This is a genomic window from Cohnella sp. GCM10020058, assembly GCF_042683485.1.
GTDB lineage: Bacteria > Bacillota > Bacilli > Paenibacillales > Paenibacillaceae > Cohnella.
In genome coordinates this window covers 229,077-286,747 of sequence record NZ_JBHUJV010000017.1, presented here as the reverse complement: position 1 = coordinate 286,747, position 57,671 = coordinate 229,077, and the positions used below count along the sequence as shown (strand labels likewise).

Genomic DNA, 57,671 nt, shown 5'->3' with positions numbered 1-57,671 from the left:
TCCTTGGCGTAGGTGGCAAGGGTCGGATCGCGCTGCGCCTCGATCAAGTCCTTGTAGAGCTCTTCAAGCGCGGACTCGCCGATCCCGCAGAAGCGAAGCATAGCCGAATGCAGCGACTCTGCATCGCCGAGCTTTTCCTTCAGCCAGGCGCTGCCGTCGTTCAGGAACATCGGCTTCATCTCGCGCGGCGGTCCCGGCAGCAGCATATAGTGCGTGCCGTTCGCCGTGAGCGCGCTGCCTACGGCCAGGCCGGCGTCGTTGCGGAGCGGCGAAGCGCCCCCCACAAGCATCGCCTGGCGGCGGTTGATCTCGATGAGCGAAGGCGACCTGCCGGCGAACATCGCTTCGATCTTGGCGAGCGAGGGCTCATGCATGTCGATCCCGACACCCAGATGAGCGGCCAGCGCATCGCGCGTCAGGTCGTCCATCGTCGGTCCGAGGCCGCCGGTAAAAAGAACGAGGTCGGCCCTGGACTCGGCAACGGCGATCGCTTGCTTCAGACGGTCCGCATTGTCCCCGACGACCGTCTGGAAGTAAACGTCGATGCCGAGATCCGCAAGCCGCTGCGACAAAAACTGCGCGTTGGTGTTGACGATCTGCCCGAGCAGCAACTCTGTGCCGACCGCGATTATCTCCGCTCTCATGCGCCCGGGCGTCCTCCCTTGCCTTCGCCGGCCGGTGGATCGGACAGCGGGATCAGATTTTTGTTCTTAACGAAATAATCGACGCCGGAGTATACCGTGATGGCTGCGGCGGCCCATACGGCGATCGTATCGAGCGGGAAGTGCAAGTAAGTGAACGGGAAGTTGTTCAGCAGAAGCACGATAATCATCGCGATCTGGATGGCGGTTTTCCATTTCCCCCATTTGCTGGCGGCAAGTACGGCGCCTTCGAGCAAGGCAACCTGGCGCAAGCCCGTTACCGCCCATTCGCGGCTGATGATGACGATGGCCACCCATGCGTCCAGCTTGCCCATCTCGACGAGCGAGATCAGGACGGCCGCCACCAGCAGCTTGTCCGCGAGCGGGTCGAGCAGCTTGCCGAGGTTCGTGACGATCTTGTGCTTGCGGGCGATGTACCCGTCGAGACCGTCCGTGCTTGCCGCGATGATGAACAAGAGCAGCGCAAACACTTGATTGTAGGAAATCGAATAGGTCCCGATAGTGAGCGGAGACACGTCCAGCTTGATCAGTAGGAAAAAGGTCATGATCGGCACAAGGAAGATGCGGACGAGCGTGATTCGATTCGCCAGATTCATGCGGACACCTTCCCTTCGTCATGCCGGCCGCGGCGAGGCGCGGTACGGTGCGGGTTGCGGAGCCATTGTCCGCGGACTGTCTCTACCATGAATGACTTCCCCCAGGTTTTTCGCCAGATTAAATGTTCAAGTCAGTATAAATGAAGCTTCGCCGCAGTGTCAAAATTTGACGAATTGCGCACGCAACCTTAGCGATAGTTCGTAAACTGCAGCTCGAGCGGCAGCTCGGCGCCCTTCAAGAGCGACATGATCGCTTGCAGATCGTCTTTGCTTTTGCCCGTCACGCGAAGCTGATCGCCTTGGATCTGGCTTTTTACCTTGATCTTCGAATCCCGAATCAGGATATTGATTTTTTTTGCGTTTTCTTGATCGACACCCTGCTTGAGCTTGATATTCTGGCGAACGGTGCTGCCGGATGCGGGCTCGATCTTGCCATAATCCAGATTGCGAATCGGTACGCCGCGCTTGATCAGCTTGCTCTGCAAAATATCGATGACGCTCTTCAGCCGGTACTCGTCGTCCGACGCTACCGTCAACGCCTCGCCTTCGAGCGCGATGCTGCTCTTGCTCCCCTTGAAGTCGAAGCGGGTCTCGATTTCTTTAACAGCCTGTTGTACGGCATTGCTTACTTCTTGGAGCTCAACCTTGGAGACGATGTCGAACGAATATTCGGATGCCATATGTAGTCTTCCTTTCCTTATCTTCGATTGTGTACATTATAAACGAAATGAAGCGGGGTTTCCAAGACGGCGGACAGGCGCAGGCAACGAAGCTGCAAAAAAAAGAATGAGTGCTTTTTCGCGCTCATTCTTTACTCGGTTCGGACTATCTGCCGCGGGCGGGCTCTCGAAACAGATCGAGCAAGCCGAGCGCGATCCATGCGAGCCCGAAGCCTAAAATGCCGTATCCCCAGGCGCTCGGCGTCATCAACCAACCCAGCAGGCTGACGACGACGCCGATTGCGACCACGATCCAACTGATTGCCATGCGTCACAACCTCCAAGCTAGCGTATACGTTGCTTACACTAGCCTGTCTCGCCGGAATCGGGAATATGCGCCGGCTGAAGTCAAGGTGTCGGGGATGCGGATCCGCCCGCGCCGTCCGTCACCGTGAAAATGAATCTTCTGCGGCCCGGAACGTCCTCGTCGTCGACGGCGATGCCGTCGATCTCGATGAGCGCGCCTTTGGCGAAGCCCAGATTCACGTACAGCGGCGTCTCGCCAAGCTCGAACGTCAGGACCTCGCTTTGCTCCGGCGTTTTCCCGTAAATCGACTTGCCGGAAGAATTATTCTCGTTCACGCCTACCCAGCTCTTGCCGCCCGGGAACGTAATTTTCATTACATGTTTGCCCGCAGGGGAGACGTCGAAATAATAACGGCTGTTCTTTTTCTCCCGGAACGTGACCGTCGTCTGCGGCGGCGTGGGCGTCGGCGTCGGGGTCGCAGTAGGCGTCGGAGTGGCCGCGGATGAAGGCAACGCGGTCTCCGTGGTCAACGACGGCGGAGGCGTCGTCTCGGACGGCTTGTTCGTCTCGGTCTTATTGTTCGCGTAATAGACGTAGATCACGACTGCGATCAATATAGGGAACAGCCACATCAACGAGGTGACGACCACTTTGCCGACCCGATCGTTGTGCTGCACTCTTCGACTTTTCGGTTGGATATAAGGCTCCGGCGCGCCCGTCTCGGACGCTTGGGCCTTCGGAAGCTCCTTGTGATAGAGACGCAGCACCTCTTCGGCGTCCAGGCCCACCGTTTCGGCATACGTTTTCACGAAGGCGCGAACATAAAACGATCCAGGAAGCACTTTGTAATCGCCGGATTCGATGGCTTCAAGGTAACGTTTGCGTATCTTCGTAATTTCCTGGATGTCGTCGAGGGTATACCCCCGTTGCTCCCTCGCCTTGCGAAGCAGCAATCCCAGATCTGACACAAACTTCACCTCCTGCCGTTTCCATTACAGTTTGCTCGATTCGTCAAAAACCGCCGTCCAGTCCCGCGGTCGTGAAGTTCTCGTACGTGATCTCCTCGTCCGGCGTGTTGCGCAGCTCGATAATACAATCGAATACGTCGTAGTCAAAGACCGATTCGCGGACAAAAATGTCGGGATGCTCGATCACCTTCGTGGAAGGCATCGCCATAATATCCTGCAGCAAGTTGTAATGCTTGTCGTTCGAGCGGATCGTGCTCACGATGCCGTCGATGATGAACACATTGTGCGGGTTCATTTCCTCCTCGGACAGCTGGCTGCGAACCGTCTGGCGAAGCAGCGTCGAAGAGACGAACGCCCAGCGCTTGTTCGCGCATACGCTGCCAGCGATGATCGATTCGGTCTTGCCGACGCGCGGCATGCCGCGCAGCCCGATCGTTTGATTGCCGTCCTGTTTGAAGAGCTCGCCGAGAAAATCGACCAGTAACCCCAGCTCGTCCCGCGTGAAGCGGAACGTCTTGCGGTCGTCGGAGTCCCTCTCGATATATCTTCCGTGACGGACGGCCAGAATATCCGTCAGCCGCGGCGGACGCAGCGTCACGATCGAAATATTTTCGACCTTGGCCAGCATTTTGCCGAGCAGCTCGATCTTTTCGTCGTCGTCGGTCTGCAGCAGCATGCCCCGTGTCCGGTCTTCGACGCCGTTGATGGTCAAGATGTTCACTTCAAGCATGCCGAGCAGGGACGCGATGTCCCCGAGCAGACCCGGACGGTTTTTATGTATCTTATATTCCATATACCACTGTTTCGTATTCATTAGACACCTCGTCGCCGATTCCTTCAAACTTCATTCTACAACGGTGGACCCGCTCCTGCAAAAGTCAGCAAAAGATTCCTACTAAAGTCCTATGCGATCCCGTTTCGTTCTTTCTCGTGATAACCGCCTTGCTCAGCCATGAACAACAATAAAGAAGGCTCCGCCATCGATCGGCAGAGCCTTCCTTCATGTCCGTCGTCCAGCTCAGCTATGCTTGGCGAGCTTGACCATAAGCGCGGCCATCGTTTTGCGCTCGGACTCGTCGCCTACGTCCCAGAGCTCCTTCAGGACGCGCTGCTCTTCGTTTTTCGGATCGACCTTGTTGTCCAGGAATTCGCCGATCTCGTACGCGAGCTTGGCAATCGCGTCTTCGCCGATCCCCAAGTCCTTCGCGGCCTCGATCCGGTCGCCCAGAAATTTCTTCCAGGACTCAAAGTTGCTTAGCACGGTAGACATCCGACATCCTCCTTGATGGGTGGAATCAATGCATGGATAGGATGTCCCCTGCCGCTTGGCTTTATTCGAATCGTACTGCCTTTACATTCGCCAGCCGCCGGTAAGCCCGATGACCTGTCCCGTAATATAGCCGGCATCGCCAAGCGTCAAAAAACGAACCAGCTCCGCTACTTCGTCCGGATCCGCGAACCGCTTCATCGGAACCTCCTCGCGAAGCTGCTCTTGCTCCGAGCCGTCCAGCTCCGCCAGCATATCCGTATCCACGAGTCCCGGCGCAACGGCGTTCACCGTTACGCCTGCGAATGCCATCTCCCGCGCCAGCGCCTTGGTCAAGCCGTTCAGGCCGCCTTTGGCCGCCGAATAGGCGGCTTCGCCGGCAGCGCCGACGACGCCCCAGACGCTGCTGACGTGCACGATCCGGCCGTGCCGACGCCACGACATCGTCGGTCCGAAGCGCTTGGCCAGGCCGTAGGCAGCTTTGAGGTGGACGTGCTGAATGTCGTCCCACTCGTCTTCCTCCAGATCCTCCAGCAGACCGTAGTGCGCCGTCCCGGCCGCATGCACAAGGATGTCGGGCATGCGTCCGGCTTGCTCGAGACCGGTCCTGAGCGCGGCAATGTCCGCGCTTGACCGGACGTCGGCGGCCGCCACCTTCGCGAACGGCGCGCCGAGCGCCAGACAGTCCGCCGCTACGGCTTGGGCCAGCTCGCGGGATCGGTGATAATGCACGATCACGCCTGTGCCTTCCCGGGCCAGCCTGCGCGCGACGGCTGCGCCGATGCCCCGCGAAGCGCCAGTGACAAGCGCGCAATAAGGCACCGTACGCGCGCTTGCCCCTTGCCCTTCAATCGTCACTCGGCATCCGACCTGACGATGCAGACCGATCTGCGCTCGGTATCCGCCAACGTACGAAGACGCTCGTGGACGTCGTCAAGCGTGATGCTCTCGTACAGACGCACGACGTCAAACAGGTCTCCGCCCTTGAAGCGATACCGGGTAAATTCGCCTGCGATCGCTTCGGGACTGTTTAGCATGCGAAGATAGGCGCCGATTTTTTTGGCCCGGGTCCGTTCGAACGATGCCTGCGGCAGTCCGCTACGGATCGCTTCGTCGATCGCGGCAACGATGCGCTTCAGCAATTCGTCGGGATCGCGGGTATCCCCGCCGATTACCGTAAAGGCATAGCCGGGTCCCGTGTTGTATTCGTGCCCAAAGCTGTCCGAGATAAGGTTGTCGTCATACAGACGTTGATACGCCGGAGAACTCGAGCCGATCAGAACGTCAAGCATCAGCTTCGTTGCGAGTTCTCTGCGAATGCCTTCTTCCCCTTCCGGGAACGGACCGGTTTCCTTGAAGCCGATCATGCATTTGGGCAGCGATACCGGCAGCTTCACGATGCGGCGGTCCTCCCGCACGGCGGACGGCTCGGCTTCGAACAGACGCTCGATTTCTCCGCCCGGCGAGAATGTCTTGCGTCCCTGGTTGCGCCGAACGCGCTCGAGCGTTTCCTGCGGATCTATCCCTCCAACGACGAACAAGGTCATATTGGACGGATGATAAAAGGTCCGGTAGCAGTCGTAAAGCTGCTCCTTCGTAATCGAACGGACGGATGCCTCCGTGCCGGCGATGTCGATATGCACGGGATGCTTGGCGTAGAGCGCCTCGATCAAGCCGAAATAGACGCGCCAATCGGCATTGTCCTTGTACATATTGATTTCCTGGACGATAATGCCTTTCTCTTTTTCCACGTTCTCGTCCGTAAAGTACGGATTTTGAACGAAATCGAGCAGCGTATCGAGGCTCTCGAGCGGGTCTTGCGCCGTGGAAAACAAATACGACGTCCGGTCGAAGCTCGTGAAGGCATTGGCGGATGCGCCCTGCTCGGCGAAGCGGGAAAAGACGTCGCCCTCGGGCTCTTCGAACATTTTGTGCTCCAAAAAGTGGGCGATGCCGTCCGGCACGGTTCGCGCTTCTTGCCCTTCAGGGCGGAAATGATTGTCTACCGAGCCGTATTTGGTCGTAAAGGTCGCGTACGTTTTCGTGAAACCGGGTTTCGGCAGCACGAAAACCTCGAGACCGTTATCCAGCACCTCATGGTACAGTGTCTCCTGCAGCTTCGGATAATCAAGCTTGGACATGGGCCGCCTCCTCCTTCAGGTCGCGCAGGAAGTAGATCGTATCCAGTCCGACGCCAGCCGCGACCGCGGCTGCGCTGTCTGCCGTAACGGACTCAATGGCCGCGATTAATTCGTCCGCGCTGCGCTCCTTGCCCGAGACGACGCCGTTATAATCGAAAGCGATCCGCTCGAAGGCCGAGTCCTGAATCTCGCGCAGCTGATTGACGAGCATCGCCTTCGTCTTGGAGAGCTCCTGCTCCTCGATGTTGCCTGCGCGCATCTCTTCAAGCTGCTGACGGATGATTTCCAGCGCCCGTTCATAATTGGCGATCTCGATGCCGGACTGAATCGTGAGCAAGCCTTTATGGCCGTCTAGACGCGACGAGGCGTAGTAGGCGAGACTGGCTTTTTCGCGTACGTGAATGAACAGCTTGGAATGCGGAAAAGCGCCCAGAATGCCGTTGTATACGAGCAGCTCGGGGTAACGGTCGTCGGAGTAGGCGATGCCGGTCCGAAGTCCGAGATTAAGCTTGCCTTGACCGACATCGAGACGCTCCACAATCGTCCGCGGCGCCTCCGATGCCGTCCTTATCTCGGCCGGCCGGTAGGCGCCCGGCTGTCCGTCCGGGAGCTTGAAGTACTGCCCCGCCCACGCTGCCACTTGCTCGAGCGAAGTGTCGCCGGACACGTACAGGTCGAACACCGCTTCGTCGAGCCATTTGCGATAGCTCTCGTACAGAGAAGCCGGCGTAATTTGCGGCAGCTCCTCCTTGCGACCGAGCGCGAGCAGCCTGTATGGCTCGTTCCTGCACATCTCCTCGAGGCAGCGTTCCGCCGCATAGCGGATTTTATCGTTGATAATGGACTCAATGCGCTTTTGCACGGTCGTTTTTTCCGATTCGACGTACTTGGAGCTGAATGCGCCGCCTTCAAGCGCAGGCTCCGTCAACGCCTCTCCAAGGAAACGCAGCGCTTCCTCCAATAGCGACTGGCTCGAGGAAACGAATGCGTCATTAATGATATCGAGGCGAAATTGAACGATCTGGTAGTCGCCCCGTTTGTAAATATCGAAGCCGAAACCGGCGCCGTAAAGCTCGTCGAGACGTTCGCGGAACTGGATCGTCTCCGGATAGGAGCGGGTGCCGCGACGAAGGACAAACGGCGCGAGCGCAACCGGCGTGACGCGCGATTCGCTTAGCGGAACGCCCGCGAACAGCGACAACGAAAAGGTCTTGAATCGGGTGGTCGGCAATACGTGGATACGCATCCGGCCGACGGCGCCGCGCTGGAACACTTCAGTCTGCAAGGCCTCAGATCCCTTCCCTGATTCTGGATTCAAGCCCATTCTAGCGCATGGTCAAGCCCGAAGCAAATAAGGCGCCGCAGGAAAAAAGGGTCAATAGCAAAATATATGCTGTCCGATCGTCTTGTACTGCGGCCTCGACCAGATCCACTTCGAGGTCGCCGTCTTCGGATTGAAATAGTACAGGCACCCGTCCGTCGGATCCCATCCGGACAGCGCGTCCTTGACAGCTTTGGCTGCCGTCTCGTTCGGCGTCAGATAGATCTGCCCGTCCGCCACTGCGGTAAAGGCTCCTGGCTGAAAGATAACCCCCGATACCGTATTGGGGAACTCCGAGGCGCGCACGCGGTTTAGGATAACCGCCGCCACCGCAACCTGGCCTTCGAACGGTTCGCCGCGCGATTCGCCGTAAACGGCGTTCGCCATCAGCTTCAAATCGTTGGCCGACAAGCCCATGTTGTTCGATGCGGGCAAGTTGGCCTCGTTTGAAGCGCCATTGCCGGCGTTGGCGTTTTGATTCGAGCCTTGGTTCGCCTCGGTCTCTTTGCCCAGATCAGCCGCCGTCGGCTTCCAGTCTTTCGTCGCCTCCCAGAGCTTCAGCTTTGTTTTGCCGCCCACGACGCCGTCCGCCTTCATGCCGAACTTCCATTGGAACCATTTCACGGAATTGAGCGTCGTCGATCCGAAATTCCCGTCCACTTTGCCGCTGTAATACCCTAAGTATTTAAGTCTCCCTTGCAGTTCGTAAACGTCCTTGCCGGAAGCGCCGCTCTTGATGACGGCACTGCTGAACGCCTCGCGTGCCGCCTCCGGCTTGTCTAGCCGATTCAGCGTATACAGGCCGAAGAGGCAGCAGACGAGGCATACGGTCAAAATTACTAAACGATAGCGCATCTTGGTTCACGCCTTCCTCTCATTTTTCGCGATTCGTGCGCGCCGGCTCCGATGGGCCGCGGGCATGCGTGAGGTTAGTATGAGGAAGGTCATGGATGGCTATTCATGGACAAAAAAAACGCTCGCTCCCGACATGTCAGGAGGAGCGTTGTTGAAATTGTTCGAGCGTGACGAGCACTTCTCTGGGCTTGCTGCCCTCGTATGGACCGACGACGCCTCTCGCCTCCATCGAGTCGATCAGGCGCGCAGCCCGCGTATAACCGATGCGCATGCGTCGCTGCAGCAGCGAGACCGATGCCTGCTTGGCCTCGAGCACGATGCCTACCGCCTGATCGAACAGCTCGTCGAGCTGCTCGTTGTTCGCGGCGTCGTCCGACTCCTCGATTTCAGGTACGAGCTCCTCGTTGTACTCCGCTTCGGCTTGGCCGCGGGAGTAGGCGACGACGGATTCGACCTCGTTGTCGGACAAAAACGCCCCCTGCACGCGAATCGGCTTGGAAGCGCCCATCGGCAGGAAAAGCATGTCGCCGCGTCCGAGCAGCTTCTCCGCCCCGACCATGTCCAGAATCGTGCGGGAGTCCACCTGAGAGGATACGCCGAATGCGATCCGGCTCGGGATATTCGCCTTGATGACGCCGGTAATGACATCGACCGACGGTCGCTGCGTTGCGATGATCAGATGAATGCCCGCCGCCCGCGCCATTTGCGCGAGACGACAGATCGCGTCTTCGACGTCGCCGGCAGCCACCATCATCAGGTCCGCGAGCTCGTCCACAATGACGACAATGTACGGCAGCACGCCGTCCGGGTTGTCGCCGCTAAGCATCAGATTGTTATAGCCTTCGATATTTCTTGTGCCGGATTTGGAAAATTTCTCGTATCGTTTTTCCATCTCGACGACGATTTTCTTGAGCGCCAGCGAAGCGCGCCGCGGATCCGTCACGACCGGCGCGAGCAGATGCGGAATGCCGTTGTACACGTTCAGCTCGACCATCTTGGGGTCGATCATAAGAAACTTCACTTCGTCGGGCTTGGCCTTGTAGAGCAGGCTGGTAATGATCCCGTTGATACATACGGACTTGCCTGAACCCGTCGCACCCGCTACGAGCATATGCGGCATGCGGGCGAGGTTGCCCACAATCGGCTGTCCGGAAATATCCCTGCCGAAGGCGATCGTCAGCTTGCTTGGCGCCTCCTGGAAGGTAGGCGTCTCGAGCACCTCGCGCAGCGTCACGACGCTCACCTCGTTGTTCGGCACCTCGATGCCGATGGCCGACTTGCCTGGGATCGGCGCTTCCATGCGAATATCCTTCGCGGCCAGCGCCAGCGCGATATCGTCGGTCAGACTGACGATTCGGCTGACCTTGACGCCGACGTCCGGCTGCAGCTCGTAGCGCGTAACCGCGGGGCCTCTGGCCACGTCGAGCACCTTCGCGCGCACGCCGAAGCTCTCGAGCGTCGCCTCCAGCTTGCGCGCCACCTCGCGCCCGCTGTCGCCGGCGCCGCCTTTGGCACCGCCTTGCGGCTTGCCGAGCAGATGCATCGGCGGCATCCGGTATACCCGCTTGGGCTTGACAGGCGCAGGCGCAGCCGCCGAATCGGCACCGTCGGTGGCGGCGCCGTCGACTCCCGGCGTGGCTGCCTGAACGGGACCGGCTTCGCCTTCCGTCGGATCGGCCAATGTACCGGCATCGGACGCGGATTCGACGCCTGCCGGATCATCTAGCTCCATCTCGGACTGGCTCCAGGCCGATTCGTCGGTTTCTTCAAAGGCGGGCACTTGATCGGCAAAATCGTGGAAACGCGGACCTGCGTCCGGTTGCTGCGCGGCCACAGGCTCCCACTCTTCCTCGGGCTCTATGTATGGCGTTTGGACGATCGGCTGCGCCGCCGGAATTTCCGGTGCTTCCGCTTCCTTTTTTTTGCTCTTGCCGCGCCCCTCCGGCCGGGCCGAAATGTTGACCGCCGGCGCAGCCGCATACAGCGCAGGCTCGTCGTCCAAATCGTCCGCGTCCGCGGTCTCGGCTCCCCCAGGCTTGCCGTGGAACAGCTGAAAGAAGTAAGGCTTCTTCGCATCGGCGCTGCGCGCAATCGGCTCCTCTTGAAGATCGTCGTCGCCGATCGCCGCCATCGCAGCGGCGACTTGTCCTTTCCTGGCTCTGGGCTTCACCGGCACCGCCTTGGCTCTGGTCAGCTTGCGCCCGCCGGACAGCCGCTGCGCGAGCAAAGGCAGCAGACGCATCGCAAAGGTGCGGATCCCTTTCATCATGTCGACATAAGAACGATTCGTCAGCAGCATAAAGGCGATGACGAACTCCACGATCAGGACGAACTTTGCGCCGTAGTAGCCGAACAACCAATAAAAAATCGAGTATTGCATCGCCCCGAGCAGCCCGCCGCCGATATCTTTGCCCGTAATCCGGGCTTCGTTCTCGATAGGGGCGTTCCATAGCTGTTCGTATAGTTGATGCGTCGTTTGGCTGAATATCGCCGACGGGCGGATCGCCTCCAATGGGCCGAGGCGCGAATCGACGAAGCTCATGGAGCTCAGCAGCGTCAAACCGCAGCAGACCATCACGAAGCCGCTCCGGCGGATCGTCCATCCGCGCGGCCAGGCTCTGCGGATCATCACGTGAAGCCCAAGCCAAATGCCCGCAATCGGCAGCAAAAAATAAAATTTGCCGAGCAAATACCCAAACAACTTGGAGAGCGAACGCCCGCCCGCCGCCTCGCCGTACATCGCGATGACGGAAATCGTTATCAACAAAATGCCGTATATCTCATATTTGAGGCTTGCGCCCAGCGTATCTTTTTTTCGTTTGCGCTTGGCCAACTCCGCCACCTCCGGTCACCCATTATACCATAGTTTACCGAAGCGACACATGAGCCGAAGCGTCGGCCATACACGGTCTAAAGTCCCCGTTCCCCGTCGTCGATCGACGGCGTTCCCGCTACCGCATTCGACGAGGCGGCACCGAAATAAATCAGTTTGCCCGGCTCTAAGGCAGGCAGCAAATATGCATCAAGCGGCGCGGAAACCAGACGCACGAGCTTCCCGACGCCGGGGGCGACCGGCGTCAACAGCATGCGCAGCGCGCCGTAATTCACCTCGATCATCGGTTCCTGTACGTCGCTCCACCCTTCGAGCACCAGTTCGAGCGGCATCGGCGTGTACAGCGTCACTGTACCTCTCCTCCTTGCGGCGCGGCGAAGGCAAGCTTGCGCTTGGCGATTCGCCGATTGAGCTCGCGCAGCGCTTCCCCGATCCCCCCGATCGCGTCGATCAGTCCGTACGACACCGCATCCGGACCGACGACCGTCGTGCCGATATCGCGGGCAAGCTCTCCCGTTTTGAACATCAGTTCCTTAAACTTCGTTTCCCCTACTCGGCTATGACGGGTGACGAAGCGTACGACGCGCTCCTGCATTTTGTCCAAATATTCGAACGTTTGCGGTACGCCGATGACTAGACCGTTCATGCGGATCGGATGGATCGTCATCGTTGCGCTTTCCGCAATCAACGTATAATCGGCCGCAACGGCAATCGGTACGCCGATCGAATGGCCTCCGCCCAGCACGACCGCCACCTTCGGCTTCGACAGCGACGCGATCATCTCCGCGATCGCGAGACCGGCCTCGACGTCGCCGCCCACCGTATTAAGCACGATCAGCAAGCCTTCGACCTTCGGGCTTTGCTCTGCGGCTACCAGCTGAGGAATGACATGTTCGTACTTGGTTGTCTTGTTCTGCGGCGGCAGCATCATGTGGCCTTCGACTTGCCCGATAATCGTGAGGCAAAATACGTTCGACTCCGCCTGCGGCACGTTCGTCGTACCCAACTGAACGATATTTTCTGCGGCGACCGAGCCTTTCCGCGCTTCGTCGGGCGATGCGGGCTGCTCCGAAGTGCCGGGCTCTTCGTTGTTCTTCAAGTTGCCACTTCCTTCCCGAATCCTCCGTCGCCGTCCTGCTTGCGCGAAGCGCAGCCGACGGCGGTCCGACATAGTATGAACGCTAAGGCTCACATTATGCGATTGGAAGGCTCCGTTCTCCGGGCAGATTCGCATCTGGCTTGGACGCAAAATCGGGTCGCATGAGACGCCAAAAAGGCCGCCTGCCCGGACAAATCCGGGGAAGCGGCCTTTGGTTTGAGTGTAGGGGTTGCTTGCGCTTTCGTTTATACTTCCATGATGATCGGCAGGATCATCGGTCTTCTTCTCGTTTGCTCGTAGAGGAAACGCCCGAGAGCGTCCTTAACGTTGGTCTTAAGCGAAGCCCATTCGTTGACATTGTCGCTCATCAGCTTGTGGAGCGTGCCCGTTACGATGCGGTTGGCTTCTTCGAGCAAGCCTTCGGATTCGCGTACATATACGAAGCCGCGGGAAATAATGTCCGGACCCGACAAAATCGTGCCGTCCTGCTTGGACAACGTAACGACGACAACCAGAATGCCGTCTTGGGAGAGCAGCTTGCGGTCGCGAAGCACGATGTTGCCCACGTCGCCGACGCCCAGTCCGTCGATAAGAACGTTGCCCGAAGGAATCTTGCCCGCCTTGCGCGCGGTTCCGTTCTGGAATTCGACGACGTCGCCGATGTCGCACAGGAAAATATTTTCCCGGTCGATGCCGACGGACTCGCCGAGGTTGGCGTGATGCCGCAGCATCCGGTATTCGCCGTGGATCGGAATAAAGTACTGCGGACGGATCAGGTTCAGCATGAGCTTAAGCTCTTCCTGACTGCCGTGACCCGATACGTGCACGCCGGACACGGAGCCCGGTCCGTAAATAACGTGCGCGCCCAGTCGCATAAGCTCGTCGACCGTGCGGCCGACATAACGCTCGTTGCCCGGGATCGGCGTCGCCGAAATAATGACGGTGTCGCCGGCAAGAATGTCTACCTTGCGGTGCGTCGAGCGAGCCATGCGCGACAGCGCCGACATCGGCTCGCCCTGGCTGCCGGTCGACAGAATGACGACGCGATCCGCCGGCAGCTTGTTCACTTCTTCGGGCTCGATGATCATGCCTTCCGGAACGTCAAGATACCCCATTTCCGATGCGATCGTCACGACGTTCACCATGCTGCGGCCGACGACCGCCATCTTGCGGCGCGTCTCGGCAGCTGCGTTGATGACCTGCTGAACCCGATGGACGTTCGAAGCGAACGTAGCTACGACGACCCGCTGCTTCGCCCGGCGGAAGATCTCCTCGAATTCCTTGCCGATATTGCTCTCCGACGGCGTGAATCCGGGACGCTCCGCGTTCGTGCTGTCCGACAGCAGCGCGAGCACGCCGCGCTTGCCGATCTCGGCCATCCGCTGCAGGTCCGCGTATTGATCGTTGACCGGCGTATGGTCGAATTTGAAGTCGCCCGTATGCACGACGACGCCTTCGGGCGTCTCGAGGCAGACGCCGACCGAGTCCGGGATACTGTGGTTCGTACGGAAGAAGGACGCCTTGATCGAGCCCATCTGCACTTCCGAATCCGCGGTGATCAGGATGCGCTTGGTGTCGCCGAGCAATCCCGCTTCCTTCAGCTTGTTTTCGATCAGCCCCGTCGTCAGACGCGTAGCGTAGATCGGAACATTAAGCTGCTTCAATACGTAAGGAAGCCCGCCGATATGGTCCTCGTGGCCGTGCGTGACGAGGATGCCGCGAACCTTCTCGCGGTTGTCGAGCAGGTGGGTAATGTCCGGAATGACCACGTCGATGCCGAGCATCTCTTCTTCCGGGAATTTAAGGCCCGCGTCGACGACGACGATATCGTTCCCGTATTGAACGACATACATATTTTTCCCGATCTCGCCGACGCCGCCAAGCGCGTAAATCAATAATTTGTCTGTGCTGTTTTTCTTGGACAAGTCTAGTACCTCCTACGATAATTCGACGATCCCGATCTATGGAATTGTCAAGTTGCAAATTTTGGCCGCACCCATTCACTCCATCCCATTATACATGATGCCAATCCACTCGTACAAGTCAGGCTAACGAATACGGCCGAATACGATTAATTTCTCCATTTAACGCAAAACCGATGCCCTAGGCATCGGTCGCTCGAAGCGCATATGGAATAAGACCCAACGAACGGCCATCATTCAGTTGAACAAGGCTTCGATAAAGGCCCGTTCGTCCGTCGTAGCGGGAGCAAGCGGCAGTCTCACGCCGCCTACGTTTAGTCCTTTGGCAGTCAGGGCATGCTTGACGGCGACGGGATTCGGCACGGGATGCGGGCACTGAAACAAGCCTTTGAATACCGGAAAAAGCTTGGCGTTGAGCTGCGCAGCCTCCGCGATCCGTCCTTCAAGGAAAGAATCGATCAATTGCTTCATCTCCGCGCCGACGACATGGCTAGCCACGCTAATAATGCCATAGCCGCCAACAGCAAGCGTCGGAAGCGTAATGCCGTCGTCCCCGCTGTACACGATAAAGCCTTCAGGCGCTCCAGCAACCAGCTCGGTAATTTGCTCGACGGACGCGCATTCCTTGGTTGCCACCACGTTCGGAAGCTGCGCGAGCCTAAGCGTCGTAGCAGTGGATAAACTCACGACGGTGCGTCCAGGCACATTGTACAAAATAACCGGCAGCTTCGTCGATTCGGCGATGGCTTTGAAATGCAGGTACAGACCCTCTTGATTCGGCTTATTGTAATAAGGAGCGACAAGCAGCAATGCATCGACGCCCGCTTCTTCGGCGAGCTTGCTCAGATGAATGGAATGCGCCGTGTCGTTGCTGCCCGTGCCGGCGATAATCTTGGCACGTCCGGCTGCGCGGCGTACCGAGAAGCGGAACAGCTCTAGCTTCTCCTCTTCGGTCAATGTCGGAGATTCGCCCGTCGTGCCGGACACGACCAGACTATCCGACTTTTGAACCTCGATGAGCTCATCGATCAGCCGGCCCGTCGCTTCCCAATCGATTTGCAATTGCTCGTTAAATGGCGTCACCATCGCTGTAATCAGGCGGCCGAAATCCATACCCGTATCCTCCTTCGTCTAAAAGCCGATCCCTATCGTCTAATCCATTATAAACTTCATGATACCGCATGCAAGGCAAAAGCGGAATGGAGCGCCGACAAGGCGGCCGCCATATCCTCCTCGCGCACGAGCACCCAGATCGTCGTGTTCGAATCCGCGGATTGCAGGATCGGGATCTGCCGCTCGGCAAGCGCCTCCACGATCTTCGCCATGACGCCCGGTTCCCCGTTCATGCCGCCGCCGATGACCGAAACCTTGGCACAGCCGCTGCGTACGCGCGGCTCGAAGCCCATCTCCGCAAGCAGCCGCAGCGCAAGCGGCGCATCGACATCCGTTACCGTATACAGAACGCCGGCAGGCATGACATTGATAAAGTCTACGCTTATACCGTTCTTCGCCATCGCCCTGAACACCTCGAGCTGCGGATTAAGCGCCGTGCCTTCGGCCGAAACGGCAATCTGCGTTACGCCTTTGACATGCGCAAGCCCGGTCACCGTCCGGTCGCTCCAGCCGATATGGCCTTCGGCTGCATTCGCATGCGTGACGAGCGTTCCCTCTCCGTCCGAAAAGGTAGAGCGAACGCGCACCGGTATGCCGGCTTTCATCGCAATCTCGACAGCTCTCGGATGAATGACCTTGGCCCCGTTGTGAGCCATGTTGCAAATCTCGTCGTAACTGACGACTGCGAGCTGGCGGGCTTCGGACACGACCCGCGGATCTGCGGTCAAAATACCGTCGACGTCCGTGTAGATGTCCACCACGTCCGCTTGAAGCGCGGCGCCGAGCGCGGTAGCCGACGTGTCGCTGCCGCCGCGTCCGAGCGTGGTGATCTCCCCCTCTGCCGTAGCGCCCTGAAATCCCGTTACGATGACGATCTTGCCTTGCGCAAGGCTGGCAAGGATCCGTTCGGTCTTCACTTCGACGATACGCGCGGCACCGAACTTGTTATCGGTAAGGATGCCGGCTTGCGCACCCGTCAAGACGACGCTCGGCAGGTCGTGGGCGCCAAGCAGACTGCATAAAGTAGCTGCGGAGATTAACTCTCCGCAGCTCATCAGCAAGTCCTTTTCCCGTTCGGCCAGACCGGCGCCGTTCGAACCGATCCACTCCAGCAACGTATCGGTCGCATAAGGCTCGCCCCGTCGGCCCATCGCCGAGACGACGACGACCAGACCGGCGCCGGCTTCGTATTCTCGCCGAATATGACGGAGGACGTGCCCCCGAGCATCCGCATCGGACAGCGACGTCCCTCCGAACTTTTGAACCGTTACCATCGATGCATCCTTCCTCGCCTCGAAAATGTCGGAACCGCGTTGTCCTGGGCGCCGTTCAGAAAGGGGAGGGAATGAGACCGCAACCGTCAGACCAGCCCTCCCCGGCTACGGGAAGGGCTGGGGGTTGTCGATTTAGGCGCGTTGGGCTGCGATGTGTTCGGCGATCTGAACGGCGTTCCAGGCTGCGCCTTTGAGCAGATTGTCGGATACGATCCACAGATTAAGCGCGCGCGGGTTGGACAGGTCGCGCCGGACGCGTCCGACGAATACCTCGTTCTTGCCCGCCGCATCGGTCGCAAGCGGATAAAGCTGGCTGTCCGGATCGTCCTGGAGCACGATGCCCGGCGAGCCGGCGAGCAAGGTCTTGATCTCGCCGATGTCAAAGTCTTGCTTGAGTTCAACGTAGACCGACTCGGAATGCCCGTACACGACCGGAATCCGTACGCAAGTCGCGGTAACTTCAAGCGTGTCGTCGTCCATGATCTTTTTCGTTTCCCGGATCATCTTCATCTCTTCGAGCGTGAAGCCGTTGTCCTGGAACTTGTCGATCTGCGGGATCGCGTTGAAGGCGATCTGATGCTTGACTGGCAGCGATCCTACCGGCAAAATATCCGGCTGCGGATCGTTGCCCGCGAGCACTTCCTTCGACTGTCGAAGCATCTCGTCGATCGCACGCGCGCCTGCGCCGGAAACGGCTTGGTACGTCGATACGATGATGCGGGAAATGCCGTAGCGGTCGTATAGCGGCTTGAGCGCGGCGACCATCTGGATGGTCGAGCAGTTCGGGTTCGCAATGACGCCCTTGTGCTCCGCTACCTTGCCGATGTTAACCTCGGGCACGACGAGCGGCGTCGTCGGGTCCATGCGGTAAGCGTTCGTATTGTCGATGCATACGGCTCCATGCTCGATCGCATGCGGAATAAGCGCCTTGGATACGTCGCCGCCCGCGCTGAAAAGCGCGATCTCGACGCCCTTGAAGCTGTCCGGCGTCGCTTCTTCGACCGTATAGGTCTTGCCTTTGAATTTGATCTTCGTTCCGGCGGAGCGCGCCGAAGACAGAAGCTTCAGTTCCTTGATAGGGAAGTTGCGCGCTGCGAGCTGCTTCAGGATCTGTTCCCCAACGGCACCGGTGGCTCCCACGACGGCGACGTTAAACAACGTAGGCGTAGACATGATGATGACTCTCCCCTCTAATCAAAAGACAATCTCTATATGGATAAGTTCAAGCGAATAAAAACCGTTCGATAAGCATCGGCTGCAGCTGCTTGCCCTGAAGGGCGGCTTCGCACGTATCGATCGCCAGATCCATCCGGGCGACAAGCGAGTTGGGCTTCTGCTGCGGATTGTCCTGGCCGAACGGCACGAAGAAAATGTTCTTCGCGACGAGCAGCTTCGCAATATTCGCGGCGTTAAGGCCAAGTCCGTCGTTCGTGGAGATCGCCAGCACGAGCGGCCTTCCGTTGCGCATCTGGGCCTTGGCGGCCATCAGCACCGGTCCGTCCGTCAACGCATTGGCCAGCTTGCTCGTCGTATTGCCCGTGCAAGGGGCGATGATCATCACGTCGAAGCGCTTGGAAGGACCGAGCGGCTCGGCGTCCACGATCGTACTGATGATCTCGTTGCCCGTCATGCGGGTCAACTCGGATCGCCAATGCGCCGATGCCCCGAAGCGGGTGTCCGTCGTCAGCACGCTCTGGCTGACAACCGGCACGACGTTCGCTCCGGCATCTACGAAGCGCTGGATCTGAGGCATGATCTCCGGCAACGTGCAGTGCGAGCCGGATAACGCGTATCCGACCGTGATTCCTTGCCAATTCATGGCGCTTCCCCCTGTTTGTAGTCGTCCAGAATGCTCTGGCACAGACTGTTCGCGATGATGCGTCCTGCCGTCTTGGGGGCGACGATGCCGGGCAATCCGGGTGCCAGAAGCGCCTTGATGCCGCGCTTCTCCGCGAAGCGGAAGTCGGTGCCGCCGGGCTTGGATGCAAGGTCGATAATGACCGCGCGAAGGGGAAGTTTGGAGATCACTTGTGCTGTGACTATCATATTCGGTATCGTATTAAAAATCAAGTCAATATTCCCCGCCAGGCGCGCCAAATCAGCGATGTTGAAAGGCTCGAAGCCCATCTCGTACGCCCTTGCGAATGCGTCTTCCCGGCGCACGCCCGCCATCACGACCGCCCCAAGTCCCTGCAGCGACCGGGCCATCGTCATCCCCGTCCGGCCGAGTCCGAGCACCATGCATCTCGAACCGTGAATCGTAATGTCCGTATGCTGAATCGCCATCATCAAGGCGCCTTCCGCCGTCGGTATCGAATTGTAAATGGCTACGTCGTCCCGCTCGAACAGCTCTACGACCGTCAGCCGGTGCTTTTCTCCTAGCTTGCGCAAATAGGATCTGGCAAGTCCGGTATAAATTTTGCACGTTTTCGGCAATGCGGCGGCGTAGTCGTCCGTAAATTTCAACTCTTGATCCGTGAAAATCGCCGAGACCGCACCGTCCTCTTCCGTTCCGGCCACAGGCAGCAGCAGCGCATCCGCGCTTCGCAGCGCTTCCGGCGTCCACTCCGCCTTGGTCACGCCCGAAAAAGGCGTGTCGAGACGCTCGAATCCCATCAGCGTTACCGTCGCATCCAGCTCGGTAAGCCGCCTTATGACCTCGAGCTGCCGCGCGTCGCCTCCGGCGACGATAATATGCACGCCCGTAAGCATGACTTCTCCCTCCTTTGACCTTGGCGCCTGGCGGCTTCCTCAGCGCAGACGGCCGAGGCCGATGCCCCCGGGCGTTGGTTCGCGGCTCGGGCGGCACGCATCGCGACTTGCATAGCACATCGTATGCAGACGCCCCCCGGCGGGTGCGGATACGGGGATAAACGCAATGGACAACGAAAAAGCGCGAAGCGACAATCGCCTCGCGCCGAATATCAATCATTTAACTAACGGTATTTCGATCCGATACGGCTTCTCAATGTATGGCGGATACATGTACACGTCGAAGGTCAAAGGCTGGACGTAATCGCCGGACGAAAGTTCGTACCGATCTTCTTCGCGCATGTATTCTCCGCCCGCGAACTCCATTGACGTTCCCCGTGCGGTAGCCGTCCCCCTTTTCCCGGCCGCGTCGACGAACGGTTCCGCCAGAAGCATGTAGCCCATATTGTCGTCTTTTCGCGACCGGGTAAGCTCAAACGTAATGAACGTTTTTCCAAAGCTTCCGTTTACATTGCCCACCGTCACCTGGCCGTCCGGCGCTTCGACAATCGATTTCTTATCCGTGTCGACGACCAGATGAAGCTTGCCTTTGAAGACAGCCCTGAACCACGAGCCGGTCAGGTACAATTTCTTGGGCTTGCGAAAATAGCTGCTCTTGAACTCGAAATGCGCCTCATTTTTCTCGGCTGCGCCCAGGCTAAAATTAGGGAGGCCCCATTCCTTGCCGGCGTCATCTACGATCCGCATGTCCCCGCCACCGAATATCGCTTTTGTGTTGCTCTCCGCGTAATATCCTTCAATCGCAATTCGCAGCGGAGAGATTCGGGCCTTCTGGATTACAATCCGTTGACCGTCGACGTCAATGGTTTCATCCAGCGGAATCGTCCGTTCGTTTCCGGCGAACAGCTTCTTGTTAACGGGAAAGGAGACGGTGTAGGTCGCATTCCGCAGTTTGACCGACAGACCCAGTACATCCGGCAGCGGCTCGCGCTTCGGGAATAAAATCTCGATCGAGTCCATCTGGGATCGCGCCTCCTCCGTGCCTTGAACATAGCCGGCTGTTCCGTAGCCTAGCCCCAGCTTGCGTCCCGTACCATCTATCCGGTCGATGTCGTTCCCTCCGGTCGCTCCAGCAGCTTGGCGATATCGCTTAATGTCATGTCTTCCGCATACTTTAATACGATGACTTGTTTCAAATGCGGGTCCAAGTCTGCAACCGCTTCTTCGATTTTCATTGCTTCTTCCGGCCCCGCAGCAAATGCTGCTGGTTCCGGCACGCGCGGCAAGCAGCCGTTCCGTTTCCCGTTCCGCAGCTTGCGGTCCTTGCGGAACGTCCGGCGCCCGCTTCCCGGTCAGCACCGCTTCTCCATCTTCGTTAAAGCGACCGACCACCATTCCCGACATTAGACTGCCGAGAGCCGCCAACGGTTTCACAACCACAAAAAAAGTCTTGCAGGGCATCGATGCCCTGCAAGACTGTTAAACTCAAACGCCCGTATGGCCAAAGCCGCCGGCGCCGCGCACCGTATCCGGAAGCTCGTCGGTCTCCTCAATCGTAACCTGAGGCACCAACTGAAAAACCATCTGCGCGATGCGTTCGCCGCGCTCGATTGCGAAGGGCTGCTGCCCCAGGTTCACGAGCAGCACCTTGACCTCGCCCCGGTAATCGGCATCGATCGTGCCCGGCGAGTTCAGGCAAGTAATGCCGTGCTTATAGGCCAGACCGCTGCGCGGTCTGATCTGGGCTTCGAGTTCGGCAGGCATCGCCATGGCGAAGCCCGCCGGAATCAGTGCCCGCTCGCCCGGCGCGAGCACGACCGGCTCGGCCACGGCGGCATGAAGGTCAAAACCCGCAGCCCATTCGGACATGCGGCGCGGCAACGGAACGTCTTCATTCCCCGGAAGCCGCTTCAACTGGATTGGATACAACGAATTCCCTCCCTATTCCCGACAACACATTTTCTTGCGAACCGACAAGCGCCAAAGCTGCAGGCTGGCTCATAATACGGTCCATCATGTGAGCGACGTCATCCATCGTGACCGCGTCGATTCGTTCGATCATCTCGTCAAGCGTCAGATGGCGTCCGAGCATCAGCTCGTTTTTGCCGAGCCGGTTCATGCGGCTGCTCGTGCTCTCGAGGCTCAGGATCAGGTTACCCTTGAGCTGCTCCTTGCCGCGGTTCACTTCGGCTTCGCTCAGTCCTTTGGCATGCGCCTCGGAGAGCATCTCCATCGTCAGATCGTATACGTCCCTCGTCTGCTTCGGCGCCGTGCCCGCATATACGGTAAACAAACCGCTGTCCGCGTAACTCGTATGGTACGAATAGACCGAATAAGCGAGTCCGCGCTTTTCCCGGATCTCCTGGAACAGACGCGAGCTCATCCCGCCGCCGATCGCATTGTTAAGCAGCGTCATCGCGTACATTTTCGGGTCGTCGATCGGACAGCCCGGGAACGTAAGGCACAGATGATTCTGCTCCGTCTTTTTCGCATGGAACAGCGCATCCGATCTGAAGGCTGGCGCAGATAACGTTGGCGCTTCCGAATGGATCGCAAAGTCGCCGAAGTGCTTTTCAAGCAAATTCAGCACGCTCTCGTCCACGTTGCCCGCCAGGCTGACGACCGTATTGTCGATCGTGTACCTGCGGGTCATATAACCTCGCAGATCGTCCGGTCCCATCGCATGCAAGCGTTCGGCCGTCCCCAGGATCGAGTAGGCCAGCGGATGATCGCCGTACGCAGCCGTAGAGGCCAGGTCGTGAACCGTGTCGTCCGGCGTATCGTCGTACATGGCGATCTCTTCGAGAATCACGTTCTTTTCCTTAGCCAGCTCTTCCTCGGCGAGTTGGGATTCGAAGAACATGTCAGATAAGATGTCCACGGCGATCGGCAGATGCTGATCGAGAACCTTGGCGTAATAGCACGTGTACTCCTTGGCGGTGAAGGCGTTGACGTTGCCGCCGATGCCGTCGAAGCGGTCGGCGATATCCTTCGCCGAGTGGCGGCGCGTACCCTTGAACAGCATATGCTCGACGAAATGCGAAATTCCGTTGTCCGCCGTCGTCTCGTATCGGGACCCCGTCTTCACCCAAATGCCGAACGCAACCGACCTGCTGGTCGGGATATTCTCAATCATCACGCGCAAGCCGTTCTTTAGCGTGTACTTGTTCAACCGTTCTCCCCCTTGCCATGAATGATAACATGATATCAAAAATCGACATCCCTCACAACCGATGATGCGCAGCAAAGCGCCTCCTTGAAGATTTAATTACCCAGCGCCGACGCATCCAACCGCCGCTCCGACAGCACCTCGGATACCGTTCCCGGTACGAGTCCCTTCGACCTGGTCTGACGGATGATTCCCTTGAGCGCTTGCTCCGTCGTCGATGTCGGATGCATCAGAATGAGCATTCCCGGCCCCACGCCCGCCCCGATCTTCGCGATGACGCCCGCAGCCGGCGGACGCTTCCAGTCGACGGTATCCAGCGTCCACAGGACTGTAGTCAGTCCGAGTCCGGCCGCGATTCTAACCGTTCTTGCGTCGAAATCGCCGGAGGGCGGCGCAAACAGGCGGTTGTTGACGTTTAGTGACTTTTTCAGCAGCGATTGCGTCTTGGCGATCTCCTCGAGCTGCTTGGCGTCCGTAATCGTACTCATGTTTTTATGCGTGTACGCATGGTTCGATACCTCGTGACCGCGCCGGATGATTTCTTCCGCCGCTTCCTTGTTTTTGCTGAGCCAGCTCCCGTCGAGGAAAAACGTCGCTTTGACGTGCTCGTCGTCCAGCGTCTTTAATATAGAAGCTAAATATTCGTTGCCCCATGCGACATTGATCATCAGTCCAACGGCAGGCTTCGCTGGGTTGCCGCGATAGACTGGCGAAGGCGGCAGATCCCGCAGCGATACTTTTGGTTCAATCTCCTTGTACACCCAGGGTACCTTGTCCGCGGCGTCCGCGGCCGACTCTGCCGTCCAACCCGCCGCTTTTGCCTTGGCGTACGTCGCTTCCAAGTCCACCGCCCGGCCGTTATACCCCGGTATCGCCTTCCATACCCGGTCGACGACGGCATCCTTTGCCGGGACCGTACGCTTTTGCGCTTCTTTCTTAAGCCACGCCCTCAGCGGTTCTTCCCCATACGTTTGCTCTTCCGCCGCCGGCCTGTCCTTGCCGCCGAGAAATCCCGTCTCCGCATATGTCGCCTTACCGCTCGCAGACTTGGCGGATTCCACGTATGCGTGCAGCGGACCGTATCGCCCCGCCCCGAGCAGCAGGACGAGCAGCGCCAGCATGACCGCGGACGGCCAACGCGTTTTGCTCATGGCAGATTCCCAGCTCCTATCCGGGCGCGGACGCGCCCCTCGCTTGTCTACATCCTATGCAATCCGGGCGGATATTATGAACCGGGGCAAGGTGCAGATCCCTTCATTGTGAGGGGCAGCTCTTCATGGGCAAATAAAAAAAGAGACTGAAAAAACCGGTCTCTTTTGCTTATCGTATGCGATTGAAAAAGCGGGCGGCGATTACTGGCCGCTCTGGACCTGCTCGGCCGTGAGGAGCGCCTTGCGGGACAGATTCACGCGGCCCATGTTGTCGATCTCGGTGACCTTGACCATGATCTTGTCGCCGATAGCGACGGCGTCCTCGACCTTGGCTACGCGCTCGGTCGACAGCTGGGAGATGTGAACCAGGCCATCTTTGCCCGGCAGGATCTCGACGAACGCGCCGAACTTCTCGATGCGCTTGACCGTGCCGAGATACGTCTCGCCGACGATGACTTCGCGGACGATACCTTCGATAATCGAGCGGGCCTTGTCGTTGGCGGCCGCATCGGAGGACGCGATGTAGACGGTGCCGTCCTGCTCGATATCGATCTTGACGCCGGTCTCCTCAATGATCTTGTTGATAATCTTGCCGCCGGAGCCGATAACGTCGCGGATCTTATCCGGATTGATGTGCATCGTAATAATCTTCGGCGCGTACTTGCTCAGTTCCTTGCGCGGCTCTGTCATCACTTCCATCATCTTGCCGAGGATGAACATGCGACCTTCCTTCGCTTGCTCGAGCGACTGCGTCAGGATGGAACGGTCGATGCCGTCGATCTTGATATCCATCTGAATCGCGGTAACGCCCTTCGCCGTACCTGCCACCTTGAAGTCCATGTCGCCGAGATGGTCTTCCATCCCTTGGATGTCCGTCAGGATCGTGAAGTGGTCTCCGTCCTTGATGAGGCCCATGGCCACGCCTGCGACAGGCGCTTTGATCGGCACGCCTGCGTCCATCATCGCCAGCGTGCTGGCGCAGATGCTCGCCTGGGACGTCGAACCGTTGGATTCGAGCACTTCGGAGACAAGACGAATCGTATACGGGAACTCTGCTTCAGACGGGATGACCTTCAGTAGCGCGCGCTCGCCGAGTGCGCCGTGACCGATCTCGCGGCGTCCCGGTGCGCGGAGCGGACGGGCTTCGCCAACCGAAAACGGCGGGAAATTGTAGTGATGCATAAAACGCTTGGATTCTTCAAGGCCGATGCCGTCGAGAATTTGCACTTCGCCGAGCGGACCGAGCGTGCAAATGCTGAGCGCTTGGGTCTGTCCGCGGGTGAACAGGCCGGAGCCGTGCGTGCGCGGCAGCAGCGATACGTCGCCGGAGATCGGACGAATCTCTTCCGGCTTGCGGCCGTCGGGGCGTACCTTATCGTGCGTGATCAAGCGGCGAACTTCGTTTTTGACGATATCGTATAGCACTTCCTTGACATCGCCGAGCTTGCCCGGCTCGTCCGCGTAAACGGCAGAAAAATGCTCGACCGTCTCGGCGTTGATCGTATCGATCGCTTCCTGACGGGCATGCTTTTCCTCGATGCGGACGGCTTCAACGAGTCGTGCTTGCGCAAACGCGTTGACGTCGCTCTCGACGGCAGCATCGACGGCATGCAGCTTGACTTCCATCTTCGGTTGGCCGGCGACCGCGACGAGCTGGTTGATCGTGTCAACGATCTTCTTGATCTCGTCGTGGCCGAACATAATCGCTTCGAGCACATCGGTTTCCGGCACCTCGTCGGCTTCGGCTTCGACCATCATGATCGCGTCCTTCGTGCCTGCTACGACGACGTGCATGTCGCTCTTCTCTTCCTCGGCAACGGTCGGGTTAATGATAAACTTGCCGCCGACGCGGCCGACGATGACGCCGCCGATCGGTCCGTCGAACGGAACGTTGGAAATGGCGAGCGCCGCGGAAGTGCCGATCATCGCCGCAATCTCCGGCGGGCAATCCTGGTCTACGCTCATGACGAGGCTGACGATCTGCACGTCGTTGCGGAAGCCCTCGGGGAACAGCGGACGGATCGGACGGTCGGTCAGACGGGAAGCCAAAATGGCTTTTTCGCTCGGACGCCCTTCCCGCTTGATGAAGCCTCCGGGAATTTTGCCGACGGCATACAATTTTTCTTCATAATTGACGGTCAGCGGAAAAAAATCCAGGTCCTTCGGTCCGGAAGAAGCCGTAACCGTGGACAGAACGACCGTATCTCCGTAGCGGACGACAACGGCGCCGTTCGCCTGCTTCGCCAGGCGACCCGTCTCGAGCGATAACGGACGGCCGCCGAGCGACATCTCTACTTGGTGTGCCAGTGCAATCCCTCCTCAAATTAGACATATGTAAATTCGACATACTCTCTATTATTTCCTGCCGGACGAATCTTAGGCGCTTGGAACAGGCCTTAAGCTTGAAAAAAGCAACCCGCCGCCCCGGGTCGATGCCCGTCTGGCTAAGCAGGTTGCTTGTGTCGCGAAGCAAATTAACGGCGCAGGCCGAGCTTCTCGATCAGCGCGCTGTAACGCTTGACGTCCTTGTTCTTCAGGTAAGCCAGCAGCTTGCGACGTTGGCCGACCATCTTAAGCAGGCCGCGGCGCGAGTGGTGGTCTTTCTTGTGGGACCTGAAGTGGGTCGTCAGGTTGTTGATGTTTTCCGTCAGGATCGCGATTTGAACTTCCGGGGATCCGGTGTCCGAAGCGTGCGTCTTGTGCAGCTCGATCAGTTCTTGTTTGCGCTCTTGCGTCAATGCCATCCCAATCACCTCCGTGTTCGATTTGTCTAATCGCCTGTGGCCGAGCTGTCGCCGGTGAGAGCGTCCGGCCAAGCCAAGGTTCTTATGAAGCCAGCATAGCCGACAACGTACAACAGTATAGCACAATGCCTAGGATCATAGCAACAATCGCCTGATACGCGAGAGTTGACGGGCTCAATGCAATCCGAGCGACCGCAGTTCCTCGCGCGCCTGCTCGGCATCCCTGCCGATCTGCGACTTGAGCTCCTCGAACGAAGCGAACTTCGTCTCCGGACGCAAAAAGCGGTGGAACCGCACGGTCAGCGTGCGGCCGTACAGGTCGCCCTGGAAGTCGAACAGATTGGTCTCGAGCCTCGGCGCGCCGCCGGGCGCGTCGAACGTCGGACGGACGCCGACGTTGATGACGCCGGACAGCTCGCGCTCCCCGTCGTCGGCACCGCCCACCGTCACCGCATAGACGCCGTGCCGCGGAATGACGTAAGGCACGGCGGGCAGCATGTTCGCCGTCGGAAAGCCGAGCAAGCGGCCGCGCGCGTCGCCATGGACGATCTCGCCCGAGATCGCATAAGGACGTCCGAGCAGCAATGCCGCAGCTTCGCAATCGCCGTCCGCCAGACACGCGCGAATCCGCGTGCTGCTGATCTTGGCATCGCCCTCGAACACCGGCTCGACGACGCGAACCGAGATCGCGTCGTCGCTCAGCCGCCGGAGCGCCTCGGCATCGCCTTGCCCGCGATGGCCGAACCGGAAGTCGAAGCCGACGACGGCGGTCCGGACCCCGAGCGGCAGCAGCAGGCGCCGGACGAAGCTCTCCGCGGATACTTCGGCGAAGCCGTGATCGAAAGCCACGACATAAGCCAATTCAATCCCCAGCTCGGCGAACAGCGCCAGCTTGTCCTCAAGCGGCGTCAAAACGGTATGGTAACCGTCCTTGCCGAGCACGGTACGCGGATGCGGGCTGAACGTCAGCACCGCCGGCGTGAATCCCTGCTCTCTCGCAGACGCTACCGCCTGGCGGATCACTTCGGCATGCCCTCTGTGCACGCCGTCGAAAAAGCCGATCGCCATGGCAATGCGGTCCCGACAGGCGCCGGACGGCAGCCCGTCGTCCATCGTCAACATCGTATGAGTCAAATCGTAACGTTCCACCCTGCTGTCCCCCTGCATCTTCGAAAGAGCAAGGACCGCCGCGGGGCGGTCCTATCATTCACTCTTCCGGATGAAATACTTTGACAGCCTTGAGCCGGCGGCCCGGCATGTCCGACTCGAACAGGCCCAGAAAAGCCCCGTCCTCGCGATATAGACGCCACAAGCCGGCTTGCTCCGGAAAAGGCGAGAGCAGCTCGAACGGAATGGCCTTGCCCTGCTTTGCATTCAACGCCGCCAGCGATCCGCCGGTCGCGCGCGGAAAAGGAACGAGCTCGTCGGCCGGAACCAGCCGGTCCCCGAGCCCGCCGTTTTCCCGCAAAAGCGCCATCTCCTCCAGCGTCAAGCTGTCGCCGGGGGAGAGTCCCGCGCTTTCCGTCCGCTTGAGAACCGCCATCGCTGCAGGCACGCCGAGCTTGCTGCCGATATCGACGCAGAGCGTGCGGATGTAGGTACCCTTGGAGCAGCGGACCGAAAAAGAAGCCTCGGGCTGCGGTACGCCCGTCTTGATCTCTCCGATCCGAATCTCGTGGATCGTCACCGGACGCGCCGAGCGTTCGATCGTAACGCCCTCTCTGGCGAGCTCGTAAAGCCGTTTGCCGTCGACCTTCAACGCGGATACCATCGGCGGCACCTGCATGATGTCGCCGACAAAAGAGAGAATCGTCTCCCGGATCCCGGCTTCCGTCAATTCGCAGGCATCGCAGGTTTCCAGCACCTCGCCCGTAAGATCCTCGGTATTGGTCGCAATGCCGAAGCGAATCGTCGCTTCGTATGTCTTGGGGAGCTCCTGCAAATACTCGACCATCCGCGTCGCTCTGCCGATGCAAATCGGCAGCACGCCTGTCACGGCCGGGTCCAGCGTCCCGGTGTGTCCGATCCGCTTGACGCCAAGGATTCGCCTCGCTTTGGCCACAACGTCGTGAGACGTCCACCCCGCCGGCTTCCATACCGCCAGCACGCCTTCGTAGCTATGCGTTTTGGCTTGCGTCATGCCATTCCAGCGCCTTTCCTACCGCAGTCGTCATTTGGCCGATCGCGTCATCCAGCGCAGCCGCCACCCGGCAGCCGGCCGCGCGCACGTGGCCGCCGCCCCCGAACTGCTGGGATACGGCAGCGACGTCGACCTTGCCTGCAGATCGCAGGCTGACCTTGACGGAAGCCTCCGCGTTTTGCTTGAACAGGATGCCGACCTCGACGCCCTCGACGTTCCGCGGGAAGTTCACGATGCCTTCCAGGTCCTCGTTTTTGGCGCCGGTGTCCGCCATATCCTCGGGCGTCACCCAAAGCCAGGCGATGCGCTTGTCCGCGCTGAACGTCAGACGGGACAACGCCCGCTGAAGAACGAGCATCTGCTGAAGCGTCATCCGCTCAAGCAGCAGCTCGGCCAGCATCGGACCGTCCACGCCCAGATCGATCAGACGTGAAGCGATCGCAAGCACGTTTGGCGTCGTGTTGCTATAACGGAATCCGCCCGTGTCCGTGAGCATGCCCGTATAAATCGCCGTTGCGGCGTCCTTATCCAGGGCAATGCCCGCGCGCTCGATCAATTCATAGAGGATCTCAGCCGTCGCAGCAGCGTCCGAACGAAGCAAATTAACGAGGCCGAAGCCATTGTTGGTCGGATGATGATCGATGTTCAGCATCTCGAACTGATCCTCGAACCGCTCTTGCGCATTGCCCACGCGGCTGAAATCCGCACAATCGACCGCAATGACATGACGATAGGCGCGCCCGGCCGTGCCGGACGCGTTCGTCTCAATCCGGTCGCTCCCTATCAGATAATGGAGGCGCTCGGGAACGGGGCCTTCATTGTACATGGCGTAGCTTTTGCCCAACTTGCCCAGCAGCCAGGCGACGGCCACTGTAGAGCTAATGGCGTCGCCGTCGGGCTGAACGTGGGAGACGACGAGAAAGTCGTCCCGCTCTTGGATAAAGTCGACTGCGGCGTCGAGCTGCGCTGTCCAGGCGTTCATGAAGGCTGGTTTCCTTTGTTGATATCCGCCAGCAGCGCTTCGATCCTGCTGCCGTACGCGATCGAACTGTCGAACCGGAATTCGATCTCCGGCGTATGCCGCAGTCGCATGCGGTTGCCGAGCTCCGAGCGCAGGAACCCTTTGGCCCTGGCCAGCGCATGCAGCGTCGCTTCTTTCTGTTCATCGCTGCCCAATATGCTTAGATACACGCGAGCCTGGGACAGATCTCCCGTCACGTCGACGCCCGTCACCGTGATAAAGCCGATGCGCGGATCCTTCAGCTCGGTCTGGATCAGCGAGCTGATCTCTTTCTTGATCTGTTCGCCGACACGGCCGACGCGGAATTTAGCCACTGTCCATCCCCTCTTCCCTGCTTCATGCGCGGATTAACGCTCGACGGACTCCATGATGAACGCCTCGAGAACGTCGCCGATCTGAAGATCGTTGAACTTGTCGAGCGTAATGCCGCATTCATAGCCTTCCGAAACTTCCTTCGCGTCATCCTTGAACCGCTTGAGGGAATCGATCTTGCCTTCGAAGGCGACGACGCCTCCGCGCACGAGACGAACCTCGGCGTTGCGGGCGACCTTGCCGTCCGTGACCATGCAGCCGGCGATCGTGCCGACCTTGCTGACCTTGAACGTCTCGCGGACTTCGGCGTGGCCGATGACCTTCTCCTTAAATACCGGATCGAGCATGCCCTTCATCGCCTGCTCGATTTCCTCGATCACCTTGTAGATGATGCGGTGGAGGCGCAGGTCGACCTTTTCCTGTTCGGCGGCCTGCGCGGCGCGCGGCTCCGGACGGACGTTGAAGCCGATGACGATCGCGGCCGACGCGAGCGCAAGCGATACGTCCGACTCGGTAATCGCGCCGACGCCGCTGTGGATCGTCTTGACGCGGACGCCTTCGACTTCGATTTTCTCGAGGGAGCCCTTGAGCGCTTCGAGCGAGCCTTGAACGTCCGCCTTCAGGATGACGTTCAGATCCTTGATCTCGCCTTCCTTGATCTTGCTGAACAGGTCCTCGAGCGTAACCTTTTGGTTGGAGCGCATCGATTCCTGACGCGTCTTGATCGAGCGCTTGTCGGCGATCTCGCGCGCCTTGCGCTCGTCCTCGAATACCATGAACGGATCGCCTGCTTGCGGCACTTCCGTCAAACCGGTGATCTCGACAGGCGTCGAAGGTCCGGCTTCCTTAACCCGGCGTCCGCGATCGTTGGTCATCGCGCGGATCCGTCCGAAGCAATCGCCCGCGACAAACGCGTCGCCGACCTTCAGCGTACCGTTTTGCACGAGAATGCGAGCGATAGGTCCCTTGCCCTTGTCGAGCTCGGCTTCGATGACCGTGCCGCGCGCCCGCTTGTCGGGATTGGCCTTGTAGTCGTTCACTTCGGACACGAGCAGGATCATCTCGAGCAAGCCGTCAAGGTTCAGACGCTGCTTGGCGGACAGTTCGACGAAGATCGTGTCGCCGCCCCAAGCTTCTTGAACGAGACCGTACTCGGTCAGCTCTTGCTTGACCTTGTCGGGATTCGCGCCCGGCTTGTCGATCTTGTTGACCGCCACGATAATCGGCACGTTCGCCGCCTTCGCGTGGTTGATCGCTTCGACCGTCTGCGGCATGACGCCGTCGTCGGCAGCAACGACCAGAATCGTAATATCGGTAACCTGGGCGCCGCGCGCACGCATCGTCGTAAACGCTTCGTGACCCGGGGTATCCAGGAACGTAATTTTTTTGCCGTGCACTTCGACCTGGTAAGCGCCGATGTGCTGGGTGATGCCGCCGGCTTCGCCGCTTGCGACCTGCGTCTCGCGGATCGCGTCGAGCAGCGTCGTCTTGCCGTGGTCGACGTGACCCATGATCGTGACGACCGCAGGACGGGTGATCAGATCGGCCTCTTCGTCGGTTTCCTCGATCGTCTCGAAGTTGGTGTCTTCGACTGCGATCTTGACCTCTGTTTCGACGCCGAATTCGCCAGCGATGAGCAGGATCGTATCCATGTCGAGATCCTGGTTGATTGTCGCCATGACGCCCATCATGAACAGCTTCTTGATGACCTCGGAAGCGTCCTTATGGAGCAGCTTAGCCATATCGCCGACAGTCATCTCGCCGCGAATAATGATTTTTTTCGGCGTATTGTCGATCTTCTCGCGCGGAGGCATGTTGCTGCGGCCTCTGGCGTTTTTGCCGCCTTTGCCCTTGCGGGGGCCGCCGCGCCCGGATTCCTCGAAGCGCCGGTTGAAATCATTGTCCTTGCGCTTGGCACCGGCAGCGCCGCCACGATTAAAGTCCCCGCCGCGATTGTCACCGCCGCGGTTGTCGCTGCGTTGGCCGCCCGGCCGGCTGCCGAAGCCGCCGCCTTGGCCGCCGCGTCCTGCCGCTGTCGCCGGAGCCGGTGCCGGGCCTCTGCCCGCGCCGCCGCCGAAACCGCCGCCGCCCGCAGGACGATTGCCTTGGTAACCGCCGCCGCCTTGGCCGCCCGCAGGACGATTGCCTTGGTAGCCTCCGCCGCCTTGGCCGCCCGATGGACGGTTGCCTTGGTAGCCTCCGCCGCCTTGGCCGCCCGCAGGACGGTTGCCTTGGTAGCCGCCGCCGCCTTGGCCGCCTGCAGGACGGTTGCCTTGGTAGCCGCCGCCTTGGCTGCCCGCAGGACGGTTGCCTTGGTAGCCGCCGCCTTGGCTGCCCGCAGGACGGTTGCCTTGGTAGCCGCCGCCTTGGCCGCCTGCAGGACGGTTGCCTTGGTAGCCGCCGCCTTGGCCGCCTGCAGGACGGTTGCCTTGGTAGCCGCCGCCTTGGCCGCTCGACGGACGGTTGCCTTGGTAGCCGCCGCCGCCTTGGCCGCCCGATGGACGGTTGCCTTGGTAGCCGCCGCCGCCTTGGCCGCCCGACGGACGGTTGCCTTGGTAACCGCCGCCGCCTTGACGGTTGCCTTGGTAGCCGCCGCCCTGGCCGCCGCCTTGACGATTGCCCTGGTAGCCCTCGCCGCCCTGCGGACGATCCGAAGCAGGCGCGGAAGATGCCGTGCCGGTCGGCGCGCTAGGCTGCGAAGGAGCAGCCGCTTGCGGGGCCGGCTCCGATGCTTGCGGTGCCGCAGCGGACGCAGGCGCAGGAGATGGCGATGGCGCCGTCGGCGCAGGTTGCGCCGGACGGGATGCTACGGAAGCGGTCTCCTCCGAACGGCGCGCCGGCTGCTGGCCGCCGCCCTGACGGTTCTGGCCGCCTTGCTCGCCTGCCGGACGGTTGCCGGCCGGCTTGTTCTGCGCCATCTTGGCCGCCGCGTTCGCCTTTACGTCGCGGAAAAACTTTTCCACGGCGCCGACCATGCCGTCTTCCATGACGCTCATATGGTTGTTGACGGGCTTGCCTACCCGCTCGAGAATTTTCTGCACTTCTTTGCTGCTCATGTTCAACTGCTTGGCGTATTCGTACACCCGCAGCTTATCTTTGTTATCCGATTGTTTATTACTCAATATTCTCCACCTCCGAATGTTGAACGAAGCCCTCGCGAACGAGATTCGCAAAGCCTTGGTCCGTGACGGCGAACAACACGCGCTCGGGCTTGCCGACGGCGCCTCCGAGGTCATACCGGGAGTAGCCCATCAACAGCTCTACGCCATAGCTTGCGCATTTGTCCGCCACTTTCTTGCGCGTATTGTCGGAAGCGTCCCGGGCAATCACCACCAGCTTCGCTTCGCCCGCGCGAATGCTCTTAAGCACCGTTTCGTCTCCCGAGACGAGCTTGCCCGCCCGCATGGCGAGCCCCAGGCGCGACAGCGTCTTATCGCTTTTCGTCATCGCCGTCATCCAGCTCCTTTGCGGCAATGAATTCGCCTTCCAGCTTCAAAAACTCTTCCTCCAGCCTGTCGTAAACCTCGGGCGGCACGGGCGCCTTAAGCGCGCGCTCCAGCGCCTTCGTCTTCTTGGCCAGCTTGAAGTAGGACAGCTTGCCGCACAGATAGGCGCCCCTTCCGGGCTTTTTACCCGTCAGATCGAGGGAGATCTCCCCCGTCGGTGACCGGACGATGCGGATGAGTTCTTTTTTAGGCATCATTTCCTGGCTCGCGATGCATTTGCGCTGCGGTATCTTCCTCGGTCTCAAGGTTCCTCGCCTCCCATGCGGACCGTCTATATGATTGCCGCTTGAAAATTAATCGATCGTCACGCTGTCCTGGTGCATCGCATCGCCTTCGGTCCGTGGCCGGCCGTATTCCTGCTCCGCCTGCGTCTCGCTCTTGATATCGATCTTCCACCCGGTCAGCTTCGCGGCGAGCCGCGCGTTCTGTCCCTTGATGCCGATCGCCAGCGACAGCTGGTAGTCCGGCACGATAACGCGAGCCATCTTCTCGGCCTCGAACACGATGACTTCCAGCACCTTGGACGGGCTGAGCGCATTGGCGACGTATTCCTCGACTGAATCGGACCAGCGGACGATGTCGATCTTCTCGCCCTTAAGCTCGTTCACGATCGTCTGTACCCGCACGCCCTTCTGTCCGACGCAGGAGCCGATCGGATCGACCTCGTCCGCGCGCGAATGAACCGCGATCTTGGAGCGGAAGCCCGCTTCGCGCGCGACCGAACGGATCTCGACCGTGCCGTCGAAAATCTCGGGCACCTCGAGCTCGAACAGACGCTTGAGCAGTCCGGGATGCGTACGCGAGAGAATAATCTGCGGTCCCTTGCTCGTGTTCTCGACCTTCGTGATATAAGACTTTACCCGGTCGCCCTGCTTGAACTTGTCGGTCGGCATGAGCTCGGTGAGCGGCAGCGCCGCCTCGACCTTGCCCAGGTCGACGTACAGGTTGCGCATGTCGATCCGCTGGATGATGCCGGTCACGATGTCCTGTTCTTTGTCCACGTACGCATGGTAGATAAGTCCGCGCTCGGCTTCCCTGATGCGCTGGGTCACGACCTGCTTGGCCGTCTGTGCCGCGATCCGTCCGAAATCGCGCGGCGTCACCTCGATCTCGGCGATATCCTCGATCTGATAGTGCGGGTTGATGGAGCGGGCCGCGTCGATCGCGATCTCGAGGCGCGGATCCAGCACCTCGTCGACGACCGTCTTGCGCGCGTACACTTTGATCAGGCCGGTATTGCGGTTAATATCGACGCGAACGTTCTGCGCCGTATTGAAATTCCGTTTATAGCTGGAGATAAGTGCCGCTTCGATGGCCTCGATGAGGACATCCTTGGCGATGCCTTTGTCGCGCTCGATCTCGCCTAAGGCTTCAATAAACTCCATGCTCATAGCTGCTGCTCTCCTCCTTTCGCAAATTAAAAGACGATGGCCAGCCTCGCGGAAGCCACTTTATCGTAAGGAATCTCATGGCGCTTGCGCCCCACGGTGACGGTCAGCACGCTGCCGTCGAACCCGTCCAGGCTGCCTTCGAATTCCTTGGCGCCGTCCACCGGCTCATAGGTTGTAACGAATACATGTCTGCCGACAGCAGAAGCGACGTCCTCCGCTTTCTTCAGGGGACGTTCGGCGCCCGGTGAGCTCACCTCGAGGAAGTAAGCTTCGGGAATCGGGTCGGCTTCGTCAAGCTTCCCGCTTAAATATTCGGACACGCGGCCGCAGTCGTCGATATCGATGCCGCCCGCTTTGTCCACGAATACGCGCAGAAAGTAGTTGCTGCCTTCCTTGACGTATTCTACATCCACCAGCTCAAAGCCGTTCTCCTCCACGAAGGGGGCGACCAGCTGTTCGACCGTGGATTTGATCTTTGAAACGCTCAAATGACCAGACCTCCCGATTGCTTCAAATGGATATCTGCAGCATCGCACATACAAAAGTGCCTATGCAAAACGTAAAGAGTGGGTTTCCCCACTCTTCTGCAGACAGTGATATCCACATGATTACCAGAAATAATATACCATAACCGCCAGGCCCCTTGCAATGCATTATTCAGGCAGCGGCGGCCGGCGAGGACGCCAGCCCCCGCCGCCACCGGGCGAGCGGGCGCCTAGAACAGCGCCAGTTGGTTGGATTCGGGCATGCCGCGGAAGCAGCCCATCGTCGTCAGCAGCTCGATGATCGTCTTCGTCGCCTTGGAGCGCTGCTGGAAGTCCTCGATCGACAGGAAGTCGCCGTCGCCGCGAGAGGCGGCGATGTTCCGAGCCGCATTCTCGCCGATGCCGGCGACCGCCGAAAACGGCGGAATCAGCGCGTCGCCGTCCACGATGAAGCGGGTGGCGTCGGACCGGTACAGGTCAAGCGGCTTGACCTTGAAGCCTCTCGCGGTCATCTCCAGTCCCATTTCGAGGATCGGAATCATGTTCTTTTCCTTCGGCAGCGCCTGGAAGCCCTTGGCCTCGATCTCCGTCATCCCCTTCAGGATCGCGTCGTACCCCTGGCAGAACAGCTCGACGTCGAAGTCGGCCGCACGGACGGAGAAGTACGTCGCATAATAATGAATGGGATAATAGAGCTTGAAGAAAGCGGTCCGTACGGCCGAGATGACGTAGGCGGCGGCGTGGGCCTTCGGGAACATATACTCGATCCTCAGGCAGGAGTCGATATACCACTGCGGGACGCCGCAGCGCTTCATCTCCTCGATCCATTCGGGGGTGAGCCCCTTTCCCTTCCGCACGCTCTCCGTAATCTTGAAGGCAAGCGACGCATCCATGCCGGCCTTGTAAATCAGGAATAGCATGATGTCGTCGCGGCAACCGATAACGGTCTTGATCGTACACGTGTTGTTCTTGATGAGCTCCTGGGCGTTGCCCAGCCACACGCCGGTGCCGTGCGACAAGCCCGAAATTTGCAGCAAGTCGGCGAACGACGACGGCTTCGTCTCCTCGAGCATCTGGCGCACGAACCGGGTGCCCATCTCCGGCACGCCGAAGGTGGCGACCTGGGACTTGATCTGGCTCGGCTGGATGCCGAGCGCCTCGACCGAGTTGAACAGGCTCATGACCTTCGGATCGTTCATCGGAATCGTCGTCGGATCGACGCCGGTCAAGTCCTGGAGCATCCGCATCATCGTCGGATCGTCGTGCCCCAAAATATCGAGCTTGAGCAGGTTGGCGTCGAAGGCGTGATAGTCGAAGTGGGTCGTTTTCCACTCCGCGCTCGTATCGTCGGCCGGATACTGAACCGGCGTAATATCTTCGACCTCCATATAATCAGGAACGACGACGATGCCGCCCGGATGCTGCCCCGTGCTCCGCTTCACGCCCGTCACGCCCTGGGCCAGACGGTTGAGCTCGGCACCACGCCAGTTTTTGCCGTGCTCCTCCTGGTACTTCCTGGCGAAGCCGAAGCCGGTCTTCTCGGCGACTGTGCCGATCGTACCCGCCCGGAATACCCCCTTTTCCCCGAACATCTCCTTGGTGAAGTTGTGCGCATGCGGCTGATATTCGCCGGAAAAGTTGAGATCGATATCGGGCACCTTGTCCCCCTTGAAGCCGAGGAACGTCTCGAACGGAATGTCCTGGCCTTCGCCGCGCATCATCGTGCCGCAGTCCGGGCAGGCCTTGTCCGGCAAGTCGAATCCGCTCGGCACGCTGCCGTCGAGAAACCATTCCTGATGCTTGCAGTCGGCGTTGCGGCAAAGGTAATGCGCGGGCAGCGGGTTAACCTCGGAGATGCCGAGGAACGTCGCGACGACGCTCGAGCCGACCGATCCCCGCGAGCCGACGAGGTAACCGTCGCGATTGGATTTTTTGACGAGCCGCTCGGAGATCAGGTAGTTCGCCGAGAAGCCGTACTTGATGATCGGCACGAGTTCCTTCTCCAGCCGGTCGATAACAACCTGGGGCAGATCGTCGCCGTACAAGCTGCGCGCAGTGGCATAGCAAGTGTTGCGAATCTCTTCGTCGGCTCCCTCGATATTCGGCGTGAACAGTTCGTCGGGAAACAGCTTGATGTCCTCGAAGCGGTCCGCAAGCGCGTTCGTGTTGGTCACGACAACCTCTGTCGCCTTGTCCTTCCCGAGGAAGGAGAAAGCGTCAAGCATCTCCGGCGTCGTCCGGAAATGCGCGTCCGGCTTGCGCTGGTCCTTGAGCGGACTGAAGCCCGTAATGCCGTGGATCGTGATGTCGCGATAGAGCTTGTCCCTCGGCTCCAGATAATGCGTATTGCCGGTCGCGATGACGGGTTTGCCGAGCCGCTCGCCGATGGCGAAGATCCTGCGCAGTGCCTGTTCGAGCTCCGCTCTGCTGCCGACGAGCCCCTTGTCGAGCAGGTGCATGTAAAAATCGAGCGGCTGGATCTCGAGAATATCATAAAATTCCGCGATCTCAGCGGCTTCTTCCTCCGACTTGTTGAGCACAGCCTCGAAAAACTCGCCCTTCTCGCAGCCGGAAATGATGAGCAGTCCTTCCCGGTGCTCGATCAGCTTACTGCGGGGAATGCAGGCAACGCGGTGAAAATAGTCGGTATGCGACAGCGAGATCAGCTTGTACAAATTCTTCTTGCCGGCCGCGTTCAGCATGTAAATGCAGCAGTGGAACGGGCGCGTCGTTTTCCAGCTGTTCTCGTTCACTTCGTTGAGCCGTGCCATCCGGGTAATGCCGCGGGTCTGCGCATCCTTGAGCAGCCCTTCCAGCACGCCGGCCAGGGCGATCGTATCGTCGATGGCGCGGTGATGGTTTTCGAGGCTGACTTTATATAAATTCGACAGCGTATTCAGCCGATGGTTTTTCATCGTCGGATGCAGGTAACGCGCCAGCTCCAGCGTATCGAGCACGGGGTTGCTTGGCTGCGGCAGTCCGAGCTGCTTGCAGTTGTGCTGGATAAAGCCGATATCGAACCGGGCGTTGTGCGCCACGAGTACGGCATCGCCCGCGAATTCGAGGAATTCGGTCAGCTTGGGCTCAAGCTCCGGCGCGCCCGCCACCATCTCGTCCGTGATGCTGGTCAGCTGCTGAATGTTGTACGGAATCGGCTCATGCGGGTCGATGAACGTCGAAAAGCGTCCGATCTCCCTTCCCCCGGACACCTTGACGCCCGCGAGCTCGATGATCTTGTTCGCCGTGACGGACAGACCCGTCGTCTCGATGTCGAACACGACAAACGTCTCTTCGGCAAGCACGGTGTCGCGGGCGTTCTGGACGATGTCTACCGCGTCGTTGACAACGTTGGCCTCGACGCCGTAGATCATCTTGATGCCGTTTTTCTTCGCGGCCTTGGCGGCTTCGGGGAAGCATTGCACGTTCGCGTGATCGGTGACGGCAATCGCCTTGTGTCCCCACTTGGCCGCCGTCTTGATATAGGCGTCGACCGGCGCGATCGCGTCCATCGTGCTCATGGACGTATGCAGGTGGAACTCGACGCGCTTGTCGCTTGCCTCGTCCCTGCGGGCCTTCGGTCCGTTGATCTCCTTGAGGTCGCTCGGCATCATAACGAGCTCGGGCGGATTGAGGAACCGATCGTACTCGACGCGCCCGCGCAGCTTCACCCATTTGCCGTTCGAAAGGAGGTTCAGCATCTTGACGTCTTCCTTCGTTTTGCCGAACATCTTGACGGTGAGCGAATCGGTATAATCGGTCACATGAAACAGGTAAAGCGTATTGCCGTTGCGAAGTTCCTTGACTTCCAATCCGAACACGATGCCCTGAATCGTCGCTTTCTTTTCTTCCTCTTGGATGTTGGCGATCGGCACGGCGTCATCCTTGATCTCATAGCCGTGCTGCAGCGACTGCGGCGCCGCTCCGCCCGTGTCTTCCGGCGGCTCCTCCTCGGGCATGCTCTCCATCAGCTTGCGGACGTGCAGCCGCTCCTCCTCAAGCTGCCGCTGCATGAACGCCTCTACGGCCTCCTGCTGCTTCTCCCCCACGGCCAGCTTGATCCGGCAGGCGCGGCCGAACCGCTCCTCGAAAAACTTGGCCGCATACGTATCGACCGTCTTCTTGCGCGCCATCTCCAGGCTCGCCTCGTTCAGCATGAACAAGGTCAGCAGCTCGCCTTCCGCCTCGGGCCTTGCCTTGCCCAGCCAGCCGTTGACAGAAGCGAACTCGCTCTGCATCCATTCGACGAACAGCGGCCAATAATGCAGCAACAGCTCGCTCGTGGCGATCGTCTCTTCGTGACGCAGGCACATCTCGATCTGCGCAAGATGGCCGAGCTTGTCCCGCACGCGGCTGTGGAATCCGGCATAGACGGGCGGCGGCAACAGCGACGCCTTGACGAAATGAAACCGCCAGCTGCGGTTCGCCTTGCTCACCTCGACTCTATCTATGTAACCGTCGCGGAAGTGGGCGTCGATCCAATCGCCCGGAATCTCCGCTTGCGCCAGCAGCAGTTCGAATCTTTTCCTCTGATCGGGCTTCGGCAACATAATCGGAGACTTCATCCCTTTCAACAACAAAAGCCCCCGACCGGCCCTCCCGCAAGACGAACGCCTGCGGCAGGTTAAAGTCGGGAAGCTTTCTGTTCTCGTACTTGTTCTATTATTCTACCTGATAGACTTTGCGGCAGCAATAGTCAAAGAACGACATTCCGGGGACGATCAGGAACGGCTCGCGCAAGCATCAGGCGTCACCGGGGCGCCGCCCGCGCCAAGGCTGATCTCCGCGGCGTTCAGGAAACGAATGATCGCCAGCGTCTCGCCCAAGGGGACCGGTGCGATACCCGTTTCGAAAAAGGATACCGCGTCCGCGATCAGCCGGGCATAATGAATTTTAAAGTCCGGATCGAGCGCCAGCGTCCTCGCTTCATTGCCCCCGATCCGTAATTCGGCCTCGTAAGCGTAGCCCGCTTCCGGACGCTTGCAGAGCGCCGTGCCTGTCCGGCCGTCCCGCCACTGGCCGACGATCCGGTCAAATTCGTCGCAGCGTTCGGCCCGAACGGACCGGCAATCCGGCCCCAGCAGCGCGAACAGCATCTCGGCCAGGTGAATGCCGTACCAATAATAGACCGACTGCGTCGGCTCAACCTGCAGCGGGCCGCCGACGGTCGCTCCAAGTATCGGCGCCTCCCCCGGCAAGGCTTGCTTCATGGCGCTTAACACGGCGTAGCGAAGCGCGGAAACGCTGAAAATCGGGATTTCGTAAGCGCGCGAAATCGCCTCGATCTCGGCGGCTTCACGTCCGGATATGGCCAGCGGCTTGTCGATAAACACCGGCTTGCCATAAGGCGCGATGCGTCCGAACAGCTGCGTGCGCTGCCGGCCGTCGATCGACAGCAGCATGAGCGCGTCGCAGGAAGCCGCAACTTCCTCCGGCGTGTCCGCCCGCCGGATGCCGTGCTCGGTCTCGAGCCGGTCCATGATTGTCCCGACGCGCGACGCGCTGAGCGGAAAGTCCGGCGAACCGCCCGGCCATGCCGTCGTGACGCGCCAGCCGGGCACATGCAGGGGATCGCGAGGATTGTTCAACAGCTCGGTAAACGTAGTCGCATGAGAGGAATCGGTGCCGATCAGCCCGATCGAGCGGATATTCACGCGCGCTCGCCTCCCTCGGCAGACGCACCGGATGTAAGCACGCCTTCCTCCAGCCTTCGTGCCGCGATGCCCGCAAGCAGCGCCGCGCCGAGCGGCAGGCAGGCTTCGTTCAGCTCGAAGCGCGGATGGTGCAGGCCGAACGCGCGCTCGGCCCCCTCGGCCGGACCCGAGCCAAGCCAGAAGAAGCAGCCGGGCACATGCTTCAAATACTCCGAAAAGTCCTCGCCCGCGAGCGTCGGAGCCGCTTCAAGCCTTTTCCCCGGTCCCGCTACTGCGTCGATCGCCTCGCCGACCCGGCGGGCCGCTTCCGGATGGTTCACAAGCACCTGCGTCTGTCGGATATAGGTCAGGCGCGCGCGGCAGCGGTAGCCGTCCGCAATCCGCGTCACGATCCGTTCGATGCCGCCGGGCAAGCGTTCCCGAACGTCCGGATCGAAAGCGCGGACAGTCCCCGTCATCCGGCAGTCGGACGGAATCACATTGTTCGCGTCTCCCGCGTGAATGCTGCCGATCGTCACGACGATCGGATCGAACGGCGACGTCTCCCGCGAGACCAGGCTTTGCAGCGACATGACGATCGCGCTGGCGCAGAGAATCGGATCGATGCCCTGATCGGGGATGGCGCCGTGCGCGCCTTTGCCTTCGACCAGAATCTCGATGCGGTCGACCGAGCCCATCAGCGGTCCGGGACGGACCGACGCCAAGCCCGCGGACAGCGTCGGCAGGTTGTGCAGGCCGTAAATCTCGTCGACGCCGTCCAGCACGCCTTCGCCGATCATCGCCTTGGCGCCTTCGTTGATTTCTTCCGCCGATTGGAAGATGAGTCTAACTGTGCCTTTAAGACTCGCGCGCTCCTGGACCAGCAGCTCGGCCGCGCCGAGCAGCATCGCCGTGTGGGCGTCGTGTCCGCAGGCATGCATCGCGCCGGGACGCTCGGAGGCGAACGACAGGCCCGTCTCCTCGGCGATCGGAAGCGCGTCCATGTCGGCGCGGAGCGCGACGACCGGACCCGCGGCATCGCCGACGATGTCGGCCACGACGCCGTGACCGCCGATTCCCGTGCGGCATGACAATCCGAGCCGGGTCAGCCGCTGCGCGACGAGATCCGCCGTCTCGCGCTCCTCGAAGCTAAGCTCCGGAAAACGGTGCAGTTGCCGGCGGACGGCGGTCAGCTCGCCCGACAGCAGCGCCGCCTTGTCTTTCCATGCGACGGCCGCGCTCATGAACGCCCGCCTTTCTTGCGCAGGTCGCTCAGAATCGCTTTGCCTGTAGGCGTCTGGGCGAGACCGCCCTTCGCCGTCTCCCGGTGCGCTTCGGGCATGGCCGCCCCGATATCCTTCATGACGCCGATGACTTCGTCCGACGGAATGACGCTGCGGACGCCGGCCAGCGCCATATCGGCCGCCGCGAGCGCGGTCACCGCGCCGAAGCCGTTGCGTACGATGCAGGGGATCTCGACGAGTCCGCCGACGGGATCGCAGATCAGGCCGAGTGAATTTTTGAGCGCGAGCCCGACTGCATGGACGGCCTGCTCCGGCGTGCCGCCGCGCAGCTCCGTCAACGCGCCGGCCGCCATGCCGACGGCCGATCCAACCTCCGCCTGACAGCCGCCCTCCGCGCCGGAAATGAACGACTGGTTGGCGATGACATAGCCGATGGCGCCTGCCGCGAACAACGCTTCGACCATCTTGTCGTCGGTCCAGCCGAAACGCTCCTGCGTGCTCACGAATACGCCCGGAATGATCCCGCACGAGCCCGCAGTCGGCGTGGCGATGATGCGGCCCATCGAGGCGTTGACCTCGGACACGCCGAGGGCATAGGCCAGCGCGGCGCTGGCTTCGCCGCCGAGCGCGGTCCCGCCGAGCGCCCGGTATTCCATCACCCGCTTCGCGTCTCCGCCCGTAAGCCCGCTGCGCGACTTGGTCTCCTCCGTCGTGCCCTTGCGCACCGCTTCCTTCATAATTTGATAGTAGCTGGCCATCTGACCGACGACCGTTTCCTCCGTTTGATCCGACTCTCGCACCTGTTCCTCAATCATATAGCGGCCGATCGTCATGTCCGCTGCCCGGCATTGCGCCGACAGCTCCGCAAGCGTGGCGAATCTCATTGTTGCCCCTCCTCCTGGTTCAGGTCGACGAGGCGAACCCGCTCGACTTGCGGGAGCGCCTGAAGCTCGCGCCTCACCTCGTCCGGCACCGCCTGGTCCATCTCCATCACGGTGAGGGCGCGGCCGCTCCTGCTCTGACGGTCGACATCCATCGCCCGAATATTCAGGTTGGCTCGCCCGACGATGATCGCCATCGCGGCGACGGTCCCCGCCATGTCCTGATGATTGACGAGCAGCGTCGGACAATCCGCTCCGAATTTGACGTCGAATCCGTCTACGCTGACGATCTCGACATTTCCCCCCCCGATCGAGCAACCGATCATCGCCAAGTCTCGTTCGCCCTTGCGCAGCGCGAACCGAACCGTATTCGGATGCCCGCCTGGCCTAAGCTCCGTGCCGAATCGCAATTGCATGCCGGCCGCTTCGGCCAGCGCGATCGAATCCCGGATTCGTTCGTCGTCCGGCGCGCAGCCGAGCAGTCCGGCCGTCACGGCAAGGTCGGTGCCGTGACCCATGTACGTTTCCGCGAACGAACCCGAGAAGATGATGTCCGCTTCGTCCGGCTGCCCGCCGAGCGCCTGGCGCGCCGTCAGCCCGAGTCTGGCGGCGCCCGCCGTATGCGAGCTGGAGGGGCCGATCATGCTCGGTCCCATGATGGAAAATACGTCTTTAAATCGCATGTCCGCCCCTCTCCCTTCGCTTTATCGATCGACCGGTTAACGCTCCTGCAGCCATTCTTCAAGATGCGTCGCGACGAACGCGTCGTCGTTCAGATCCGGATACTGCGCGTACACGCGGTCGATCTCCCCGGATTGACCCGGCGACAGCTCTTCGTGCGGATTAAGGCACCAGGTTCCCTCCAGCAAGCCTTGGCGGCGCAGCACCTCGTGGATGCCCGGGATGCAGCCTGCGAACTGGTGCGAAGGATCGAAGAAAGCGGCATTGGAATCGGTCACCTGAATGTTGCGGACCAGCCATTCCTTCGAGATCGCCGGCTCCCTTCTTGCCGTCTTGATCTCTTCGAGAAGCGCGACCGCCTTTTGCGTCCATACCGCCCAGTGGCCCAGCAGACCGCCGACGACTTGCTTCTCGACGGTCCGGCCGTCGATGGTAAAGCGAAAGGTCGTGAACAGGTCAGCGACGATATTGTCGTCGTTGCCGGTGTAGAGCGCGATCTCGTCCTTGCGTTCCGAATGACAGACGGCGCGGGCTACGTCAAGCGTCTGGTAACGGTTGAACGGCGCCATCTTGATCGCGACTACGTTCGGAATGTCGGCGAAGGCACGCCAGAATTCGTACGTGAATATTCTTCCCCCGACCGAAGGCTGCAGGTAAAATCCGATGACCGGCATGACCGCGGCAACCTGCCTAGTCCGCTCGAGCAGCGCTTCCTCGGTCAGCTGTCCGAGTCCGCCCATGCTGAGCAGCACCGCGTCGTAGCCCAGCTTAAGCGCGATCGCCGTCTCGCCGAGCGCCTGCTCGGCCGGCCCGCACACGCCCGCGACCTTGATGAACGGACGGGAAGGCGCCGCCTTGTCGACCTCCTCGGCGGCCATGCGCAGCACGGTCTCGTACAGGTTGTGCTCGGGATCGCGAATCTCGAACTGGGTGGAGTGAACGCCGACGGCGACGCCGCCCGCGCCCGAAGCGACGTAATAACGGGTGAGCGCCCGCTGTCGCCGCTCGTCAAGCTTGCGGTCGGCGTTCAGCGCAAGCGGGTGAGCCGGGATAACAAGGCCGTCCTGCAGCGCCGCGTTCAGCGCATCCGGCAAATAGACGGTCGCCATCAGAATTTCCCCTTTCGTTCCTGGAAGTGGGTCGGTTTGTTCCATGTCGCGCCGCCTTGCAGCACCCATTCCGCCGTCCAGTCGATCATTTGCAGCAGCGATACGCTCGGGTAGCCGAACAGCTGATGGGACTTCGACGCATTGTTCAGCAGCGCGGTCTCGGATTCCTTGCCCTCGAAGGTCGCTTCCTTGCCAAGCCGTTTAGACAGCTGGCCTGCCGCCCACCGCACGGACATCGTCTCCGGTCCCGTTACGTTCAGGATCGCCGGCGGACTCGAAGCGATCGCCAGACTCCGCAGCGCCATCGCGTTGGCGTCGCCCTGCCAGATGACGTTGGCGTAACCGGTCGTCAGATCGATCGGACGCTCCTCGCGGATTGCGCGCGCCAGCTCCAGCAATACGCCGTAACGGAGATCGATCGCGTAATTCAGTCTGAACATCGTCATCGGCGTGCCGTTTTTGTGCGAGTGATATTCGAAAATCCGTTCTCTTCCCAGCGTCGATTGGGCGTACTCGCCCAGCGGTTCGGGCGCGACGGATTCGTCCGCGCCGCCGCCGCCGACCGGCATGAACGGATAAATGTTGCCCGAGGAAAAGACAACGATTCGCGAATCCTTGTATTTATCGGCTACCCGCCCCGGCAAATACGCGTTCATCGCCCACGTGAAATGCTCGCGGCCCGTCGTGCCGAACTTGTTGCCAGCCATGTAGATGACGTTCGCGGCGTTCGGCAGCGCCTTCAGCGCCTCGTCGTCCAGCAGCTCGCAAGAAATCGTCTCGACGCCGGCGGATTCCAGCTCTTCGCGCGTCTCGCTGCTGCTGAAGCGCGATACGCCGATGACGCGCTTGTTAAGTCCCCCGGCGCGTACGGCATTGGCCGCCAGCCTTGCCAGGCTGGGCCCCATTTTGCCGCCGACGCCGAGCACGACGATGTCCCCGTCGATCGCCGACAGCTGCTTGATCAACGCCTCCGACGGTTCTGCTAGCTTTGCTTCCAATTGCTCTATCGTATGCATGAGACCAGTCTCCTCTCGACTTGTACCTGATCCCATCATACGTGTGAGTGCTATATAAAGACAGGTCCATTTATCGTCTTTAAATTTGCATAGAAGATCTGCGTATTGAAGCAGACCAGCGCCCCTCATAAATAGTGATCCGCCAAAAAGGAGAAACGATACACCTGGCGCGGCCTGCCCTTCGGCATCTTTTCCATGCCTGCAATGCCGACCAGTCCCGCATCCGCCCACTGCAGCAGCAGCCGATGCGCGCTGCGCACCGTCACATTAAGCATGGCCGCAAGTTCGTGCACCTGATAATCGTATTTGCCGTGCCGGGACATATAGGCGAGCAGCTTGCTCAAGTAAGCGCCAGTCATCCCGGCATCCTCCGCACGTCGCAGAAGCGTTGGATCTAGCGGCGCCGTAATCGACGATACCGGGTCAGCCATCTCCAGCGGTCCGATCAGGGTACGATCCTCGCGCACGATAAAACAGGCGTTGCCTCCTGCGGCGACCGATTTGCGAAGCGCGCTGCGCGCGTTCGATCCGGCCTCGCTGGCCGTCGCGCCAAAGCCGATGCCGATGCTGAGCGAGAGGCCGTAGGACAGATTGGCATCCTTGGCGAGCGGGATCGTCTTGTAGCCGCCCGTCTCCCGCTCGAAAATGCCTCGCGTCGTAAAAAACAAATACTCGTCGCCGCCGACCGGCGTCAAATAACCGTCCAGCGACTCGACATAGTCGAGCACCATCCGATGAATGTCCAGCTTGAGCTTCTGGATCTCGTGCTCGCTCGCGCTCCGCTGTACGAGCTTGCCGAATTCGTCGACCGTCACCATGCCGACGACGATCTGCGACTCTTTGCCTTTGCGCGACTCCGTCGACAGCAGCGCGCGTTCCAGCGTAACGATAATATCGTCGTCAGACGGCAGCAGCCGCGCATGCGGAATGTTCAGCCGCGTCAGATCATCCGCGACCCGCTCCACGCCGGTGAAGGCAAATACGCCGGCATGCGATGCGGCGACTTTGCGGTGGTGCGCGGCAAGCTTGTCCGGCGAAGCATAGGACGGACCGTCATAAACGGCGACCGTCAGCTCTTCAAGCGCCAAGTCCCGAAGCGTTCGCATGACCATCGTCTTGGTAAGCGAATCCACGGACAAGACCGCTTCCGGACCGAGCCGCCCGGATCGCTGCGCTTCGAACAACGCTTTGTACAAGCCGGCGCCTGTCAACGGCACATGATGCACCGGCACGCTTCCTGGTCTTTTTTCCTTGAGCAGGCGCGAAGACGCAGGGCCTGACAGCAGCAATGCCTCCACTTCGTTCTCAAGCGCGGCTGCGATGTCGGTCGCTTCCTGTTCCTCTTCGGTAATACGAACGACGGGCTCGAACGATGGGAACGTATTCAAAACTCTTAATACGCGAGAAACGATTGTCTCCGTCCCTACGACACCGATCTTGATTTGCATACGGTTTCCTCCTGTGAAAAAGACCCCCGAAGCCGGCGCTGTCGGGAGTCTTTCGTTTTACGCGGTTGATTTAATACGCTCTGGCAAATACGACCGTATGCGCAGCGGGTTTGCCGCAGCACAGGCAAACGCTCTTGGTCGTCTGCGGATCGAACGGAATGTTGCGGCTCGTCGCGCCGGTCTCTTCCTTTACTTTGCTCTCGCAGGCGTCGTCGCCGCACCAGCCGGCGTAAGCGAAGCCGCGCTTCTCTTCGAAAGCGGCTTTCAGTTGGTCAAGCGTCTCGACATCGAACAGATGCGACTCGCGGAATTCGAGCGCGCGATCGTACATCTGAACGTGCACTTCCTCGAGCATCTCCGCTACGGATGCCGCCAGGTTGTCGAGCGGCACCTGTTTCTTCTCGCCCGTCACACGGGACACAAGCACGCAGACGCCGTTCTCCAGATCGCGCGGGCCAAGCTCAAGACGAATCGGAATGCCGCGCATTTCGTATTCGTTGAACTTCCAGCCCGGCGATACGTCGGAGCGATCGTCGACGCGCACGCGGATGCCGGCGGCCTTCAGCTGCGCGAACAATTCGTCCGTTTTGGCGATGACCGTCTCGCGCGTCTTGGGCGGGCCGATCGGGATCATGATCACCTGCGTCGGCGCGACCTTAGGCGGCAATACGAGGCCGCGGTCGTCGCCGTGCACCATGATCAGCGCGCCGATCAAGCGCGTGCTTACGCCCCAGGAGGTCGTGTGGCAATACTCCTGGGTATTCTCCCGGCTCAAATACTTGATGTCGAACGCGACGGCGAACTTGGTGCCGAGGTAATGCGAGGTGCCGGCCTGAACGGCGCGGCCGTCCTTCATCATCGCCTCGATGGAATACGTGTCGACGGCGCCTGCGAAGCGCTCGGACGGCGTCTTCTGTCCCTTGATGACCGGGATGGCGAGCACGCTTTGTACGAAGTCCGTATACACGTCCAGCATCTGCATCGTCTCGCGGCGGGCGTCCGCCTCGTCCTCGTGCGCCGTATGTCCTTCCTGCCACAGAAACTCGCTCGTCCGCAAAAACGGCATCGTGCGCTTTTCCCAGCGGAATACGTTTGCCCATTGGTTGATGAGCAGCGGCAGATCGCGGTAGGAATTGATCCACTTGGCATACATGTGCCCGAACATCGTCTCCGACGTCGGACGCACGGCCAATCTCTCTTCCAGAATCTCTCCGCCGGCCTCCGTCACCATCGGCAGCTCGGGGTTAAAGCCCTCGACATGCTCTTTTTCCTTCTGGAAAAAGCTCTCCGGAATAAGCAGCGGGAAATAGGCATTGCGGTGGCCCGTCTCCTTGAAGCGGCGGTCCAGGTCGCGCTGGATATTTTCCCACAGCTCGTAGCCTTCCGGCCGGAAGACAATACAGCCGCGTACCGGCGAATAGTCCATTAGCTCGGCTTTTTTGATGACGTCGATATACCAGCGGCTGAAATCCTCGGCCTGCGGCGTTATTTCCGTTACGAACCCTTTATCCTTCGACATAAGCTCCCCTACCCTTGAAAACGTCTGAAATTCAGCCTTTGACCAACCTGATAATATCGTTGTAAGTGACGACGACCATCAGCAGCATCAGCGCAGCGAAGCCGATAAAGTGCACGAGACTCTCGCGGTTCGGATCGACCGGGCGGCCCCGGATCGCCTCGATGCCGATGAACAGCAGGCGGCTGCCGTCGAGCGCCGGAATCGGCAACAGGTTAAAAATACCGAGATACAAGCTCAAAATCGCGCCCCACCAGGTCAGCTGCGTCACGCCCTGCTTGGCGATCTCCACGGTTACCTGCGCCGTTCCGACCGGTCCGTTGAGCTCTTCAAGCTTAACCTCGCCGAAAATAATTTTGCGGAAGCCCTCGAAAATTTTCTTCGTGCTGTCCACCATCGCATGGCCGGCCAGCGAGAAGGTCTCTCCGAAGGCCGGATGACGCATCTCCGGCGCCATGACGATGCCGACCTTACCCGTATCCGCGTTCGGCGTCACCGTTATTTTCACTTGCTGACCGTCCCGGTTCACGATCCAGTCCATCGGCTTGCCGGCACTGCCCGTGATCGCCTGGGACAGCTTTTGGCTGTCGCCTTCGACGGCGACGCCGTTAACCGAGACGACCAGGTCGCCCTTCTGCAGACCGGCAGCCTTCGCCGCCCCGTCGGCCGTCACTTCGTTGATGAAAATTTTCGTATTCGGCTCGACCGCTACGCCGTACGATTGAAAGAAGACGGCGAACAATACGAACGCTAAAATAAAGTTCATCAGCGGGCCGGCGAAAATCGTCATCGCCTTCTTGCCTGCCGAGGCGTTGCCGAACTGACGGTCCAGCGGCGCGATCTGCGTGTCTCTGCCCTTCGCGACGATGAGCGCCTGCGGGTGCACGTCATAACGCTGTACATCGCCGTCCACGTCCAGCGTGAGATACAGATGACGCTCCAGATCGATCGCCGTGACTTCGCCGCGCAAGATTTGCGTCCGCTCGTCAAGCCGGTCCAAATAAATTCGCGTAACCTTATCGTCCTTGATCCGGACGCCTACCGTATGTCCCGCCTGCACTTCGACGACCTCGGGATCTTCTCCCGCCATTCGTACGAAGCCGCCGATCGGCAGCAGCCGCAGCGTGAACCGGCTCTCTCCGCGCTTGATCGAGAACAGCTTCGGGCCGAACCCGATCGCAAATTCCCGCACGAGCACGCCGGCCCGCTTGGCAAAATAAAAGTGTCCGAACTCATGAATCGAGACGAGCACAAAAAAGACGAGAACCGTTAGAAAAACAACCTGTACCATTTCCATGCAAGTTACCCTCCGTCCGCCCTAACGGCTGTCCTTAGATTAACATTATTCGCCGAGGCGATACAAGAGAATACGGGTCTTGCGAAAGGTCGGTTGCTATTTGCGCCATCCGGCTGCCGCGTCGCGCGCCCGGCCGTCCGCGAAGGCGATCTCCTCGAGGTCCGGCGCCGCGTTCGTCTCATGCGCGGCGAGCGCCGATTCGATAATCTCTTCGATCGCGAGAAACGGAATCTCGCGCTTGAGGAAGCGGGCCACCGCGACCTCGTTCGCCGCGTTGAATACGGTCGGGGCGGTCCCGCCCGCTCTTCCCGCCTCGTAAGCCATTCTAAGGCACGGATACCGTTCAAAGTCCATATCCTTAAAATGCAGCGTGCCTGCGCGCAGCAGATCGAGTGGAGATGCGGGCGACGGACGGCGCTCCGGGTAGGTGAGCGCGTACTGGATCGGCACCCGCATGTCCGGGTTGCCGAGCTGCGCCATGACGCTCGTGTCGACGAATTCGACCATTGAGTGCACGATGCTCTCGGGATGAAGCATGACGTCGATCCGGTCGTACGGAAGATCGAATAGCCAGTGCGCCTCAATCACTTCGAGCCCTTTGTTCGCCATCGTCGCCGAATCGATCGTTATCTTCGCGCCCATCGACCAATTGGGATGCTTCAGCGCGTCCTCGACCGTCACGCCTACGAGCTCGCTGCGGGCGCGGTCACGGAAGCTGCCGCCGGAAGCGGTAATGACAAGACGTCGTATCGCAGCGCGATCCTCGCCGTTCAGGCACTGGAAAATCGCGGAGTGCTCGCTGTCGATGGGGAGCAGCGGCACGCCGCGCTCCGCAGCTCTGCGCATCACGATATGCCCGGCCGTAACCAGCGTCTCCTTATTCGCCAAACCGATCGTCGCGCCGGCATCGATGGCGGCCAGCGTCGATTTCAATCCGAGGCTGCCCAGGAGCGCGCATACGACATAGTCCGCATCGGCGCCTGCTGCGGCTTCGATCAAACCCTCTTCGCCCCAAACGAGCTTCGTACCGGCCGGCAGGTCCCCCTTGATCTTGTCAGCCAAAACCTTAGAGCCGATCGATACGAGTCCGGGCCTGAAGCGATGGACTTGTTCGAGCAGTTGCTCGTGCCTTGTACCGGCCGCCAGGCTGACGACCTCATACGCGTCCGGGTCCCGCGAGATAACGTCCAGCGTCTGGGTGCCGATCGAACCGGTGCTGCCGAGCACCGCCACCTTCTTTTTCAAGCCGTTCCCTCCGTTATGTATAGCTATGATGCAACAATTGCCGGACCAGCGTGTTGGCGGAGCATGCAAGCCCGCTTAACATTCAGAACAGTCCAAGCAGATGGACGAGCGGGAATACGATCAGCCAGCTGTCCGTGCGGTCGAGCACGCCGCCGTGTCCGGGAAGCAGGTTGCCCGAGTCCTTCACGCCGCGCAGCCTTTTGTAAGCGGATTGAATCAAATCGCCGAGCTGACCGGCGACCGCGGCGGCAAGCCCGACAGCGAGTGCCGTTCCGAAGTCTATCCAGTCCGGCCATACGACGGCGAACACGACAGATACAAGCAAAGCGATGACCAAACCGCCAAGCGCCCCCTCGACCGTCTTGTTCGGACTGATCGACGGCCACAGCTTCGTCCGGCCGATTGCCTTGCCGACAAAATAAGCGCCGGCGTCCGAAGCCCAGATGCAAAAAAAGACGAGCAGCGGCCAGAACACGCCGTGCGGCATCTCGCGGGTGAGCGCCATGTAGCGGAATCCGAGACCGATATAAAAAGCGCCGACGAAGAGCAGCGCCGATTGATCGAGCGTAATTCTGTTTTTGCTAAAAACGGTCGCCGACAGCAGCACGAACATCAGCACCCAGGAAACCGCCTGCGCGCTTGGCGTCGCCCAACCGAACGGCAGGTGCGGCAGGGCAAGCACGAGCGTAGCCGCAAAGCCGCAGAGCACGTCAAGACGGCTCGTCGGCAGCTTGTTGAGCTTGACGAATTCATGGTACCCGATAAGTGCGAGCGCCGCGAGCATGATCGAATAATACCATCCGCCCAGTCCTAGCAGCGCTAAAAAAGCGGCGCCGGCGACGACGCCCGTCACGATCCGTTGCCCCATCGCCTTAGATCCCTCCGTAGCGGCGCGCACGCCGTTGGTATTCGCGAATCGCCTCATGGAAATGCGCTTCCGAAAATTCCGGCCAATAGACGTCCGTAAACCAAAATTCGCTGTAGGCAAGCTGCCACAGCATAAAATTGCTAAGGCGCAGCTCTCCGCTGGTTCGGATGAGCAGATCCGGATCCGGAAGGTCTCCGCTCAAGAGCGACTGCTGGAACGTTTGCTCGTCGATCTCATCGGGCGACAGCTCGCCCGCGGCAGCGCGCTTTGCGATCGTTCTAGCCGCCTCTACGATTTCCATCCGGCTCCCGTAGTTAAGCGCGAAGTTCAGGACAAGTCCCGTATTGTTCGCCGTGCGGCGAACCGCTTCCTCGATCGCATCAAGCGTAAAGTCGGGCAGCAGGTCTCTTACGCCCATCATTTTCACCTGCACGTTGTTGCGGATCAAGTCTTCGAGCTCGATCGACAGAAACTCCTGCGGCAGCTTCATCAAAAAATCGACTTCAGCCTTGGGCCGCTTCCAGTTTTCGGTAGAAAACGCGTACATCGTCAAAAACTCTACGCCTAGACGATCTGCGGCTTGGGTAATGCGCTTGACGGCCTTCATGCCGCTATGGTGTCCCGCCACCCGCGGAAGTCCGCGGGCTTTGGCCCAGCGTCCGTTGCCGTCCATGATGATGGCCACGTGCCGGGGAATTCGGCCTTCCTTCAGCAAATCTTCGGACGTCTGGGACTGCGAGCCTCCTGACCGCCCTTGCCCGCCGTCCTCCTTTTTGCCGAAAAGACTGCCTAAGAATCGATTGCTCATGGCTGTTCCCCCTGGTTTAGCGACCATTAAATAACCCCACCGAGTGGGGCATTGCGGAGCCTGAATCCGTTCCGATGCGGGGATCCCCGAAAATTCAAACGAACCCCACCTTTCGGAGGGGCCGGTCGAATGCTTAAACTTCCATGATTTCTTTTTCTTTGGCGGCCAAGATCTTGTCCACCTCTGCGACGAAGCGATCCGTCGACTTCTGGATATCGTCCTGATGGCGGCGGGACTCGTCTTCGGAAATCTCGCCCTTTTCTTTTTTCTTAATGTCGTCGTTGGCGTCTCGGCGAATGTTGCGGATGGCGACCTTCGCTTCTTCGCCGAATTTCTTGGTCGACTTGACGAGGTCTGCGCGGCGCTCTTCGGTCAGCGGCGGGATATTCAGCCGGATGATCGTGCCGTCGTTCGCAGGGGTCAGGCCGATGTCGGACTTCAAGATCGCTTTTTCGATCGCAGCCAAAGCCGATTTATCCCAAGGCTGAATGATCAGCGTGCGGGAATCAGGCGTGTTGATCGTGCCGAGCTGATTGACCGGCGTCAGCGCGCCGTAATATTCGGCTTGGACGCGGTCGAGCATTGCGCCGGATGCGCGTCCGGCACGCAGGGTTGACAAGTCGCGGCGCAGTGCGGCCAGTGCTTTGTCCATTCGTTCTTCTGCGTTTTTCTTGATCGTTTGAGGCACTTAATTCACGCTCCCCTTTACGATTGTACCGATTTTCTCGCCCAGCACCGCGCGCTTGATGTTGCCCGGCTCGGTAATGGCGAAGACGAGAAGCGGGATATTATTGTCCATGCACAGAGAGGACGCCGTCGAATCCATGACGCCCAGATTTTTGTTAAGCACGTCGAGATACGTCAACTGCTCGTACTTTTCCGCCGTCGGATCCTTGAACGGATCGGCGCTGTATACGCCGTCGACCTTGTTCTTGGCCATCAGGATAACTTCGGCTTCGATCTCGGCAGCCCGCAGCGCGGCCGTCGTATCGGTAGAGAAAAACGGATTGCCCGTACCCGAGGCGAAAATGACGACGCGTCCCTTTTCGAGGTGGCGAATCGCCCGGCGGCGAATGTAAGGCTCTGCGATTTGCTGCATGGCAATGGAGGATTGTACGCGAGTCGGCACATCGATCTGTTCCAGCGCGTCCTGCAAGGCAAGCGAATTCATCACCGTCGCCAGCATCCCCATGTAGTCGGCCGTCGCACGATCAATGCCCTTCTGGCTGCCGGAGATGCCGCGCCAGATGTTGCCGCCTCCGCATACGATGGCGACTTCAACGCCGAGCGCTACGACTTCCTTGATTTGTTCGGCGATCGAGATGATCGTCGTTGCGTCGATCCCGTAACCGGTCGATCCGGACAACGACTCTCCGCTTACCTTCAACACCACGCGTTTGTAGACGGGTCGATTCAACGTTAGTACCTCCACCTGGTCGATTTCTGTGCCGGGAAATGCGCTTCCCGGCATTACTGAATGGATAAGCGCTCTTTAAAAAAGGGAACACCGCGTGTCCCCCTGGCATTTCCGATTAAACTTTGACTTGCGCCATAACTTCTTCGACGAAGTTATCTTGCTTCTTTTCGAGACCTTCGCCGAGTTCGAAACGAACGAAGCGACGGATGGAGATTTGCTCTCCGATTGTGGAGATCTTCTCGTTGAGCAGCGTTTGGATCGTCTTGTCAGGGTCCTTGACGAACGATTGCTCGAGCAGTACGTTTTCTTCGTAGTACTTGTTCAGGCGGCCTTCGACGATCTTTTCGACGATTTTCTCCGGCTTGCCCTCGTTAAGCGCCTGGTTGCGAAGAATCTCGGCTTCCTTGTCCAGGTCGGCTTGTTGCACTTCTTCGCGGCGAACGACCAGCGGGTTGGCTGCTGCGATGTGCATCGCGATGTCGCGTACCAGTTCCTTGAATTGATCCGTCATGGCGACGAAGTCGGTCTCGCAGTTGACTTCGACAAGCACGCCGATGCGGCCTGCGCCGTGGATGTAAGATTCTACGCGGCCTTCGGTAGCGATGCGGTCGCCCTTCTTGGCTGCTGCTGCAAGTCCCTTCTCGCGAAGCAGGTCGGCTGCTTTCGTGATGTCGCCGCCGGCTTCCTCAAGCGCCTTTTTGCAATCCAACATGCCTGCTCCCGTTCTTTCGCGGAGCGCTTTTACGTCTGCTGCGTTAACTGCCATGGGATTCCCTCCTGGTATGTGGCCGCCGGACGCAACTCGCGCGGACGGCTATCGATTGGTTTATGTTTTCAAAAAAAGGGCGGTGAGAAGGTTCTCTTCTGACCACCCTTGACCTCGCAATGCTGTAAGAACCGGCTGGCTTAGGCGGTCGTTTCTTCGCCTTGACGGGATTCGACGATGGCATCGGCCATCTTGCTCGTCAGCAGCTTAACGGCGCGGATCGCGTCGTCATTGCCCGGAATGACGTAGTCGATCTCGTCCGGATCGCAGTTCGTGTCGACGATGCCGACGATCGGGATACCCAGCTTGCGGGCTTCGGCGACGGCGATGCGTTCTTTGCGCGGATCGATGATGAACAGCGCGTCAGGCAGTCTGCGCATATGCTTGATGCCGCCGAGGAACTTCTCGAGACGCTCTTTTTCCTTGCGAAGGATGATAACTTCCTTCTTGGGCAACACTTCGAACGTGCCGTCCTGCTCCCACTTGTCCAACTGGTGCAGACGATCCGTACGCTTTTGAATCGTGGAGAAGTTGGTCAGCGTGCCGCCGAGCCAACGTTGGTTGATATAGAATTGGCCGCTGCGCTCCGCTTCTTCCTTCACGGAATCTTGCGCTTGCTTCTTCGTGCCGACGAACAGCATCGTGCCGCCTTGCTCGCCGAGCTGGCGAACGAAGTTGTACGCTTCGTCGACTTTCTTGACCGTTTTTTGCAGGTCGATGATGTAGATGCCGTTCCGTTCGGTAAAGATGTACTTGTCCATCTTCGGGTTCCAGCGACGCGTTTGGTGACCGAAGTGTACGCCAGCTTCGAGAAGCTGTTTCATCGAAATAACTGCCATTTTAACTTGCACCTCCGTATGGTTTTGGATCGTGAATCTCCTCCGCCGGTTCGCGCTTCCCGTCAGAACTTCGCTTCTGCGAAGCACCGCTGACGGAATTGAACGGCGTGCGTTTTTTCACACCGTTTAACAATATAACATACGGATGCCCGGCTTGCAACACAAGCCGGGCATCCATTCGGCGGCCTCCTTGAGGACGATGGCGGCCATATTATTTATTTTTGTCGCGAAGCAGCTCGGCGATAATCCCGTCGTACGTGATTTCGCCTTCGAATACGCTGAGGCCGACTCGCATTTTGCCGCTATACGGCTTGGCAGCCTTGACGAAGGCCGCCTTGTCCCGAATGACGCCGAGCGCCTTCAAGCCGGTCGCGACTTTGTCGAGCGAGTCTCCGGCCGCAACATACAGACCAAGCCGCGTCTCGGGGCCGGACTCCCCTGTCTTGGTTGCCGATGCGCTTGGTGCAGGCGAAGTCGTGGGCACAGGCGTAGTTGTGGGCGCGGGCGAGCTCGCAGGCGCCGCAGTCCCGCCGTCTGCTTGTCCCGGCTTATCCCCCCCCGCCGCAAGCGCATCTTCCTTAGCCTTGGCAACGGCCGCGTCCAGCTGTGCCTGCGTGTACGTCGGCTCGTTCAGCTTGTACATGCCGTAGCCATTTCCCTCGGCTTGTTCCTGAAGCTGGGCGACCGTGAGCGGCTCAGGCAGCGCAGTGCCTGAACTAAGCCCCTGACCGTACGTCATGAGCTGGAGCAGGGCGGCGCCGGCCATCAACCCGACGCCTAAGCCGACCAGTAGCGCGCGGCGCTTGTTCATGGCCGACTCACCTCCCGCTTGGCGAGCTGCAAAACAAGCTGCACTTCGCCTTTATTCATGTTCATCGCCTTGGCTACCTGCTCTACCGAGCGTCCCCGCTCGTAAAGCTCCAGCAATTCCGCATAGCGCTCGCGGATCGCGGGCGGCCTGTCCGCAGGTCCACCGCCAATATCCGCTGCCGCTGTTGCGGCAGGATCGATCGCCTTGTCTTGACGCGGACTGCTCCCGGCTTCCTTGATCGGTGCTGCCGAAAACTTTTCAAGTTGGGCTTCTGCAGCGATCGGCGGCTTCGCCATCGGTGTCGCCGTCTCCAAAGAACCGCCCGCGAACGAGCCTTCATCCCGCCGGCCATCAGGCGCAGCCTGCCGTAAGCCCCCGGGTGCCGGCTGCGCTGGCAATCGGCCGTAATCGCTCGCTGCGGCGGGCTCCTCGCGTCCGTGAGCTTCC

At 59.9% G+C, this 57,671-nt stretch carries 56 protein-coding genes (2 of these 56 cut by a window edge); all 56 read right to left on the bottom strand.

What is annotated here, in order from left to right:
* Positions 1–644 carry the 5' portion of a competence/damage-inducible protein A gene (locus ACFSR7_RS28795; RefSeq protein WP_378167589.1) on the bottom strand. The gene continues 610 nt to the left of window position 1, outside the view, so the window shows 644 of its 1,254 coding nt (coding positions 1–644); it begins with the start codon at positions 642–644; the stop codon falls past the left edge of the window.
* A complete protein-coding gene (gene pgsA / locus ACFSR7_RS28790; protein ID WP_378114735.1) occupies positions 641–1,258 on the bottom strand; it encodes a CDP-diacylglycerol--glycerol-3-phosphate 3-phosphatidyltransferase in 618 nt (205 codons plus the stop codon). The genes ACFSR7_RS28795 and pgsA overlap by 4 nt, the downstream gene beginning before the upstream one ends.
* A 188-nt stretch (positions 1,259–1,446) precedes the next feature.
* Complete coding sequence (locus ACFSR7_RS28785; protein WP_378167587.1) at positions 1,447–1,938, bottom strand: YajQ family cyclic di-GMP-binding protein; 492 nt, start codon at positions 1,936–1,938, stop codon at positions 1,447–1,449.
* 145 nt (positions 1,939–2,083) lie between these two features.
* Positions 2,084–2,245 carry a hypothetical protein gene (locus ACFSR7_RS28780; protein WP_378114737.1) on the bottom strand — a complete coding sequence of 54 codons (162 nt, stop codon included), beginning with the start codon at positions 2,243–2,245 and terminating at the stop codon, positions 2,084–2,086.
* An 80-nt stretch (positions 2,246–2,325) separates the two neighbouring features.
* Positions 2,326–3,192, bottom strand: coding sequence for a helix-turn-helix domain-containing protein (locus tag ACFSR7_RS28775; RefSeq protein WP_378167585.1), 867 nt, complete (start codon positions 3,190–3,192; stop codon positions 2,326–2,328).
* Between the two features lie 43 nt (positions 3,193–3,235).
* A complete protein-coding gene (locus tag ACFSR7_RS28770) occupies positions 3,236–4,006 on the bottom strand; it encodes a DUF3388 domain-containing protein (RefSeq protein ID WP_378114739.1) in 771 nt (256 codons plus the stop codon).
* Between the two features lie 204 nt (positions 4,007–4,210).
* On the bottom strand, positions 4,211–4,462 hold the full coding sequence (locus tag ACFSR7_RS28765; RefSeq protein ID WP_090115780.1) for a DUF3243 domain-containing protein: 252 nt from the start codon (positions 4,460–4,462) through the stop codon (positions 4,211–4,213).
* 81 nt (positions 4,463–4,543) lie between these two features.
* Entirely contained in the window at positions 4,544–5,317 is a 774-nt protein-coding gene (gene ymfI / locus ACFSR7_RS28760) for an elongation factor P 5-aminopentanone reductase (RefSeq protein ID WP_378167583.1), read from the bottom strand.
* On the bottom strand, positions 5,314–6,600 hold the full coding sequence (yfmH, locus tag ACFSR7_RS28755) for an EF-P 5-aminopentanol modification-associated protein YfmH (protein WP_378167581.1): 1,287 nt from the start codon (positions 6,598–6,600) through the stop codon (positions 5,314–5,316). The genes ymfI and yfmH overlap by 4 nt, the downstream gene beginning before the upstream one ends.
* Positions 6,587–7,846 carry an EF-P 5-aminopentanol modification-associated protein YfmF gene (yfmF, locus tag ACFSR7_RS28750; RefSeq protein ID WP_378168189.1) on the bottom strand — a complete coding sequence of 420 codons (1,260 nt, stop codon included), beginning with the start codon at positions 7,844–7,846 and terminating at the stop codon, positions 6,587–6,589. Before yfmF ends, yfmH begins: the two co-directional genes overlap by 14 nt.
* A 129-nt stretch (positions 7,847–7,975) precedes the next feature.
* Positions 7,976–8,776: a spore cortex-lytic enzyme gene (gene sleB / locus ACFSR7_RS28745; protein WP_378167580.1), complete on the bottom strand. Its 801-nt coding sequence runs from the start codon at positions 8,774–8,776 to the stop codon at positions 7,976–7,978.
* 136 nt (positions 8,777–8,912) lie between these two features.
* Positions 8,913–11,609, bottom strand: coding sequence for an FtsK/SpoIIIE family DNA translocase (locus tag ACFSR7_RS28740; RefSeq protein WP_378167578.1), 2,697 nt, complete (start codon positions 11,607–11,609; stop codon positions 8,913–8,915).
* Positions 11,610–11,686: 77 nt separating this feature from the next.
* On the bottom strand, positions 11,687–11,959 hold the full coding sequence (locus tag ACFSR7_RS28735; RefSeq protein ID WP_378167577.1) for a YlzJ-like family protein: 273 nt from the start codon (positions 11,957–11,959) through the stop codon (positions 11,687–11,689).
* Positions 11,956–12,708, bottom strand: coding sequence for a ClpP family protease (locus tag ACFSR7_RS28730; RefSeq protein ID WP_378167576.1), 753 nt, complete (start codon positions 12,706–12,708; stop codon positions 11,956–11,958). Before ACFSR7_RS28730 ends, ACFSR7_RS28735 begins: the two co-directional genes overlap by 4 nt.
* A 245-nt stretch (positions 12,709–12,953) precedes the next feature.
* Positions 12,954–14,633: a ribonuclease J gene (locus ACFSR7_RS28725; protein WP_378167574.1), complete on the bottom strand. Its 1,680-nt coding sequence runs from the start codon at positions 14,631–14,633 to the stop codon at positions 12,954–12,956.
* A 234-nt stretch (positions 14,634–14,867) separates the two neighbouring features.
* Positions 14,868–15,743: a 4-hydroxy-tetrahydrodipicolinate synthase gene (gene dapA, locus ACFSR7_RS28720; RefSeq protein WP_378167572.1), complete on the bottom strand. Its 876-nt coding sequence runs from the start codon at positions 15,741–15,743 to the stop codon at positions 14,868–14,870.
* Positions 15,744–15,799: 56 nt separating this feature from the next.
* Positions 15,800–17,017 (bottom strand): aspartate kinase, encoded by a 1,218-nt coding sequence (gene dapG, locus ACFSR7_RS28715; RefSeq protein ID WP_378167570.1) that lies wholly within the window; start codon positions 17,015–17,017, stop codon positions 15,800–15,802.
* A 132-nt stretch (positions 17,018–17,149) separates the two neighbouring features.
* Positions 17,150–18,190, bottom strand: a complete 1,041-nt coding sequence (locus ACFSR7_RS28710; RefSeq protein WP_378167568.1) for an aspartate-semialdehyde dehydrogenase — start codon at positions 18,188–18,190, stop codon at positions 17,150–17,152.
* Positions 18,191–18,239: 49 nt separating this feature from the next.
* Positions 18,240–18,836, bottom strand: a complete 597-nt coding sequence (locus ACFSR7_RS28705; protein ID WP_378167566.1) for a dipicolinate synthase subunit B — start codon at positions 18,834–18,836, stop codon at positions 18,240–18,242.
* Positions 18,833–19,729, bottom strand: a complete 897-nt coding sequence (dpsA, locus tag ACFSR7_RS28700) for a dipicolinate synthase subunit DpsA (RefSeq protein ID WP_378167565.1) — start codon at positions 19,727–19,729, stop codon at positions 18,833–18,835. Before dpsA ends, ACFSR7_RS28705 begins: the two co-directional genes overlap by 4 nt.
* A gap of 216 nt (positions 19,730–19,945) precedes the next feature.
* Complete coding sequence (locus ACFSR7_RS28695; protein ID WP_378167563.1) at positions 19,946–20,749, bottom strand: DUF5643 domain-containing protein; 804 nt, start codon at positions 20,747–20,749, stop codon at positions 19,946–19,948.
* Positions 20,750–20,826: 77 nt separating this feature from the next.
* A complete protein-coding gene (locus ACFSR7_RS28690; protein WP_378167561.1) occupies positions 20,827–20,964 on the bottom strand; it encodes an RNA polymerase sigma factor in 138 nt (45 codons plus the stop codon).
* Positions 20,965–21,214: 250 nt separating this feature from the next.
* The gene (gene dut / locus ACFSR7_RS28685; RefSeq protein ID WP_378167559.1) at positions 21,215–21,658 is read right to left on the bottom strand and encodes a dUTP diphosphatase; all 444 of its coding nucleotides are present in this window, start codon (positions 21,656–21,658) and stop codon (positions 21,215–21,217) included.
* Complete coding sequence (locus ACFSR7_RS28680) at positions 21,621–22,901, bottom strand: M16 family metallopeptidase (RefSeq protein ID WP_378167557.1); 1,281 nt, start codon at positions 22,899–22,901, stop codon at positions 21,621–21,623. Before ACFSR7_RS28680 ends, dut begins: the two co-directional genes overlap by 38 nt.
* Before the next feature lie 92 nt (positions 22,902–22,993).
* Positions 22,994–24,049: a polysaccharide deacetylase family protein gene (locus ACFSR7_RS28675; protein WP_378167555.1), complete on the bottom strand. Its 1,056-nt coding sequence runs from the start codon at positions 24,047–24,049 to the stop codon at positions 22,994–22,996.
* 201 nt (positions 24,050–24,250) lie between these two features.
* On the bottom strand, positions 24,251–26,356 hold the full coding sequence (gene pnp, locus ACFSR7_RS28670; RefSeq protein WP_378168187.1) for a polyribonucleotide nucleotidyltransferase: 2,106 nt from the start codon (positions 26,354–26,356) through the stop codon (positions 24,251–24,253).
* A 167-nt stretch (positions 26,357–26,523) separates the two neighbouring features.
* Positions 26,524–26,793, bottom strand: a complete 270-nt coding sequence (rpsO, locus tag ACFSR7_RS28665) for a 30S ribosomal protein S15 (protein ID WP_090115765.1) — start codon at positions 26,791–26,793, stop codon at positions 26,524–26,526.
* 174 nt (positions 26,794–26,967) lie between these two features.
* Positions 26,968–27,942 (bottom strand): bifunctional riboflavin kinase/FAD synthetase, encoded by a 975-nt coding sequence (locus ACFSR7_RS28660; protein ID WP_378167553.1) that lies wholly within the window; start codon positions 27,940–27,942, stop codon positions 26,968–26,970.
* 58 nt (positions 27,943–28,000) lie between these two features.
* Positions 28,001–28,933: a tRNA pseudouridine(55) synthase TruB gene (gene truB / locus ACFSR7_RS28655; protein WP_378167551.1), complete on the bottom strand. Its 933-nt coding sequence runs from the start codon at positions 28,931–28,933 to the stop codon at positions 28,001–28,003.
* Positions 28,911–29,915, bottom strand: coding sequence for a DHH family phosphoesterase (locus ACFSR7_RS28650; protein ID WP_378167549.1), 1,005 nt, complete (start codon positions 29,913–29,915; stop codon positions 28,911–28,913). Before ACFSR7_RS28650 ends, truB begins: the two co-directional genes overlap by 23 nt.
* Positions 29,912–30,268 carry a 30S ribosome-binding factor RbfA gene (rbfA, locus tag ACFSR7_RS28645; protein ID WP_378114761.1) on the bottom strand — a complete coding sequence of 119 codons (357 nt, stop codon included), beginning with the start codon at positions 30,266–30,268 and terminating at the stop codon, positions 29,912–29,914. Before rbfA ends, ACFSR7_RS28650 begins: the two co-directional genes overlap by 4 nt.
* Before the next feature lie 33 nt (positions 30,269–30,301).
* Positions 30,302–33,388 (bottom strand): translation initiation factor IF-2, encoded by a 3,087-nt coding sequence (infB, locus tag ACFSR7_RS28640; protein WP_378167547.1) that lies wholly within the window; start codon positions 33,386–33,388, stop codon positions 30,302–30,304.
* Complete coding sequence (locus ACFSR7_RS28635; RefSeq protein WP_378167545.1) at positions 33,381–33,713, bottom strand: L7Ae/L30e/S12e/Gadd45 family ribosomal protein; 333 nt, start codon at positions 33,711–33,713, stop codon at positions 33,381–33,383. Before ACFSR7_RS28635 ends, infB begins: the two co-directional genes overlap by 8 nt.
* Positions 33,697–34,017: an RNase P modulator RnpM gene (gene rnpM / locus ACFSR7_RS28630; protein WP_378114763.1), complete on the bottom strand. Its 321-nt coding sequence runs from the start codon at positions 34,015–34,017 to the stop codon at positions 33,697–33,699. Before rnpM ends, ACFSR7_RS28635 begins: the two co-directional genes overlap by 17 nt.
* A 48-nt stretch (positions 34,018–34,065) precedes the next feature.
* On the bottom strand, positions 34,066–35,163 hold the full coding sequence (gene nusA, locus ACFSR7_RS28625; RefSeq protein WP_277567345.1) for a transcription termination factor NusA: 1,098 nt from the start codon (positions 35,161–35,163) through the stop codon (positions 34,066–34,068).
* Between the two features lie 26 nt (positions 35,164–35,189).
* The gene (gene rimP, locus ACFSR7_RS28620; RefSeq protein WP_378114765.1) at positions 35,190–35,651 is read right to left on the bottom strand and encodes a ribosome maturation factor RimP; all 462 of its coding nucleotides are present in this window, start codon (positions 35,649–35,651) and stop codon (positions 35,190–35,192) included.
* Positions 35,652–35,878: 227 nt separating this feature from the next.
* Entirely contained in the window at positions 35,879–40,195 is a 4,317-nt protein-coding gene (locus ACFSR7_RS28615; protein ID WP_483862654.1) for a PolC-type DNA polymerase III, read from the bottom strand.
* 171 nt (positions 40,196–40,366) lie between these two features.
* Positions 40,367–41,299 (bottom strand): Gfo/Idh/MocA family oxidoreductase, encoded by a 933-nt coding sequence (locus ACFSR7_RS28610; RefSeq protein ID WP_378167543.1) that lies wholly within the window; start codon positions 41,297–41,299, stop codon positions 40,367–40,369.
* A complete protein-coding gene (locus ACFSR7_RS28605) occupies positions 41,296–42,522 on the bottom strand; it encodes a M20 metallopeptidase family protein (RefSeq protein WP_378167541.1) in 1,227 nt (408 codons plus the stop codon). The genes ACFSR7_RS28610 and ACFSR7_RS28605 overlap by 4 nt, the downstream gene beginning before the upstream one ends.
* The gene (gene sdaAA, locus ACFSR7_RS28600; RefSeq protein WP_378167540.1) at positions 42,519–43,406 is read right to left on the bottom strand and encodes an L-serine ammonia-lyase, iron-sulfur-dependent, subunit alpha; all 888 of its coding nucleotides are present in this window, start codon (positions 43,404–43,406) and stop codon (positions 42,519–42,521) included. Before sdaAA ends, ACFSR7_RS28605 begins: the two co-directional genes overlap by 4 nt.
* Entirely contained in the window at positions 43,403–44,086 is a 684-nt protein-coding gene (gene sdaAB / locus ACFSR7_RS28595) for an L-serine ammonia-lyase, iron-sulfur-dependent subunit beta (protein WP_378167538.1), read from the bottom strand. The genes sdaAA and sdaAB overlap by 4 nt, the downstream gene beginning before the upstream one ends.
* 36 nt (positions 44,087–44,122) lie before the next feature.
* Complete coding sequence (locus tag ACFSR7_RS28590) at positions 44,123–45,193, bottom strand: dihydrodipicolinate synthase family protein (RefSeq protein ID WP_378168183.1); 1,071 nt, start codon at positions 45,191–45,193, stop codon at positions 44,123–44,125.
* Positions 45,193–46,209 (bottom strand): NAD-dependent epimerase/dehydratase family protein, encoded by a 1,017-nt coding sequence (locus tag ACFSR7_RS28585; protein ID WP_378167536.1) that lies wholly within the window; start codon positions 46,207–46,209, stop codon positions 45,193–45,195. The genes ACFSR7_RS28590 and ACFSR7_RS28585 overlap by 1 nt, the downstream gene beginning before the upstream one ends.
* Before the next feature lie 125 nt (positions 46,210–46,334).
* A complete protein-coding gene (locus ACFSR7_RS28580) occupies positions 46,335–47,657 on the bottom strand; it encodes a hypothetical protein (RefSeq protein WP_378167534.1) in 1,323 nt (440 codons plus the stop codon).
* Positions 47,658–47,727: 70 nt separating this feature from the next.
* Positions 47,728–49,176 (bottom strand): proline--tRNA ligase, encoded by a 1,449-nt coding sequence (gene proS / locus ACFSR7_RS28575; RefSeq protein ID WP_378167532.1) that lies wholly within the window; start codon positions 49,174–49,176, stop codon positions 47,728–47,730.
* A 31-nt stretch (positions 49,177–49,207) separates the two neighbouring features.
* Positions 49,208–50,470 carry an RIP metalloprotease RseP gene (gene rseP, locus ACFSR7_RS28570; RefSeq protein ID WP_378167530.1) on the bottom strand — a complete coding sequence of 421 codons (1,263 nt, stop codon included), beginning with the start codon at positions 50,468–50,470 and terminating at the stop codon, positions 49,208–49,210.
* A gap of 96 nt (positions 50,471–50,566) precedes the next feature.
* On the bottom strand, positions 50,567–51,715 hold the full coding sequence (locus ACFSR7_RS28565) for a 1-deoxy-D-xylulose-5-phosphate reductoisomerase (RefSeq protein ID WP_378167528.1): 1,149 nt from the start codon (positions 51,713–51,715) through the stop codon (positions 50,567–50,569).
* Positions 51,716–51,797: 82 nt separating this feature from the next.
* The gene (locus ACFSR7_RS28560) at positions 51,798–52,583 is read right to left on the bottom strand and encodes a phosphatidate cytidylyltransferase (protein WP_378167526.1); all 786 of its coding nucleotides are present in this window, start codon (positions 52,581–52,583) and stop codon (positions 51,798–51,800) included.
* Positions 52,584–52,587: 4 nt separating this feature from the next.
* Positions 52,588–53,391 (bottom strand): undecaprenyl pyrophosphate synthase, encoded by an 804-nt coding sequence (locus tag ACFSR7_RS28555; RefSeq protein ID WP_378167524.1) that lies wholly within the window; start codon positions 53,389–53,391, stop codon positions 52,588–52,590.
* 133 nt (positions 53,392–53,524) lie between these two features.
* Positions 53,525–54,079, bottom strand: a complete 555-nt coding sequence (gene frr, locus ACFSR7_RS28550; protein ID WP_378114778.1) for a ribosome recycling factor — start codon at positions 54,077–54,079, stop codon at positions 53,525–53,527.
* Positions 54,080–54,808, bottom strand: coding sequence for a UMP kinase (gene pyrH, locus ACFSR7_RS28545; RefSeq protein WP_378114779.1), 729 nt, complete (start codon positions 54,806–54,808; stop codon positions 54,080–54,082).
* A 115-nt stretch (positions 54,809–54,923) separates the two neighbouring features.
* Positions 54,924–55,574, bottom strand: a complete 651-nt coding sequence (gene tsf, locus ACFSR7_RS28540; RefSeq protein WP_090117357.1) for a translation elongation factor Ts — start codon at positions 55,572–55,574, stop codon at positions 54,924–54,926.
* Between the two features lie 140 nt (positions 55,575–55,714).
* Positions 55,715–56,413, bottom strand: a complete 699-nt coding sequence (gene rpsB, locus ACFSR7_RS28535; RefSeq protein ID WP_090117358.1) for a 30S ribosomal protein S2 — start codon at positions 56,411–56,413, stop codon at positions 55,715–55,717.
* 1 nt (position 56,414) lies between these two features.
* Positions 56,415–56,591 carry a hypothetical protein gene (locus tag ACFSR7_RS28530; protein ID WP_378167522.1) on the bottom strand — a complete coding sequence of 59 codons (177 nt, stop codon included), beginning with the start codon at positions 56,589–56,591 and terminating at the stop codon, positions 56,415–56,417.
* Positions 56,592–56,624: 33 nt separating this feature from the next.
* Entirely contained in the window at positions 56,625–57,224 is a 600-nt protein-coding gene (locus ACFSR7_RS28525) for a hypothetical protein (protein WP_378167520.1), read from the bottom strand.
* Positions 57,221–57,671, bottom strand: the 3' portion of a protein-coding gene (locus ACFSR7_RS28520) for a hypothetical protein (protein WP_378167518.1). The gene runs 266 nt beyond the window's last position; only the last 451 of its 717 coding nucleotides appear in the window; the start codon falls outside the window, past its right edge; its stop codon occupies positions 57,221–57,223. Before ACFSR7_RS28520 ends, ACFSR7_RS28525 begins: the two co-directional genes overlap by 4 nt.

Bases quoted from the DNA above. Each gene is read 5' to 3' on its own strand.
- pgsA (WP_378114735.1), bottom strand. From the start codon at position 1,258: ATGAATCTGGCGAATCGAATCACGCTCGTCCGCATCTTCCTTGTGCCG.
- ACFSR7_RS28650 (WP_378167549.1), bottom strand. From the start codon at position 29,915: ATGAACGCCTGGACAGCGCAGCTCGACGCCGCAGTCGACTTTATCCAA.
- dapA (WP_378167572.1), bottom strand. From the start codon at position 15,743: ATGGATTTCGGCCGCCTGATTACAGCGATGGTGACGCCATTTAACGAG.
- truB (WP_378167551.1), bottom strand. From the start codon at position 28,933: ATGACGCAAGCCAAAACGCATAGCTACGAAGGCGTGCTGGCGGTATGG.
- ACFSR7_RS28585 (WP_378167536.1), bottom strand. From the start codon at position 46,209: ATGCATACGATAGAGCAATTGGAAGCAAAGCTAGCAGAACCGTCGGAG.
- ACFSR7_RS28770 (WP_378114739.1), bottom strand. From the start codon at position 4,006: ATGAATACGAAACAGTGGTATATGGAATATAAGATACATAAAAACCGT.
- ACFSR7_RS28710 (WP_378167568.1), bottom strand. From the start codon at position 18,190: ATGTCTACGCCTACGTTGTTTAACGTCGCCGTCGTGGGAGCCACCGGT.
- sdaAB (WP_378167538.1), bottom strand. From the start codon at position 44,086: ATGCGATTTAAAGACGTATTTTCCATCATGGGACCGAGCATGATCGGC.
- ACFSR7_RS28635 (WP_378167545.1), bottom strand. From the start codon at position 33,713: ATGACGAAAAGCGATAAGACGCTGTCGCGCCTGGGGCTCGCCATGCGG.
- ACFSR7_RS28530 (WP_378167522.1), bottom strand. From the start codon at position 56,591: ATGGATGCCCGGCTTGTGTTGCAAGCCGGGCATCCGTATGTTATATTG.
- ACFSR7_RS28690 (WP_378167561.1), bottom strand. From the start codon at position 20,964: ATGAAAATCGAAGAAGCGGTTGCAGACTTGGACCCGCATTTGAAACAA.
- ACFSR7_RS28615 (WP_483862654.1), bottom strand. From the start codon at position 40,195: ATGTTGCCGAAGCCCGATCAGAGGAAAAGATTCGAACTGCTGCTGGCG.
- rseP (WP_378167530.1), bottom strand. From the start codon at position 50,470: ATGGAAATGGTACAGGTTGTTTTTCTAACGGTTCTCGTCTTTTTTGTG.
- ACFSR7_RS28765 (WP_090115780.1), bottom strand. From the start codon at position 4,462: ATGTCTACCGTGCTAAGCAACTTTGAGTCCTGGAAGAAATTTCTGGGC.
- ACFSR7_RS28675 (WP_378167555.1), bottom strand. From the start codon at position 24,049: ATGAGCAAAACGCGTTGGCCGTCCGCGGTCATGCTGGCGCTGCTCGTC.
- ACFSR7_RS28555 (WP_378167524.1), bottom strand. From the start codon at position 53,391: ATGAGCAATCGATTCTTAGGCAGTCTTTTCGGCAAAAAGGAGGACGGC.
- ACFSR7_RS28705 (WP_378167566.1), bottom strand. From the start codon at position 18,836: ATGAATTGGCAAGGAATCACGGTCGGATACGCGTTATCCGGCTCGCAC.
- tsf (WP_090117357.1), bottom strand. From the start codon at position 55,574: ATGGCAGTTAACGCAGCAGACGTAAAAGCGCTCCGCGAAAGAACGGGA.
- ACFSR7_RS28525 (WP_378167520.1), bottom strand. From the start codon at position 57,224: ATGAACAAGCGCCGCGCGCTACTGGTCGGCTTAGGCGTCGGGTTGATG.
- ACFSR7_RS28560 (WP_378167526.1), bottom strand. From the start codon at position 52,583: ATGGGGCAACGGATCGTGACGGGCGTCGTCGCCGGCGCCGCTTTTTTA.
- ACFSR7_RS28780 (WP_378114737.1), bottom strand. From the start codon at position 2,245: ATGGCAATCAGTTGGATCGTGGTCGCAATCGGCGTCGTCGTCAGCCTG.
- ACFSR7_RS28695 (WP_378167563.1), bottom strand. From the start codon at position 20,749: ATGGACTCGATCGAGATTTTATTCCCGAAGCGCGAGCCGCTGCCGGAT.
- proS (WP_378167532.1), bottom strand. From the start codon at position 49,176: ATGTCGAAGGATAAAGGGTTCGTAACGGAAATAACGCCGCAGGCCGAG.
- nusA (WP_277567345.1), bottom strand. From the start codon at position 35,163: ATGAGCATGGAGTTTATTGAAGCCTTAGGCGAGATCGAGCGCGACAAA.
- rpsB (WP_090117358.1), bottom strand. From the start codon at position 56,413: ATGGCAGTTATTTCGATGAAACAGCTTCTCGAAGCTGGCGTACACTTC.
- yfmF (WP_378168189.1), bottom strand. From the start codon at position 7,846: ATGCGTATCCACGTATTGCCGACCACCCGATTCAAGACCTTTTCGTTG.
- ACFSR7_RS28580 (WP_378167534.1), bottom strand. From the start codon at position 47,657: ATGCAAATCAAGATCGGTGTCGTAGGGACGGAGACAATCGTTTCTCGC.
- dapG (WP_378167570.1), bottom strand. From the start codon at position 17,017: ATGGTAACGGTTCAAAAGTTCGGAGGGACGTCGCTGTCCGATGCGGAT.
- ACFSR7_RS28785 (WP_378167587.1), bottom strand. From the start codon at position 1,938: ATGGCATCCGAATATTCGTTCGACATCGTCTCCAAGGTTGAGCTCCAA.
- dpsA (WP_378167565.1), bottom strand. From the start codon at position 19,729: ATGCTTACGGGCGTGCATATTATCGTCGCCGGAGGCGACGCGCGGCAG.
- sleB (WP_378167580.1), bottom strand. From the start codon at position 8,776: ATGCGCTATCGTTTAGTAATTTTGACCGTATGCCTCGTCTGCTGCCTC.
- ACFSR7_RS28605 (WP_378167541.1), bottom strand. From the start codon at position 42,522: ATGAGCGCGGCCGTCGCATGGAAAGACAAGGCGGCGCTGCTGTCGGGC.
- sdaAA (WP_378167540.1), bottom strand. From the start codon at position 43,406: ATGAGATTCGCCACGCTTGCGGAGCTGTCGGCGCAATGCCGGGCAGCG.
- yfmH (WP_378167581.1), bottom strand. From the start codon at position 6,600: ATGTCCAAGCTTGATTATCCGAAGCTGCAGGAGACACTGTACCATGAG.
- ACFSR7_RS28590 (WP_378168183.1), bottom strand. From the start codon at position 45,193: ATGGCGACCGTCTATTTGCCGGATGCGCTGAACGCGGCGCTGCAGGAC.
- rpsO (WP_090115765.1), bottom strand. From the start codon at position 26,793: ATGGCATTGACGCAAGAGCGCAAACAAGAACTGATCGAGCTGCACAAG.